Consider the following 57,671-nt stretch of genomic DNA (forward strand, 5'->3'; position numbering starts at 1 on the left):
TAATTTTATGAGATCAATATTAGCCAATCCTGATGCCTTATTCAGGTTTCAAAAGGGACTTCTTCCTTCCTTTTGCTTATTCTTTACCTGGGCCTTGACCCTCATCTTCATTGAGGTGGACAAACAACCAAGATTAAACGAAACGGCTTTTCTCTTACTTGGGATTATGCTTGCGGCATTGGCGGTTTCATTTATCTGGGCAAGGATAGAATATGCCAAAGTCCTGATCCTGATGGAAAAGCTTCAATCGGTAAGAATGGATAAAGTAAGTTTTTATTTTTCCCCTAGAAGGTTTGGTTCGAAAAAGGGAAGCAATTGGATTAAAAATTAAAAAAAAAAATATTGACTTTGAAGTATATTCTTTATCCCATACCTATAAATCATTAAAATGAAAACGCTAAAAGAAATTTATGATAAGGTAATATCAAAAGCAAACGAGGCATCAAACTGGTATGCCTACAGTAAAAAAAACAAAAAGAAATATTCCAAATGGATCAGATTTTGGTCAATTATTTTATTTGGTTTTGGTGGATTGATTCCATTGATCAACGCTTTGTTCCTTGAAAACGATTTTAAATTCAATTTTTTAAATCTTGGATATATTTCCATAGCCTTTGCAGGCACACTCTTGCTCTTAGACCGGTTTTTTGGTTTTTCATCAGGATGGATTAGGTATATGACTACGGAAATGGAAATCCAAAAAAAAATTAGAGAATTTGAATTGCGGTGGGAGATTGAAACGTTCAGAGCTGACCTAGTAAGCATTCCTCCTGAAGAGGCTAAAGAACTATTAAGGATGCTGATGGATTTTTCTGTTTTGATAGATGAAATTGTAAAAGAAGAAACAAGCTCTTGGGTTACAGAATTTCAGTCAAGTATGGCGGAACTTCAAAAGTCCATCAATAATAAATTGGAAACCACACAACCCGGAAATATTAAAGTGAATGTTAATCAATTTAATAATTATAAAAACATCAAAATCAAATTAGATAGTCTTGCTTTTGCTAATATGATTAGCCCTATTTATTTATATAAAGAAGTTAGTTCTGGGTACCATTTAATTACAATCACTGGCCAAAAGTTGGAACCAATCTCCAATTTTGAAATGGCTGAAGTTGCCAAAGTAGAGGCGGGAAAGTTAACGGAGGTTACAATTAATTTGGCATAAACCGTAAAGATTAGCGGTCAAATTCTTAGAAAAATAAGCCTGTGGACTTTCTCTTTCTATAACGAGTATAAATATTATTTCTTCAATTAGAATTAAACAATTATGTCAAATAAGGAAAAAACGTGCTTTGTAATCATCGGTTTTGGAAAAAAGACAAGTTCCAAGAAAAACCCTTCATTGAATATCTAGCGTCTGTAGCTTTATTTATAGCTAGCCGGTCCTTTGGGAAAGAAATCTCACTTGACCTAAGTTTATCATTAAATAAAGCAATGTCGAATATTTTAAAATCTTCCTTTAAAGATCCAAACCAAATAATTAATATTCAATCTGCTCAAGAAAACCTAAGTGATAAAAATTTGTCTGAATGAAAATTCCATAAATGATTCCCTTTGTTCCTACCTAGTCAAGTGGACTTAAATTTCTTTTCAATCTATGAGAGTATTTTTCTCCTACAATTCCAAAGTTCAGGCACTGGTAGATAGTGCCCGAGTAATTATTTTGGGCAGGGGACATGATGTCTTTATGGATCGGTATGATATCCGAATTTCTGGGTCTTTGGCACCTGAGCTCAAGAAAGATGTTGACAGGGTATTATATGGAAACAGGAGAGATTTTATTCTTGGCCGATTAGATTAATTAGTTTCCATAATCAGACCCTTTAAAATAAAAACTGATCTTTTCAGATTCTTCATATTTTGATATTCCCGATTCCCGTTTCCATAATACTGGATTTTCTCTATAATTTTCTACCTACAACTCTTTTATACCATGCCAAACCTCCTCCCCATTTTCGCTCCTTTCGGTGAATTGATTACCGACAAAAAACTGGCAGACAAAGACCTGCTTGAAAAACCAATTTTGGTCCCTGCCCAAGAATCGTATGCTTTTGAATCGGATAAGTTGCCCCTGATTTTTTCCATCAGTGTACAGGGACAGCTTTCGGTCAACCTGTTTAATGATGCCAATGATGTAGACGATTTGGGTTTGGTGGGAACCGGGGCTGAGGACAATTTGATATATGATCCGATGAAGGAAGCCTATCTGAAATATGACATTCAGGTATTCCCAAAGAGCAAACTGTCGGGCACAATTGGAGATATAGGCCTGGAGATCAACCGGGAAAAAGGCATCCGTGCGACTTTGTATCGCAAGCATGACAACCAAAAAGTGGTCAGGAATGCCGTTTTGGAAGACCTCCCCCACTTTCCCACCGTCTTCCGCTCCAGTGATTTGGAAAACCTGGGTGCCAATGATGGCTTTGCTTACAGTGTGCAGGGGGAACTAAGGGCAAGCGGGGAGATCAGTTGGTCCGATATCCTCTCCAAAAGCATCAACCTTTTCCCTTCTTTTTTTGCCAAGGCAATGACTTTGGATTTGGCTATTTCCCCGAAGCTCACAGCCAAGTTTGAAGTCAGCATCAAGGATCATTTTTCTTATTTCCTTAAGAAAAATGGCGATGGTTCTTTTGGGGTGTCTATCTGTAAAATCAAAAACTCTTCCCTCTCAGGAGGAATCGGTGCTTCTATCGGTATTAAATTGAGCAATCCTGATGTCTTTGAAAAACAGTTGGAGGAATTGTTGGAAAAAGCTAGCACTTCTTTGGTCAATAAATCCCCAAGCTATGTCAAGAAAGCATTAGAAGCCATCAAATCCGGACAGGGCAATGAAGTTCAAATCGCGGTTATAGAAAAAATTGCAAGTCTGTTTGGCTTGGAAGACTGGAAATCCAAACTGGAAACCCTTGAAGAAAAATGGGTTGATTTTCAAAATAAATTCAAGAAAGGAATCAAGGAATCCGCTGAATCCGGTGCCATGCTGACCTTCAGTTATGAATTCACCAAAATCAAAGAAGGAACAGAGATATTGAAAGCCGGGTTTGCAGATAGTGAAGCTTTGAAAAATTACCATTGCGATTTTATGAAGTTTGACCTGAAGCCTTTTATTCAGGATTTTGTTGCAGCTAAAGCAAAAGGAGCCACCATTGAATCCTACTTTAACCAAAAAAGGACCGTAACAGAAAGCGCTTGGGGCTTTGGATTGAAGATTTGGGACAGGGAGTTTCTGAAAGGAAAGGATTTCAAGAAAAAGGAATTAATCGTCAAAATGGATATCCGGCAGCATCAGCAGGTATCCTTTTCTGGTGTCCGGGGCTATGAATGGAAACTTGGAAAGGATAGCGGAAAATGGCTTTCCCAATTTGAGGTAGCCATGCCTTCATTTTCTTTGGCATTGGAACCTAGGGTATCAGAATTTGAGTTTGGTTGGACACTGAAACTTTTTGAGGAGAATGTTCATATCAAATCCCTTGCAGACCTCAAAGGGCTCTTGGATACAGGTGCCAATTGGGGTTGCGTCTCAGCAAGGGATATAGAGTGGCTGGCAGAGAAACACTTTCCGACTCTTTCCAAACAAAAAGTGGCATTCCAAAAACAGGTATATTTTCCGGATCAGGTATTGAAAGGTATTTTTCAACAGATTCACCACTTGGGATTCAATGACATCCTCAAAAAACTTTTGGCCAAGTCCATGGCTTCCTCTCTTTCCTTTCAGGATGGATTTGCATTAAGAAATGATCCATTTATCAGAGAAAAGACCTATTGGCCCATTTGGTATTATTACCTCAACCATCCCAAAACGTCGACCAATTCGCTTGCACATATTACTGCGGATCATTTGGAAAAAAATCCACAAGTAGGTACCCTAGCCGAATTTGAGAGAAAATCAGGAAACAACAATCAGGGAGTTTGGTTGGCAAACCTTATTTTTACCCAACCCAATTTATTTGAGGATTTGGTATCATGTATGGCAGGAATTAAAATATTGGGAGAATCCATGTTGCAGGAAAAACCTATGAACAGGCTAATAGAGGAAAGCTATTCCAAAATTGGACAGTTCTTGGGACATTCCTATTATTTGGAGGTGTTGGGAAATTTTCTTTACAGGGCTTCTGCTGAGAACCCATTAGCAAAAGATGGTGTTCAAAAAACGCTAACAATCTCTTATGGTGAAAAAGAGGACAGTCAAAGTATTCATATTGGGGTGATTTAAGAGGTTAGGAACCAACATTAACGACGCTTATCGTGAATTTTTTTAATAATAAATAAAGTTAAATATATTATTATAACAAGAAATTAAAATTTAGGAGTTATGGCAGATAAAGAGCAAATAAATATAATTAAGCAAGGTGTAGAAGTTTGGAATAATTGGCGGAATGAGAATCGGACAGTTCAAATAGACCTTAGCAATGAAGATTTTCATGGAGTTGATCTCAGCAATGCAAATCTTTTTAGGTCAAATTTCTACAAAGCAAATTTGACGAATGCTATTCTTGTTAAAACCAATCTTACAGGTGCAAACCTGTATAAAACAAACTTAACAGGTGCTAATCTTTCCGGTGCAATTTTAGAACAAGCGGGACTTAATGATGTTCAATTGAATGATGCTATCTTAACAGGTTGTTATCTTTATGGCTTCTCTGCATGGGACTTAAAGGGTACACCTAAAGACCAATCAAACCTTGTTATTACAAAAAAAACAGGTACTGAGGTAGGGCCCGATATAACAGTGGATGATCTACAACTTGCGCAATTCATTTATTTGCTTTTAAATAACCAAAATCTCCGTAGTGTAATTGACACTATCACTTCTAAGGCCGTGCTTATATTAGGACGATTCACCCCCCAAAGAAAAGAGGTGCTTGATGCAATGAGAAAAAAATTGCAAAATTTAAATTTTACTCCTATAATTTTTGACTTTGAAAAGCCGAAAACGAAAGATGTTACTGGTACGGTTGAAACCTTAGCACGCATGGTTAGATTTATTATTGCTGATTTGACTGACCCAAGTAGCATTCCGCATGAACTTGCCACTTTAGCTCCTCATTTAAGGACTACCCCGATACAATTATTAAAACTTAAAGGAACAGAAACTTACAGTATGTTTAAAGATTACAAGGGTTCCTATAAATGGATTTTAGGACCCTATGTATACAAGGACAGCAATTCTCTTATTGAAAATATGGAAAAAATAATAATTCCTGCAAATAAATTGTTTGAGAAACTAAAAAAATAAATTTAAGGTAAAAACTTAACTCTTATTTTTTTGAAATTCCAATTTATCCGTCCGAAAATACCCGTGTCGGTTATTGATTATTTTTCTTTAGTATTAATTTGCGAGTTGTTGGAATCATTTATTTTTGATGTATAAACTTGAACCAGAATTTTAGACCCCGATAAGTTTGCGGTAGTGACGATTAACTTGATTGGCTTAAAACCACTTCTCAAAAATTCAATATTCTTCACCCGAAATAGACTTTATTCCATCCTTCTCAATGCATCCTATGTCCAGTCTATGCGATCTATAATTTCACCTAAAGCCAGAAAACCGTTATGGAAGTCAGCTAAAAAAGATTTGACTTGGCTTAAATTTAATAAATCAAAATTTACTTTTCAAAATTTTGCCCAAGGGAGTTTATCATATCCGAATAATTCCCCCTGTTTGGATAGAACCATTGAAGCTCATTGATTTCTCTCATTTCAAAACTTCTTGTGGCATCGAGTTCTTCGTTAATCTCACGAAGAAAGTCGATTGATACAATAATTGAATCATCAACCAGCACAGGATAAATTGGAATGTTTCTTGTAATTGCGATTAGTATTTCTTTTCTGATATATTCGCTCTGTGCAACATCTTTGCTTAAAATAACAGCAAGTCCTTTTACCTGCATCAATGCTTCCCATTGACTGCTTTGCCAGTTTTCTCCTGGTTTGTAAGCAAGGGTAGCAATCCAGGTTTGTATTCCTAATTGGAATAAATCATCAGCAACTTTGGTAGCATATTGCGCATCTTTTGCTTTGTATGAAATAAATAGTTCACAATTATCAAATCGATCAACAATTTCATTGTTTATGCTTCCAACAAGTTTATTTAATTGGTCTTCTTCAGTGACCTTCAATCCAAAGATTTCATTTTTAACAAGATTCAAAACACTTAAATCCTTAATTGAACTGAGTTCCCTCGACGAATTTAAATCTTCCCAACATTCTTCTTTAACCATAATTGGAAGAATTTTTTTGTTATAGCATTGGGCTAAAAATATCTCCATCCTACACATCGCGCTTTTGATATAGCTTTTGGTAAGGCATACAACCATGCTATCACAATCAATTATTGCTTGAAAAATTTGCTTTTTCCAATTCAGACCACTTTTTAATGAGCCGTCGTGCCAGACATTCACATTCCTTGCTTCAAGTTTTGAAATAATATCGGAGGCTATTTCTTTATCATCCTTATTGTACGAGAAAAATGTATAAGTATTCATATTATTTTTAGATCCATTTTAGTTTATAGAAATACTGAAAACTATTTTTTATCTAAGCTCAATCACCAAATAAAATTTTAATAGAACACAAATAAATTGCTCCAATAAAAGAAACCAACGGCCAAAAGCAACTGATTATAGAGTGAGATTACTTCATTAAAATCTGCCTTGAGGAAAATTTAAGGAAGGGGATTTGGATCAGGTATATTTTCCAAATCCTGCTTACAATTTCCTGCAAAAAGATTCCTTTCAGCTCTATACCAATTATTTATTGAATTTTCATCGAAGTGCTTGGTCCCAAACTGCAAATACTCCGGTTGGTATCTTAATGTGGATTCGATCCAAGAAGATGTCCTTAAAGAATTTGTAGGCAAATCCACAATCCTTCCATATTCATAAGGAACCCATCTTGATACTGCAGTTTTCGCCGTCATTACCGCCAGGACATGGGTACAATTCATAAGAGCCATTTCAATTATGGCACCTATTTTCAATGACTTTTTTTCTTTGGATAATTTTGATTGGTTAATTTTTCCCAAGCTTGAATCATATACATCCAACCAATACAAGAATCCATTTTGTTAGCTAAATAAGCTATCCTCTTGGCAAAACCCGTATCTTTTTGCTGGTGGGAAATAAAAACTCGGGGACATAAATAAAGGAGAATTTATTTTCTCAGAAATCCCTAAATTTCTTAGCTTGTTAAATTTCTCATAATCAGGTTCTCCAACAAATTCTCCCCATAAACCGTATCCCCGGCACCATTGAGGAAATCTTCTTTCAAACTCCAATTCAAGAAAATTGCCGTAATCAAAATTCCCTATTTCTTCTTCCATAACTTTAATTCTTTTTGATTTGAAAATTCAAAATGAAACACCCATTTAAAATATCAATCATTCCAAACCAAAAATTTTATTTGTTGCAATAATCTCGATTTTGGCCCCGTTTTTCTGGGCAATGGTCACAAGGTGTTTTGTACCCCCAGGTCCATCCCCTTCTTTTTCATCCCAAAGCGCTATCAAAGTGGAATTAATACCTCCCTTCGCCAATCCGCTGTATAAAATCCAGCTGTTATTTCGTTCCCAAATAGAGTATTCACTCTTATTTTTTAACCATCTTGGCAACTCACCACTCTCCGATAAATATCTGACATCCAAAGTTTGGTATAAGTTATCGAACCTTTTAACCCAATTATTCCCAGCAAACCTAACAGATTGTTCTAAAAACTTTTCCCTAGACATGGGGAGGTATAGTTCTGATTTAATTGCCAATTCTTGACATATTTCATGAAAAAGAATATCTCCACCGCATGCCCCTCCTGCTATTCCTATGATCTCACCCTCAAAATTCTCAATTTCGTTTTGAAGCATTGCTTTAATATTCTCTCTTGCAACAGCTTCTTTTTCAGCAGGAAATCTCGGGGTTTTTCTGTTTGGATTATCAACCATATGCCCTGTAAAAATAACTGCCATTTGTTTTTTAAATTCTACTGTCGTTTCGCCGAATTCGGAAAGTGCCGCTTCAGCATTATCAGTCAAAACGCCTAATTTTTGAAATATTAAGATTTGTCTCCGGGCCGAATCAAAATTCAGATTATTTGCCCTAGTCAAAACTCCCTTATATTTATTTCTAACCCTTTCCATGTTTTTAGAAGACAAAAACAAAAAGTCGGCCTCAGTCATTTCCAACCAAGGATCAATTTCCCCTTTTCTTTTTTTGGAATTTTTGGCAGCATCAATAGACCCTTCAACCATGACAGTTAACTTTTGAAGCTTTTTCCTGAGCTGTGAAATCGCTTTTTCTGCATCATCCTCCTCATCAAACTGTAATTCCCAAACATGAGGATGGTTTTCAGCTAAACCTATTTTGATGGTTAATAGGCTAAGGGCATTTATACCTGAATAAAAATGGTTTAAGTCGGATTCAAAACCTCGTTCATAATCTTCGATGGCAGATTCCAATTCCGGAGAAAGCAATGCCATTTCCTGAGGTTTTTCACTTGCATTTATCCAATTACCGATCCATCGGGTTTTGGCATTCCTTGCTTTAAGGGAATAAATTTCAGCCAGTTTCTCTGCTGTTAGTTTGGATGGATTTTTTAATACCCTTTCAATGGCAAGATCTGAGTATTTTAAAAGCCCGGTCTTTTTATCCTTCTGTTTTTCTTCTTCAGAAAGTCTTTGATAAATAGTCGCCAAGCGGTCATTTGCTTCATAATCATCTGGGTTCCTCTTCCTAATATCTTCAAAAGCTGATTTAGCTTCTTTAAATGCCTTAAGTTTAAATTGGTCGTTACCAATCTTCCTTAAGCCCGGAATTTTCCAAGGTAAACCATCTAATTCTGAAACCAATAGTGATAATTTTCCAATTTGCTTTTCCGCACATGCAATTTCAACTTCTTCTGAGAAATCTAGGGGAATGGCCAAAAAATCCTCAGGATCCTGCGAATTTAATTTTGGTAACATATTGAAAACCGGACTGTCAGTTCTATCAGAATCAATCGTAGCTTTTATGGATTCCCTTAGATCATTAATAGCGTTGGATGGATTTTGATAGTCATAGCTCACATACCTGTATCCTAATATATCAAAAGGGATTGTGTCAATGTTTTGTGATTTTAGCAGGATGGTTTTATTCTTTCTTAAGGCATGCCTTACGCCAAGTTCGTAAAATACATTAGCGTTGTGAATAGTAATGTCAGCGATGACTATATCTGCTAGCAATAAGAGGGAAAACATGTCCTCCCTTATTTCGCCTGCCTCAAAAATCTCCCCTGTAGTCCCCCCCCGTAAATTTAATTCCGTTAATACAGGCTGAATGAGTATTTTCTCAACTTCATCGAAGTTTATTTTATTTTCAAAAATTTTATCAGAAGCCAAATCTTTTTGTCTGATAATCTTAGTGTTAAAAGGCCTTACAATAAAAACATCCATGTTATCAAAATTTATAGTTAAACAAACGAGCCAAAATGAGCTAAATCAACGTGTTTATTAGCAGCAAAACTTCCTACCTTTTTCAGTTCCTTGATATTCTTGACAGCATCGAGTTGCCTTAAAGGTTCGGGATCGAGATCATTGATTCCAATATCACGCATGCCTGATTGAGTCAATTCAACATTATACCTGACATAAAGAAAATGCTTCTTTAAGTCTTGGGACAAAGGAATTATATGTCCATTGTTATCTCTAGGAATCATATCACCCAACTCCCTATCAATAGCAGCACCATAAGTACATCTTCCTATGACTCTACAATTGATATCTTGGTCGACACTAGCTGCGTACATTAAATTGTCAGGCAAGGCTTGAAGAGTATTTAGCAAATTGCCATATTCACCTTGCGTTGGGCTTGAACCTGTTCCGACAGAAACCAATAAAAGTTTGTCCTCGCCTATTTCCCAATTTAATCTAAAACCGGGCTGAGTAGCCATTTTATAAAGCAAAAATGAGGGGTTGTTGTAAGGGGTTGTTCCTCCGTCTACAAAAACAAAAGTTTTATCTGGGTTATTTGGATCCCATTGAAGTGTTTCTGGTGGAAAATAAACAGGTGCCGCAGCACTTGCCCTAACTAACTGAAAAAGCTTTATCCGACAGTTACAATCCTGTCTGGATTCATCATTATACTTTGCAAATGGATTATTACTGATAGGCCAAGGAGAATCGGTAGTCCGATTCATGGTCACAATCATCAACAAAGACTTATATTTTCCATCTTTCAGACATAAATCAGTATCTTCTCCAAAAGTCTCTTTTAATTTTTCTAGTATTTCACCGTCACCATAAAAGGCTTTCCATCTTTTTAAGATGAAGTTTTTGTCAAACATTTTCTTCCCTTCCTTAACATAAAAATTGAGAAGTTCTGATACTGACATCCCCAAAGACAAACCGGCTGCGATTATTGCCCCTGTACTTGTCCCTGCTATATAGTCAAAGTAATCACAAAGGCGAAATCTGTCATCTTTACCTAATTTATGTTTTAGATCTTGTTCAATTTTCGCAAGATATTCCAAAGTGATTATACCTCTAATGCCACCACCATCCAGAGCAAGCATTTTTCTCGGTGATTTGTTACCATAACGGTTTTCTAGTGGTCCCCAGTTTGCCATATTTTTTCAGATTAAATTTGTATGGTATTGCCCGAAATAAGACTTCTCAGATATCCGATAAAATGAGATATTATTTGGGATCGATGAAATGATTTAAATGAAAAAAGTGCAAAACTCAAAAAGCAAATTTTATGTGTTATTTGCTTTCAAAATTTAGAGATTACTTCGCACTATTCTATTTTCCTAAATTTCATTAAATAAATATTTTTTTGCAATTTAAAGGGCAAAATTTTTAAATTTATTTTATCTAAATTATATTCATATTAAAAGTATAAAATATTGATAAACAGTAGTTATATGGAAAAAATAACATATAAATATTAGGAATTTAAACCTCTTTAGTATTTATCATTAAATTAATGGTGGGATTGTAATATAAAAAACAAACTAAAAATTATGAAAATTCTAATTAGCCATTCTTGGCAGGACAAATCCCTTGCCACCCGTATTTTTGAAGATTTGAAAAAAGATGGACATGAAATATGGTTTGATATTATGCAACTTCTCCCTGGAGATCCCATACAAAGTAAAATAGATCAACATATCACCAATTCCGATGTTATTGTAGTTCTGTGGTCAAAAAATGCCTTAAATTCTCATGGTGTATATGCAGAAATTGAAACTGCCTCAAAATTGAAAAAAAGGATAATTCCAGTCCAACTTGATGAAACAACTCTATCCCAAAATTTCTACTTAAATGATTTATTGGGTATTCCAATGCAGGAATATGAAGTAGGTTCACTATTGCTTCGAAGAGCTTTAACCATTTTAATGGCTTCTGAGATGGGAATTAAAACGAATTTGGTAGACCAAGCAATCGGAAATATTACAGATCTCGGGGGTTTTCTAAATTATATCAATACCTACAGACTCCAAAACAATCAAAATGATGATGGATATAAGGAGGATTGGATCCAGAGGATTACAGACTTATTCCAAAAGAATGATCAAATCAGGACAACCACAATGCCACAGGCCCAAAACACGATGAAAGAGATGGAATCAATTATGGCGAAATTAGAGCATGGAAACGCATCCATGCATGAACTTAATTCCTGGCTTGCATGGTGTGATAGGAATTATGATTTTCATCCATCTATGGTCCAAAAGATGAAAAATTTCATTTTGAAGGATATACAAAAATTGAAATCTTAGAATATTTCTAATGTCCTGACATACATATTAACTTGATGTATTTTTACATACATTCAAACCTGTTCGAGATCAAAAGTAGAACTTTCAAATATTAAAAATTTATGGGAATTCCCAATTTTGAGGCACTTTCAAACATTTGCCTTTCCCAAGATTTCCCATCTGAATTTCCTCCAGAACTTTGATTTCCCCGATTATTACCAAAAATCATATTGACAAAAGATACTCCTGCCATTTTTAGAAGTATATTTTTCCAATCTATAGAAGCGAATTTTTCTAGTAAAACTTTGTCCAATTCTAATAATTCATCCTGAGATAATAATCCCCTCATAAATATAATGTATGGATTTAATTCAATTTCGATAAGTTTTTTGCCATATATCGAGGCATAAATTTGATTGATCTGTTGTAAACCAGAAAAGCAGAGATAGCTATCATCAATCCAGCCTATCGGGCCGAAATTATCAGTTCTAAAATCTTCAACTTCAAAAAAGTAATCAGTCAAGTAATTCAATATCGGATTAAATTCATTTGACAAATTTGCTTGCTCAGCTTGTGCGTAAGATTGGTTTAATAAATATATTCCGTCCGCTGTCATATTTAACATCAATTGAATTAACTCTATTTTTTGGTTGTGGTTTAAATTATAGGCGGAAACTAGGACATAAGAAGTACGTTGGATGTTTTCATTTTCAATCATTGAAATGAAATTTTGCCTCAATTTATTAAGGACTTTATCAGGGAATTTTTCCTGAACTGAATATGGTATTTGAAATTGATGTTCCATAATCGTAGTAGTTATTATTTGAATATTTAAATAATTATAGATAGATACTTTTACCGATTTTTTGATTGGATTTCAGGTTTGTTCTATATAATTTATTTGTTCGCAATGACTATTCTATAGTTTTTTATCATTTGGTGTCAGCTAAAATTTCGGACCAAAATGATGAGATATTGACATGGACAAAAAAACTCAGGTTTCAGAAATCCTCATCAAAAAAAATTGATTGCTAATCTCCGAAAACCCTACATTAAATTTGGTAAAAAAAAGATTTAATTGCAATATTTTTGGTAATAAAGAACAAAAATGTTTATTTTTAATACAGCAATTTTTATTATTCCAAATTTTTAAACTCAAAAGCCAAAACTAAAACATCATGAAGGCAACTCTAAAGAAAATTAAATTATGGGTTGGTCATTAGGTTCTTTGCCTGTAACCCAATAAATGCTATAAAAATGACGCCTACCAGTGGTGGGAAGTGAATCGGGATATCTATGAAGGTGAATCTGATGGCTTTGGGGAGGAAAACCCCTACTTGCCGGAGGGAAGGGAAATGTATCCGGTACTACACCTCTTGCCAAGAACTATTCTGAATTGCCATTTTGCTGGCATCATAGAGTACATAAATTAAAAAGTCCAGATTTTAAAATCTGATATGAAGATAGACTTTCAAAAAATGAATTGTTCGATCCCTCTTTTCTAAAAAATAAGAAAATCCGGGGGAAACCAAATTCAAATAGACGAATGCCTGTGTAATCAAACCTTTTAAATAGTGATCAACTTAAAACTCTAACTCATATGTTTCATGCATTCCAAAGTTATAGCCATCGTGACGGCGCCCAGGATGAATCTGAAAATTGGCCTAAAAAATTTAATAATAAATTGAAGTGGCGCATAGAGCAAATTTCACCACGTTTTGATGTCAATATATTTTTTGACACAAGAAATAGAGAAATAAATGAACTCTCAGAATTTTTGAAAAATAATCTTTCAAATTCTAAAATTCTTTTGGTCATTGAATCAAACTCCTATTTGGTAAGTCATTACTGTAAACAAGAATTAGAATATTTTTGTGAACTACATAATTTTTCCAAAAAAAACATCATTAAGGTTGTAAAATACCCACCAAGTAATGATTTTGAGGAACCGGAACTATTGATCGGAGTTCCTGAATACATTTTTTACGATGACACCAACCCGGATTCCCCATTAGAGTACCATCCTTCAGATCCCAAATTCCTACAAGAAATAAATAACCTCGCACATGATTTTATTAAATTATTCAGAGATGAAATTGAGATTGATAAATCAAAACTAAATTCGGTTTTTTTAACCCCAAATTTGAAATCCAGCGCCCACGATATCGGAGCCAATTTGGCTGCTGAATTACGTGCTAAAAAACTGAATATCAGGTCAACGGGGTTATTGAATCAAGACAAAAGCTTGAGGAGAAAACAATTTCAGGAAGAATTGTCGCAAGTCATCTTGTCCATACATATAATTGGTAAAAATAATGAGGAAAACGACTTAATTGAAATTGAAACAGCTAGAGAATTGTCACATACTCATAATCTAAAAGTAATGATATGGGTATCAAACGATACTGAATTGAATTCCGAAATACAAATGAAATTGAAGGATGAAAACTTCTTTACAGCAAACATGGATATTCAGTATGGTTCGTTGGAGAAATTCAAACAAAGTGTTTTGGAGGAAATTAAATTATTAAAAAAATGAAGCTTAGAAATCCATTTCCAGGAATAAGGCCTTTTAAAGAAGAAGAAAGTGAATTCTTTTTTGGTAGGGAAAAACAGATCAATGATCTAGAAGCCAAACTTCATCATGTAAAGTTTGTCGCTGTGGTTGGGTTGTCCGCATCAGGCAAATCTTCATTGGTAAGTGCCGGATTAATTCCAAAACTGAAAAAAACCAAGGAATGGGATATTTGTGTTATGAGACCACAGACCAGCCCAATAAAGAATCTAGCAACTGCACTAGGCGATCAAACTAATAATTACAAACCTAATTCAGAAAATGAAACCGTTTGGAAGGAGTTTATTTATTCTAATCTGATATACAATTCCCTTGGTATTATTGAAACCTACAAGCAATGTGGAAACCATAAAAAATTGCTTTTGGTGATTGATCAATTCGAAGAACTCATCACCTATTCTAAGCTAGGAAATGATAAGACAGACGCATCTTTTGAGGATGAAAGTTTTAAGTTCGTAAATCTGTTAATATCCACATTGGAAATAAACAGTAGTGATATATACATTTTGATTACGATTAGGTCTGATTTTATCGGAGATTGTTCCAAATTTCGAGGACTTCCTGAATTGATAAATGATGGACAGTTTCTAGTACCCAGGTTAACCAGGAATGAGCTAAAACAAGCAATTTCGGAGCCATTAAACCAGCAAAAAGTTGCGCTATCACCACTCCTTCTTAACACTTTATTGAATGACATCAATGAAGATCCTGATCAACTCCCGGTTCTTCAACATTCCCTGATGAGAACTTGGAACCATTGGATAGAAAACGATCCTGATAGCAAAGAAATAAAAGTCTTTTCTTACGAGTTTATTGGTAAGATGGACAAATGCGTTGGAAGGCACGCCGATGAAATTTTCGAAAAATTGTCCAATTCCGATAAACTCAAAATAGAATCACTTATTAAGCAAATAGCGACATCAGAAAAAGGCAAATTTTTTAGAAGACCTGCAAATGCCAATGAATTATCAGGGTTGTTAGACATTACTTTAGATGAATTAAATGCGCTTACAACCCCTTTTAGAAAAGAAGGCGTCAATTTTTTACTACCGCCTGAAGGTCCTTTACAAGAAAATTCAAGTATTGATGTTGCCCACGAGGCATTTATTAGAAAGTGGGAAAAATTTGGAAGTTGGATTGAGGATGAGCGTAAGGACATTGAAATACTAAACAAACTTTTTGATAACTATGAAACCCAAAATAAGGATAAATCTGAAATCCTTGGCGTAGAATTTTTATCTGAAGTCAAAGCCAACCGAAGGTTGAAAGACCTTGTATCTAAGAGTGGAAAAAAAGAAAAAGCTGAATGGTGGGTAGTAAGGAATCTTGATGAAGATTCTCGTGAATTTTTAAAGGTTTCTGACAATGACCAGGTTTTCAAATTCACGGATTTTACGAGAAAGACCATTAGAAATCTATTTTGGAGAAAATACAGTAAAACTATCGGCTTCTCGATAATTATTGTATTTACTATACTAATCGGCCTTTTTATGAATGAGCAAAATACAAAAACTCAAATATCTGAACTAAATTATAAAAATTCAGAAAATAAAAGATTGTATGACAGTATCAGTAATGATGCAATAATTTCCAAAAATATTGATTCCCTGAATAATTTAAGGAATAAAATCACCCAACTTTCGGATCAAATAGCATTACATTATATTGAAAATGAAAATTCCAAAACACTAAATAATAATTTACAGGTAAAGCTTAAAGACCTTGAGACAAAAAATAAAGACATAGATAAAAGTTATAAAGGCAAAGAGGATGAGCTTCAAAGTGAAAAAAGTAAGTATATGCCAACTATCAACCGATTAAATTATGAAATAGAAGAATGGAAGAAAGCTGTGGACAACCTTGTTGAAAAAAACAGAAGTGATGGACTTAAAAGTTTCCTAGAAATCGACAGCCTAAAAAAAGTAATTGCTACTTTGGAAAATGGAAATGAATGATAATCCCAAATAACAATTAGAAATAAATATAAGTATCTATTTACACTATTTATTTGCGAGGAAATAATTGCAACCTACTCCAAGGATATCCCAAAAGACGATAATCCTTTACCAAAGAAATTAATTCTTTATCTCCTTTTTCGACAGTATTCTTTATTAAATCTGCTATACAAAGACCTTCATAATGGGATATCAATTCCAGCCAAAGTTTGCTTAAAGACATATTTCGAGTGGTTTGAACAGATTTAGTACTTGCAAATAAACAGTGAGTGGAACCACTTATAAACCAATCCAATGCGATACTTTTCTTTCTAAATGGGACAAGAGTAGCGCAACTCAGCCAAATTGTGGATTGAAAGGGAGATTTAGGCCGATGATCCATAAGATCTTCGATTGAAATAAATCCATATGCTCCTAAGTTTTTGGAATGGGCATGCCCCCAATAAATCCAATGCCCTTTTATGGATTTTAAAGCACTCAAAAACTCCCCCTTTCTAAAATCTCCTGGATGATAATTTTTAGCACCGAAGTCTACCCATTCATTCAAAGTTTCTGTGTAGCAAAATTGGTATTGGCAGGTTGCATGTATTTCCTTACTGAATTCATTTTCGACTTGGTTGATATAATCTTCTACTTGCCTCCATTGATCTGCGAAATAAACAGAAGAAACAATGTATCCTGATTTTCCCTTGATTATAGTTTTTGGCCACTTACTAATGAAAAATGGAGTTGCGCAAGCTTTCGGTAAAACATACAAAATTGACCCAAGAGTGGAGCTTTTGAGTAGTTCCTTAATTAACTTTAATCTTAAGATTATATCATCAGTATTTTTATCAGGCACCCAAATAAATTGATAGCAAGGCGGATTTTGCCGCCCTGCCATCCATTTCATAGCCTCATTCCTCCATGATTGGGGAATTAATAATCCACGGAACTTATCCATCCGCTATCAATGTGTTGGAATTAATGGGTTTAATATTCTGGAATTGGAATTTAAATCCAGGGTTGGAAATGGTCTGAATATAAAATTGGATCTGTAGACCTGTCTTGCAAGAGGTCTGATTAGCTCTAAAGGAAATCTTCCGTTTCTCCTTGGAGAAAATTCAGATTTCCAGTATTCCTGAATCAAAACAGCTTGTTGCTCTCTTTCTAAGTTTAAAAGTTGGCCGTTTGCATTCCTGATTTCGGCTTCAGTTAAGTTGTATCCCCTTCCAAAAAATTGCGAGTGCAAAGCTTCAATCATATATACCCCTCCTGAATTAACTGCTTGCCAAATATGGGTGAGTTCATGAATCAATAATTCCGTTGATAATTTTATATCTGGTTTGAAATTTATAACATACATTGTAACAAAGGCTGTTGGAGTTTTTTTGACCAAACCTGTCAACCAAGAGATGAATTCCATGGAGAAACTGGCAGTAGTCAATTTTACTTTGTTAAGATCGATTGAGGTTCCAAATACTTTTTCAGCCTCTGCCCTTTCCAGAGCATTCAATCCCCGATGTGTACCTGTCAATTCCATAATGATGGTAAAAAGAATAGCTGCAACTGAAGCTCCTATTTTGACAGCCTCTTTCATCAAATCCAATGCAGCATAGCCGATTCGCACCAAACCATTGATCAATCCTTTTCTAAATGCATCCCTGACATCTTTGAGAACATTTGATAAGACTGTTTTAACATGCAATGCTGTACCAATAAGTGCAGTTAATAGCATATCGATCACACTTAAGGATTTACTGGCAATGGCCTCAAGAATTTCCGTAAGATTAGTCCAAATTAAAATTACAGCCTGCATCACTTTCACAGCCTGATTTCCAATAAATTTATCAACCTCATCCAATACCTGATGGATGGTTTTTCCCATATCTTTTAAGGCCCCTATCAGATTCGACAATTCTCTTGCAGTCCAATGGATCACACCTTTAAGCAAATCAGAAATTTTATTACCTAAAGAAAGCAATGCCTCCATGACAACTCCAACTATATATCTTGTTTCTTTAAATAAAATCTGCATAATGTCCGCCACTGTCCTTCCTGCCAAGCCTATCGCTTTAGCAAACGCAATTGCTCCTCGTCTTGTAAATCTACCAAGTCTTGAAACAATGGAACCGATAGTCTTTCCCAATTTCAATATTGCTTTGATGCAGGCATTTATTCCTTTGTCAACCATTCTCCCAATTTTGTCAAGTAACGTTGTAAATGAACCCAATAAACTCTCAAGTCTGGTTAAGACTCGTTCAAGCATAGACTCGGATTTTTCAACTGCCCATTTTAGGATTTCCAATGCATCTTTTCCTGCACGGATAATGGCATTAATAAATTTATCTACAGCCGACAAACCATTTTTAACGGCTTCATCAAGGATTGTCCCAATCCTTCTGCCAGTGGCCAATAAGGCTTCCGTAAAGTCATTGACTTTTGCCTGTGACCATTTTGACACCTCCTGTACAGCATCTGCAAGATTCCTCCCTGCTGCAGATACGGCATCTGCCACTGTGCTGATTGCAGCCACAACAGCACCCGCAATACCCCTAGCAGTACCTTCTACGAAACCCCATAAGAAATCTGTACCGTCGGATATTTTTTCTGTTTTTAAAATTCTACCAGCTGAACACAACCACTCTGCTATATCCTTCAAATTACCACCTTGGGCAAAATAATCCTGCATCAAGGCAGTCGCATCGGCTCTCTTTTGCCTTCCTATTTGATGGACTAAAAAGGTGGATTGCTTGTTCTTCACAAATGAATCCACTACCGCTTTTCTGGAGTTGGGATCGGCTTTAGCAGCCCATGAAGCCAATTCAAAAGCCTCTTCAAAATCCCCATGTAGACTCCTTAACAGGACTGCTCTTGATGTCAAATTGAGATCAGTTGTACTTATCTTTTCGCTTGCAGCAAGTACCTGCTTGACGTTGCTTCGGCCGAAATTAACCGCATGCATGGCCTCAAACCTTGCATTAAGTGTTTTACTTTGGGTAAGGTTGATAATCTGATTTTGATTTAAATTTTTCATGGCTTGAAAATTTTAATGGTTATAAGAAATTTAATTTTGGCTATTTACTCTAAAAAGAATTTAAGAGGGTTTTATTATGATATACATTAGTTATTAATGAATTAACCACTAATCTTTTAAACACACATAAACCGAAATTAACCATAGAGTTAACTCAAATGAGTTCAATGAAAAAAATCAAATTTTAAATATAATTCAGTTCAAAACATGGAAAATAATCCACTTTTATAATTTTAACAATTTCAATTTAAATCATTTGATTTTTGTAAAGTGGTCCATTTTTTAAAATTTTTGAGACCAAAGATGAAAGTCTCATTAATACACCCTATCAATTGAAATCTAACCTGGTGTTTATAAATTCAAATATCTTATCTGGCAATTTATGTTGTTCCCAGGCTCCGATACCAGCAGTAACTAAAAGTGGCCATAATATAACCATAGAAACAGCACCAACAGCTGCTTTGTCAATCCATTGACCCGAGCCAATGTAAACAGTGAGAGATCGGTTTTTGTGCTTTAAAATAACATTCAAACTAGTCTCCATTCCAACAAACTTACGCCAACCACCTCTCTTTTTTACTTGGATCATCTCCTCATCATTTTCAATTTTAAATTGTTGGGTATCGTAACCTTCACTATTTAACCAATTGAAAAGTCCAACAATTACCTTTTTGTAATTATCTACTGTACACATAAAATTCTTGTGTTTGAAGCCTTCCTTAGGAATTGGGCTATCATTTTTATTCGAAGAAGAAGCTTCTCGGTATTTATTAGGATTTGTCTCTCTGTAGCTTGATTTATCTATCTCCTCTTTTATCAAATCTGATATTGACCCTTGAAATCCCCTTAAAAACTCATCAATCTTCATGGAAATCTTTGCCAATAAATCATCTCTTCTTTTCATTGACTCAAGCAACTCCTTGACTTCGGCAGGGGACCGGCCATTTCTTATTTCTTCTTCCAATTCAAAAAGAAGTTTAACCTGATGATCATAACTCATCGGTTCATTTGAATCAATTTTCTCCTTCAAAGTGCTCAAATAGGAAATCGGGATTGGTGGCGGATCAGGAAGTGTATCGGGTAAAGGACTCTTTTCCGGAGCAGATAAGATAGATTTCAGAATTACGAGTGTAGCCTCTTTTTCTTTGTGCCTTATATCAATTATTTGAATTTGATTCAAAGGAGCAGACATTAAATTAATATTGATACCGTCGGATATTAAAATCGGGAGTATGGTTCTACCTAGTTTGGCAACATAGGATAGTTCGCTTCGACATGCCTGAGAATTCCATGATTCAGTAGACAAACAGAAAATAAACACATCACATTCTCTAATATTCCAAAGGATATTGTCCCACCATTTTTGTCCACCTGTCAATGTTTGGTCATACCAAATATTGATTCCGGTGGATTGAAGATCTTCAATTAGAGGCTTGAGTACTTCGATATTTTGTCTGCTGTAACTTAAAAAAACCTTTTTCATAGAATACTAATTTTAATGTCTAAATGATTGTAAAAAATAGATTCTTCCTTCTTTAAAAAAGTAATAGCACAATTTAGACTTTTGCGTACCTATAAAAAATACCCCATAAGGAGTATTATAAACTTATTTTATAGCTGATTCTATCCCTTTTATGGAAGATGCTTAAAACCTTTAAATAAAATCAAAAAAAGAAACTCAGAGATTCTAAAAATAACTCAATTCCAGTATTCAACCTTTCCCCCTCTGATCAACACTATTTTATTTAAAATTCTTTCATTAAATTGGAAGGTAAACTAAAGCCAATTCTTTTATTTCTAGCCAATACCGTAGTCTCATTCAATTCTTTATATGCCAAGTGTTTTGTTCTAAAGCCAAAGTATCAGTGAATTTATAGGTGGGGAACAATTGCACCTACTGTATTACCAAGTTGAGTTTTAATTTAAATTTTTAATGGATAAAGAAACTATTTCCCGCATCGTTAAGCGAATTGCTGAGGGCAAATGCCTGGTGATTTTAGGACCAGAGCTGCTCTGTGAGAATGGAGTGAGCCTCAATACCAAGCTTGAGAAATTCCTTCATACCTCCCAAGGTAATCAGGTAAAGTTCTATCAGGACGATGAGATGTTTAAGTTTGACAGCTCCCTTCCCATTGTTGTAATTGAAGATGATATTCAGGATTTTTATGATCAGTTGGAACCCAATGAACTTTATAAAAAACTTGCGGATATCCCCTTCACCACCATCATCAACACTGCTCCTGACAAAACCTTAAACAAAGTCTTTGAAGCAAAAAACATCCCCTTTGATTATGATTATTATCACAAAGGGGTAGCCCAAAAAGAATACGAAAGAACCAACAAAACCCTGATCTATAATATTTTTGGAGATTACACAGATATCAATTCCCTTATATTGACTTTTGATGATCTGTTTGATTACCTCTTTAGTATTATGGGGGATTTTGAACTGAATATCAAAAGCGAATTACGGCGGGCTACCTCTGTACTTTTTATAGGATTCAATTTTGATAAATGGTATTTCAAATTGTTGCTCAGACTGATCAAAATCAACGAAAACAAGCTGTTACACTCCCATGATATCCAACAGGTAAACAGTAAGAGTTTTTATTCTGAGGAGTTTAAAGTCGCATTCTTTGGAAGTAATTCTGCCGAAGAAATCATTTCAGAACTCCACAATCAAGCTATCGAGAAAGGGCTTATCATCTCAAAACCGGAAATATTTGTATCCTATGCCTGGGGAGGAGAAAGCGAAAAGATCGTCGATAAATTGGATGTCGTTCTTCAAAATAATAACCTAAAACTTACCAGAGATAAACGTGATCTGGCTTATCAGGAACGGATCAGTTTTTTTATGGATCAAATTGGAAGAGGAAAGGGTATTGTGGTAGTGATCAGCGAAAAGTATTTGAAGTCCCCTTATTGCATGTACGAGCTATTGGAAATCTATCAAAACAAAGACTTCGAATCACGAATAATCCCTATTGTCCTTTCTGATGCAAAGATTTACGAAACTGATTCTCTATTGGCCTATCAGGAATATTGGACAGCAGAGAAAAATAAACTGGATCAAAAAATAAAAGATAACGGCGGTGATGCCATCGCTGTCATAGGAGAGGAATATAAGCTTTTCAGACGGGTAGTGGATAATTGGGGTGCTCTGATGACGATTCTAAAAGACATCAACTCACTTTCTCCTGAAGAGCATATTAATGCTGAGTTTGCGGGAATAGTCAAAACACTCAAGGAAAAAGTAAAGCCAAATTAATCCAATGGAAAAGCAATACAGATACCCCGGCACCAGACCTTTCCAGGAGGATGACCGTAACCTGTTTTTTGGTCGAAACGAAGATATTGAGAAACTGACGGAACTTATTGTACTCGAAAAGATGGTCGTCCTTTTCAGTAAATCAGGCTATGGAAAATCCTCCTTGCTCAATGCTGGAGTAATCCCAAAACTAAAAGAAGTCGAAAATTTTCAAACGCTTAGCATACGACTCAATGATCCCGAGCGAAATCCTGTAGAATTACTGGGTTTCCATCTTGAAAATAAAATAGAGCAAAGCTGCTTTCTGAATTCAAAATTCAATATTCCGGTTGAGCTACCTGATGATTTCTCCGCAAAACTCTGGTACTATGCAAAATCAATACAGCTTTCCCACAAAGTCTCTCCCGAGCTAGTCCTTATTTTCGATCAATTTGAGGAACTATTTAATTATTCTCCCACTCAGGTAAAAGACTTTGCAAGCGAGTTGGCAACATTGCTCAACCCAAATCTTATTCCTTCGGTAAGAAGCTTATTTAAACAGAAAATTACCGACTCAAGAGAATACTTTACCAAAGAAGAAACTGAACTTTTACTGGAGCCTCTCCATCTAAAAGTGGTTTTTTCACTGCGAAGCGACCGCATCAGCCTGCTCAATCAATTGAAAGATTCCATCCCGGCAGTATTTAAAAAGACCTACGAACTTCAGCCCTTAAAAGAAACCCCGGCACGGGAAGCACTCCTCGAGCCGGCTGGAAAAGAAGGGGATTTTATCTCTCCCAAGTTTTCCTTTTCATTGGATGCCCAAGAACTAATTCTGAACAGCCTGATAGACAAAGAAAAAAAGAGTATAGAGACCTTCCAACTACAACTCATCTGTCAGCATGCGGAGGAAAAAATAATTCAGAAACAAAAAGACCATCCAAATTCCACCCAACTTGAACTTACTGCTGCGGAGCTGGGTCAGCCTGAGGATATTTTCGAAAACCATTACAATACCATTATCGGCAGTCTTCCTGCTGAAAGTCAGTTGAAGGCCCGAATTCTGGTCGAGGACAAACTGATCATAGGTGGAAACCGCGTACCACTCCCGGAATCGGTCATTATCACCGAGCATCAGATTTCAGGTGACTTGTTACAAACCTTGGTGAACAAACGCCTACTCCGCTCAGAACCCAATACAGTGGGAGGCATGAGCTTTGAACTGAGTCATGATACGCTCGTAGCTCCCATCCAAAAAACTGCAAGAATTCGTCGACTCAGAGAAGCCGAAGAAAGGGCAGAAAGAGAGCAAGTTGAAAAAATAGAAATCCAAAAAAGGCTTCATGCCGAAGAAAACCTTCGAAAAAAAGCAACAGCCGCAAAAATAAGAGCCAATATTTTATCCTATGTATCTATTACCTTATTAATTATTTCCGGATTCCTTGCCTATTGGTCAAATGAATCTAAAAATAAGGCGGAAAAGGCAACTTTTGCAGCTAATATTTCTTTGATTACTTCACAACAAAGTCTATTACTAGCGCTTGAGCAAAAGTCGGAAAGATTAAAGAGTGAAATTGAAATTGCAAAGAGATCGTGGAATATCTACAACCTGGCCAAAGCTGATTCATTGACTAAACAAATGAAATCAAAAATTGATAGTTTGGATAAAGTTAAGTATCAAAACGATACAACTATAACAAATAAAAAAGCTGAAATAGTCAATATTAAGAATCAAGTTCAAGGTAAAAAAATACCAGCTTCAAAGTGATTTTTTTGTGTTATTCAACTCTAAATAGATAATAAAATGAAAGGGTATTGCTTAGTTTTTGTGAGTGTTTATTTCCTGATTCAATTTTCTTATGCCCAATCTCCATGTCCATATTTTGACCAATTGATGAGCGATGCTCAAAAGGAATGGAAGAATGATTTTGAAAATGCCTTGAATAAATTGGCTGCTGCACGGGAACACTGTCCGAAAAGAGCGAATGAAGTTGATCAACTTATTATAAAAATTACACAAGAAATAAAAGAAAACACTAAAAAAGTTGAAACAAGTTATAGGAATTTAGAAAAGCAAAAAGAGGAAATTAATAGATCAAATACTGAAAACAAGAGGTTACTTGAAGTTTCAGAAGAAAATGCGTTCAAGTTGTATGGTAATGAATTTTCATTCTACAGTGAATCCGAATTCAGAAAGGGAAAAATTGCTTCGGCATATTACTCCTCATATTTTGCTTATCGATATTTGGATCCAAAAAACCCTAAAATAGTTAAATCTCTATTAAATGCGAATTTTTTCAGTAGATCCGACCAGGGTGATAGATATGAAAATAGCTCCACATTGTTTGGTCACTTTGATGAGGTAATTAAGGTTTTTCGGCAAGAAAATGGAAATATTATTTCAGTTTCTGCCGATGGCGAAATTTTGACTTGGTATAAAAATAGACAAAACCCAAAAAAAGCGCCAAGTTTTGATCCTTACTCAATTTTTGCTTTTTCTCCGAATGGATCTAAGATCGCTAAAGTTACAAATGATAGTACGATAATGATTCAAAACTTGGAAAAGAGTGATATTCCTCCTCAAAATCTTAAAATTGAAAAGAATCAGGGACAATTGTCTAACCTTACATTTTCGCACTCAGGTGACACTTTGTATTATGGAACATCTATTGGATTTTTTGGCTATTTCAACTTAAACAACAACTTATCAAGCCTTATTCTTAATAATGCAATTTTAGAACCCTTTAAATACAATTCAATCAAGGTCTCAAAGAACAATAAATGGATTGCAATTTTTTCAATTTATGGAGAAGAAATACTAATTTTAAATACTAAAACGCTTGATTTAAAATCAAAATATACCAACACAAAAGACCCTGTTTCCACTGAAAAATCAAAAACAAGAAATTTACCAAAAGGTAGTCAATACCCTTCATTGATCACATGCCTAGAGTTTTCTGCCAGTGGGGATTCCTTAGTTTTTGGTGACAGTGATGGATGGGTTAATTTTCTTAACATTGACGAAAATAAAACTAATTCATTTAAGGTGCATCAAACAAGTGTAACAACTTTGAATGTCTCAAATAATAACACTTATGTGTCTTCCTCATTTGATCCAGAAATTAAAATTTGGGATTTGAAAAGCATTGTCCAAGATTCAGTTATCCAAGAAATAAAGGTAGATTATTTTATTAATGATATCTATTTTACAACAATTGAGGATCCGATGATTGTGGGAAATGTAGATAATACTGTTGTAATTTGGGATCATGATCATTTAGAACCACCTAGCCAAATTTTTCCAAAAGAAAAAAATGCAATTTTTACAGGTCTATCAAATTCAGGGGATAGTCTAATATCGATCACAAATGATGGCCGCTTGGTCTTTCGAGATATAATTTCAAGTGAAATAATTGATGAAAAATTCTTACTTGAAGGGATTTCAAAATGTGGAATTTCTTCTAATAATAAACTTATTGCATGTGAAACAGTGAATGATGACTTGTTTCTGATAAATCAAGAATTCGGAAAAAAGATTAAAATCGAGGGTATATTTGGAGAAAGGTTAGATAAACTAGTTTTTAGCCCTAATGATAGCATTTTGGCAATTGGATCAAATAATCATATTTTTTTAGTATCAACTTGGGATACAGGGAAACTGGATACAATAAAAGTAAATGACTTGGAATTCAAGTTCTCATTAAATGACAGATTTATTGCGATACTTGGAGACAGTATGTCAATTTTTAAGTTGGACTCTCTTAGTAAACCGATATCAATTAAGAGCCCCCAAGTGTTCAATGATAGTCTTTCCAGCCTATATTTTAAGCGTGATATCCTGTTTCTTTCAGATCCTATAAAAAACACCTTCCTGAGTTATCTAGGAAACAAAATCGAATTATGGGAGCTAACAAAAGACATGAACTTAAAAAAAAGAATTCAGAAAAGACTGCCCGGTAGTAAATCAATTGCATTGCTGACAGCCTCTTTAAATGATAAGATATTTTCTTTCGCCGATGAATACGGACAAATAAACCTGTTTGCAATTGATGGAAACAGTTTTACTTTTCTTCATTCATTTGATGTTGATTGGGATGCATATTTTAATGAGGATTATGTCCTAAACCTAACCCTTTCAAAAAATAATGCGGTTTTGCTATCTGAGACTGAAAACTCCGTAAATGTACGTTCACTTTTAAAACCACTTTCCATCAGCAATCAATTCGATACCAATGTTATTCAATTCCAAGTACTAAAAGAGTTGGGGTTAGGTAAGCTTTTTGAGCAATCCCAAAAATTTGAGTATAAAGTTTTAAATGAATTCAGTGAAATACAGCTTCTTGAAGTTGTAAAACTACTCAAAGAAGAAGGGAAAGAAAGTGGAGATATGGAATTTTCTATAGGAAGGTTTAGAAAAGCAGAAAAAATCCTAAAAATACAAGAAAAAAAATCTGAAAATAAAGATTTAATTAATGAAGCTTTAGGGGATTTATATTTTATTTCCACTAATAAAATATTAGAGGACTTTGAGCCTGATTCTGCATTTTATTTTTTAAGCCAAGCAAATAGATATCCCTCCGATGAATTTAATTTACATTTGGTTTGGGCTGACTATTTTGAAAGATCCAATGATCAATTTGATTTAAATAAACTTAAGGACGAATTTTATATTAGAGGTTTTGCTCTATTCCTAAGTGGAAAATCCCCCGATATAGATATGGAATCTATATCGGGTAATATCCTTACTTCCGAAAAAATAATATCTCTTTATGAACAGTATGTTGATTTAGAAAATGATCCTCTTGTAATTAAAGAACTTTCAAACTATTATAATAACCTTGGCTACTACAAGATTTTTGTTGGAGATGGTATTTCATCTGAGGCAGCATTGTACAAAGCTTTAAAATATGACTCTACTAATCTTTATCCATACACAAATATTCCTCCTGCTTTATTATTGCAAGGTAGAATAGAGGAAGCAAAATTTAAATATATGGAATTAAAAGATAATTATTTTGACGATTACCTAACCTTCAAAGAGGTGTTTTTAGAAGATTTAAATTTATTCGAAACAATGGGTATAAAGGGAATAGATTTTAATTTAGTTCGGATATGGTTAGGTTTGTTTACTCAAGTTGAATATTCCTACGGAGGGAACGAAACCGGTACCTTTGAACAAACAGGCCCATTTGAGTGGCAAGAAACAAATTCTGATGGAGTTTTTTTATTTGAAGAAATAACAAGGGATGGTTGGAACATTTACCTAAATGCTCCCGGAAAATCTATTCAGCTTGATTTATTCAAGAACCAAATTTTATATAATGATGCGTTTTTATATAACATAATAGAATCTTCTATTCTGCAAGGTTCGTTAGTAGATGCCCTCAAAAATGATGGTTTAATAAAAAGCAAAAATGATTCAATTAAGGTCATAAATGGTATCATTTACATCAATGGGAAAGAGCAATCTGAAGAGGTTAGCCGAAAATATAGTATGTACTTTTAAGTTTCATAAAAATTTATAACTCGTAACCATTTTAAACTTGTAAGGAATATGGACTCAAAATCATTTCAGGAATACCTTGATAAAAGGTACTATGATCAATTGAACTACTACGAAAAGTCGTCTGACAGAAATCAGAAGCGATACAAGAATTTTCAATGGATCTTGATCATTCTGTCTGCATTGACACCAGTATTGGCAGCAATGGATTTGAATAGTTTTCCTTTTAACTATCTTGTGATTATCATATCAGCCTTGGTTGCCATTTTAACCACCGGCCTGAAAACTTTCCAATACCAGGAACTGTGGGCCAATTACCGCACTACCTGCGAGCAATTGAAACCCGAGATCCATTATTACAATTTCAATGTCGGACCCTACGGAGCTTCGGGCGTAGATAAGGAAGCACTATTTATATCAAGAGTAGAAACTATTTTGGACAAAGAGCATCAGAGTTGGCCACCTGCCAAAAAGAATGGTGATGAGCAGGGTTTGGGTGAAAAGGGGAAAAACGGGTCTACGGCGGCTGATTCATTTGGAGCAACAGACGAAGTAGAAAGTTGAAAAATTTTTTTGTGGTGGAAGTATTCTGTATATATGGATGTAGGGTATTAAAATCCAATGTGAGGAGGTGCTGACAGAAGACGAAGTTATTGTGTGAGATATTTTAAATGCAGAATTAAGGTTTTTAACGGGATGGTGAATCCCTTTTAAAATCAATTAAAGCTTCCTTGTAAATACTCCTCGCCTCCCTAAGTACCAAGCTCTATAGAATTTTATTGAAAAGATGTGCCCAATACAGGAGTCAGGGTATAGATTTGAGGGAATTTTTTTTTAGAGGAACATTGATTATTCCTAATTAGTATTTTATATTTAAATATATTTTTATTACAAAATTTTGTGTTTGCATAGGGTAAGAAAATCATTCTTGTCCGATATTATACCAACTGTTGTTTTTGCCTCTTTGTCGAGCTGTTTTCTGAAAGGTGATTCTTAAGTATTCGATAACTCACCGCAATTCCCTAAGCCAAAAGCTAATTTGTGTTGTTTCTAACTTCCCGATTGGTTATTAATCAGTTCCAGATTTAATGGATATGGATACTGGTTAAATGATTGAATATCATCAATAACATTTCTAATTCACTGAACGCTGAGAAAGTGAAATAACTGTAAAGATGGATAAAAGGTAAGGGTTCCGAAGAGTGGTTTAATATCCTCAACATACCTTTCAATTTGTTGGTGGTTAAGTGAATCAACAGGAGCAGTTTCTATTGTATTTTGACTTAGTATCATTTAAAAATTATACCATATACATAAACCATTGGACCATGAAAATCACACTCACTTTACCCGAAGATGTTGAATTCCCCACCTTGACCGCAGCGCCTTCACCTGAAGGTATTCTCATCGAAAATTTGAGGTTGATGGAGGACGGCCGGCCTGTCCCCTGCCATATCGAAGTGGTACATCGGGAAATGGATGGCAGTCCGGTTTGGTTACATATTTATGCACGGTATATTGGGGGAAGGGAATACACCCTTGTATCGTCAACAGTGCCAAGGCCTATACTTTCCGGTGAATTTGCAAATATTCCTGCGTGGTGCATAGAAGCCCGGGATCACAGAAAGATTACATGGAAAATTGATTCCATAAGGTTAGAAGATGTGATTTTTGAATTGAACAATGCCCTGGTCCGTACTTTTTATTATGAAGGCTGGTTGAATCCCGCCTCGAATACCCAAACTCCACCTTTTTTACGATTCAAGCTACGGATTACACAATTTGCCGGTTCACCTTTTATCAAATTTGACTGCTCGGTTATTATGGCAGACAAGATGGCCGAAAACCGCATAGAATATATCCGCATCCGCTTTCCAGAACTGGGCGCTTCAGAAGGTTCAACCGTGCGGACCATGCTCGATGGGCAAATCCGGGCTTTGGATGCACCTGCATTGATCCATCAATCCCGGTTTAATAAAACGAATATTCCCGGAAGCCGTCAAGCCGACGGGGTAATTGAAACGGGAGGATACACGTTATGTGTCCGCAACTTTTGGCAAAAATATCCACAAGCATTGGCAACCGAACAGGGAGGCCTTTCTTATTACCAATGGTATGGAAGGGGTACCGAATTTACATCCAGGGAACGATTACAGGTAGAAAACCTGCACAAACTGTATCATTGGCATCATGGTAGATTTTTGACCTCCCCAGCCCCTGCAGATTGGGTAGCTGCTATGGATAAACATCTAGAGAACAAGGAGCTGCAGGCAGACTTTATGGCCGGAGCTGATATGCAGGGTATTTCTTTTCATGATGACTTCTGCCTTTATGCTGGGACGGAAATAGATTTGGAAAATCTTCAAACTTTATGGCAAGAAAATCATGTGGGTCGGGTTCAGGAAGGAAGTCAAACCCGCTTGTATGGTATGGCCATCCAACAAAGGAACTTACCGGAATTAGAAAGATTCCAGATTAATGACTTTCAGGAAGTAGAAACCTTTATGGAAAAATCTATCCTCAGCTATACAGACCCTAGCCGGTTTGAAGCTTATGGGCGTTTCCTTTATGGGGAGAGCTTCCGAGTAATAAATATCAATGAAAACAGGCCTGTTCTCCATAGAATGTACCTTGGTTCTTATTATAGCGCAGGAGAAACCTATTGGCGACAGTATCTTCGGACTGGTTCCAAGGAAATTCTACAATTAGCCCGTAGAAACACTGAGCGGTACAGAGCGATCCTTCAAACAAGTTATGACAGGTTAAGGGGTCAGAAAATCGAAGGCCAATACTATAAACAAGGAGAACGTCCGGAAACCAAGTTCCACAATCCCGGAGGGTTTTGGCTGCGGGGGCATTGGTGGGGACCGGATTATGGCATGGAGACTAGGGATAACTGGCAAAGTTTAGCAGGACGTGGTGCTGATCCAGATTCATTGCTACTTTCCTATCTGACAGACGGGAATCGTTTTCATTATGACGGTTATTTGCTGTGGTACAAAAATATGGTTAAAAAAGACCCAACAGGCTTTGTCACAAGGAATGACTTTTTAAGAGGAAGTAATGCAAGGGAAGTTGCTAAGTCCTTAGGTGCCTGCGTTACCGCTTATGAACATTTTAGGGATCCAGCTTTGTTGGAAAATATAAAAGGCATGGCACATGGGATGATGAGGAACCCTTTTGCTTCTCAATTAGAACCACTCTGGTATCCGGAGTGGCCAAACAGGGTTTATAAGTACCTGCATCCTGCAGATCAGAATAAATTGTTGGAATTTTTGCACCACAATTATGATTCCAGTAACACTGGCAATGTAGTTCCTTTATCTGCTGCGGCCTTATCATTTACTCATGACAGTGATGTCAGAAAGTACATAAAACCTAATTTGGAATGGATTATGACCCTAATCCATAAGGTCGTCAAAGAAGACCGTGAACCGGAATGGCAGAATTTCGGCATCGGAGATGGTCCTTTGGGTGATGCCTTTTTAAAATTGCAATGGCCAACTTTTCTAAAAAGTATACAATTAGCCCATCATCGCCTTAGATATGAACCTGAACTGAAGGATTCGGGGATGTATCCCTGGAGCACAACTCGTTATTATAACAATAGCATCCATGAAGTTCAAAGCAGGGGGGGACAGATACTCATCAACAAAACCGATAATGAGCCATTGGTATTAAACTTTGATTTCCTGAATATGGGCTTGTCCGGGGGAAGTACCCATGGAGGTCAGATTTGGATACAGGAACCGGGCAGGGAATTTATAAACCAATTTCCTCTTTTAAATGTAAAGGAATCGGATGGGAAATGGGGCACCAAAAAAACCATTCGAATCGGGACTAAAACTTACAAACGCTACACGCTCACATTTGAACGTATTCAGACAGGAATCGTGACTGTTTATCTTGCAGGTCATCAGATGGGTATGTATGGCCCAATCAGCAACTATCCGGAAGTCATGGTATTGAAACCGAATAGTTCATGGGGAACAGACGGAGGAATTACTTATTGGTTATCTGATTCAAACCTTTTATTCAGACCCCTAGAAAGCAATACAACCCTTTCCATTAAGGCCCATGATAAGCCAAGAGGCGGTTTTATCCGAATAAATGGTATTACTCTTAAATCAAAAGAAGAAACATCTATACCCTTGGAAGAAACAACTCCTATGCATGTGCTCACCTTAGGAGCCAAAGGAGCATGCGTTGGGATATTGGAAACGGATAAACGGGTGATTATTGGAAGAAGTGTGAGTGATTTGGATTCGTTTAATGGTTTAGTGTAAAAAAACAAATTTTGATGACAAAGAGAAATCTTTTCTTTTCCTATCACCACCGCTCGGATGTCAGTTATTTGTTGGATTTGAGGAAAAAGCTTGTTGGATATAAAGTTTCAGATTATGGTTTTAAGGAATTAGACCTAGGGGAAGAGTCCAAATATAGAATCTCACGAAGGATCCAATATCGGATTTGGAGTTCATCGGTTGTGGTGGTTTTGGTTGGTGAAAGAACCGGAAATAGTGCTTGGGTTGAATGGGAAATAGGCTATGCCCTAAGAAGCATCCGTGCAAAAGGACCCCAAAAAAGGATCTTTAATCCGAAGGGATTAATTGCACTGTTGCTTCCCACAGAAAATCCAACTATGCCAAAAATTCTACAGGATCAAATAGATTCGGGGTATGCTGTTACGCTAGAATGGAATGATGTCGATAAAAAATTTTCAGAGGCCATAGAGCAGGCGATCGAAAACCGGGGAAACGTAGGGTTAATAAATCATACAATAAAACCAAAAATCCATCCTCAGGGGTTTTTGAATAGGGTGTTTTATTTTCTTTTAAATAAGGGTTAGGTAACTTATGATATATGAATGTTGTAGTCATAAATTTTGAAAACATAAACTATTTTGTAAAAGAGAAGTCCTGATTTGGTTGAGTTACTCCACATCAGGCCCTAATACCTTGGCTTCCTCCGAGTTAAACCTCGCCCACCAATTTTTTCAGTTGACGTAGGAATAGAAGGTGTTTTATAGGTTAATTGAAGGGAAGGATTAGTGCTATGATAAGGTCTAAATGATTCATTTATTTGCTTATGGATTTTCTTCTAAATAGAATTTGCATTCCGATCACATTGTCTTAGCGAACAATAATAATTTTTAACTTTTCCCTTTAATAGTTGAATTTCATTTGAGGATGTGAAAAAAATGAAAAAGTTTTTAATGATTTCCGCATTTTATTTTAATAAATATTCACATCAATATGTCTTGTACCATCCATGTCAATTTTATAAAAAGTTTAGTGATTATTTGTTTGTCTTAAGTAGGAAAAAATATACTATTTATTTATTTTTAACTGCTGAATATCAATAATTTAATGGCGATATAAATCAGCAAAAAAAGTAATGTAAAATTGTTTTTTGGTGAATTAAAATACCTAAAATTTAATATTGATGCCTAACATTCTGACTACTTCTAACTTTAAGGCTCTATATAGATAATATATTTGCTAGTTAATGATAGCAAAAAAGGTAGATATCATTTCATTGAAATGTTTTCTTAAGCCTGACTTGAAATTAAATGTTTTTGAATGGAGGCGCAACAAACAGAATTCCCTCAAAATTGAAATTATTACTTCAAATTTTCTTTAAAAAAATTTATTAAACTAAAGGTTTTTAAATCATGAATATATTCATTGGTTTTGGGTATAATGAAAAAGATAAGTGGATAAAGGAATTGGTATTTCCTCTTGTAAAATCATTTGATGGGGACGTCAATACAGGTGAAGATGTTTATGGAAATATTATCTCCTCAGCAGTTATTGACAAGATAAAAAAATCCGATGGGGTTCTTTGTTTCCTAACCCCACGAGACGAAATGGCTTCCGGTAAATTCATATCCCATAAATGGGTTTATGATGAACTTTCTACTGCCATCGCTAATAATATCCCAGCGGTAGAAATACGTGAGCAAACTATTGATAACCAAGGGGGAATTGGAGGGGACAGACAACGCATTGAATTTTCCCTTGATGATAAAGCCAACCTTTTAGTGGAATTGGCAAAACTTTTATCGGGGTGGAGAAGAAACCTAAAAGCCAGAAGATTATTCCTACTTCCCAGAGATATTGTACAGGATGCCCGTCCTTTTATAAACACCGAGGAATTAACCTGTACTTATCAATTTATGACAGGTAGTAAGGAATCTGAGACCCATAAGGCCAAACCATTCAGATTTGGTCAAGGTCTTTGTTTGGACATCTTTAATGTACCTTCGGAAGACTCCTTAGTTATGGTTTCTGTCAAAGGCCCTCAATTTGAATGGTCATCCGATTATGAATCTGTTCAGTTATTATCTATTAATCTCCAAAAAGGATAGTCATGAATAAATATAAAATTTCACAAAATTTTCAATTCGTAGGAGATGATTGGTGGAAATGGTCATTATGGATTGAAGGTAAGGATATGGATTTAGATGAAATTGATTCTGTGGTATATACACTACATCCTACATTTCCCAATCCGGTAAGAAGGATTACAAATAGAGATTCAAAATTTAAATTAGAGTCAGAGGGTTGGGGAATTTTTAAAATTTTTGCCAAAATTTTCTTAAAAGATAAAAAAGAAATTTCCCTTGAACACACCTTGTTTTTAAAATACCCTGATGGAAAAATGAATATGGAATGAAATTTTAACCAATAACCAATCAATAACATTATGAAAACACCTGAACAATTTAATCAGATCATTAAAAGACATTTAAATGTTTTTGCTGCATGGATGCCAATAGTCTCTAACTATAGGCTTGGAGATTACGGCATTATCTCAGATGGGGTATTTGTCAAATTGGGAAATATTACTGATGACTTCCAAATAACTTTTACCGAAGGTTCAGGGGCGGAGGCAAGTATTGACTTCACCTCAGAGGGAGCACGGGTAATCAAATTTGCAGGAAATGCAGAGGTTCCTGTAATTCCTGAAGGAGCAGTAGATGCCAAGGTGGAAATTGAATTTTCCAACGAGAAATCCTTCCTGGTAAAATCCCCTACCATTACTGTCAAAACCATTGAAAACATCAATCAGGTGGCTGATAAACTGAAGGGACTCAATAATTGGGATGGTAAGTGGAAAGTGGTTTATGCTGTGTACAATGCCTTGGATGCCGTTATTGTTTCAACACTTGCATCCGGAACCAAATTGAATTTCAGCGGTGACGCATCGGCCCTTGGAAAGTTAAAATTGGGAAGTGCAGGAGTAAATATCAATACCAACAAGACCCTTGGCCTAAACATCAACGGAAAAAACGGACCTATCGGACTAGGTCTTTTTAGGGTAAAATCCAAGATTTTTGGGGGATTGAAATTGGAAATTCTAAGTGATGAAATAGAAGATGAGGATGATCTGGCGATAATTTTGGAACCGGAAGAGGTCACAAAAGATGATTTATAGGAATCTTACTACCATTCTCTTTTCTAAAAAAAATGAAACAACTGATATTAGGGATTGCAAGGGCAGGTACACACAATAATTATTTATTGAATGAGGATACCCGGTATATTTCCATGTTTGGGACCAAACCTGAGGTAACCTTTACAATTTCCTGTGGCCATGACAAATTAATCGAAAAGATCAGCCAACTGCGTTATAATGATGCCGATCCCTCCTCAGCTGATGAAGCAATTTCTTATTTCCAAAGGATAACTTCCAAACTGTTGCAGGACCTGAAATACCTTACCATTGATGAAAACGATCTTAGCCCATTGCACATCCGGTTGGTAGCCACTCCTTTGGAATTGGCACAAGTCCCATTTGAGTTTTTCCCTTGTCCTGAAAATATTTCCGAGGGAAAGAAAATTCCTCTTTTGGCACATCCCGATAGGATAATTAGTCTTACAAGGGAAATCCGTCAGGAGACAGAGGCAAATTATTCCTGGCCTCACAAACCCAGAATACTTTTTGCCTGGGCCCAACCTGACCCAAAGATGCCGGTACCACATAAGGAACACCAAGCCGTATTGGAAAAAATGGTATCCCATTTGGCAAGACCCAAGAAAACCATTGCCTATCCAGAACCAAACCTTTCGGAATTTCTCACAACCATACCTCATGCATCAATAGAAGCAATACAGCAAGAAATACTCCATGGGCAAAAGGAGGAAAGACCCTATACCCATTTTCATTTATTGGCACATGGTGGGGGTCAAATTAAAAATGCAGCTGTAATGGAGTTCAGGCTACTTTTATGTAAAAATAACACTACCGATAAGATTCATCGGGTCCCGGGGGAAAGCTTGGCCAAAGCTTTGGTACCGGACAATCAAAAATTATCCCCTGCAGTGGTATCCCTTTCCGTATGCGACAGTGGAAATATAGGGAATACTATCCTCCCTTCCGGAAGTGTGGCCTATCAGCTCCATCAGGCAGGCATCCCTTGTATCATTGCCTCCCAGTTTCCACTTACACAATCCGGTTCAACCATACTTATAAAGACCCTGTTTGAAAAGATGGTCAACGGCTATGATCCCCGTCTGGCCTTATATGAAACAAGAGTGGTCTTAAAAAAAGAACAAAGCCATGATTGGTCCAGTATGATTGCTTACGCCCGATTTCCCGATGATATTGACGAGCAATTGGAAAGTTCGCAATTAAATTGGCGTTTTGATTCCATGAAGGTAAGCAATAGTTGGGTTGACCATATTTTCAAACATTGGGACGAATTTACCAAAGAGCAAATGGATGAACTTTTCCTTATTATCAAAAATAAGTTGCTTCATTCTATTGAGGTCCTTGAGAAAATGATGGATAGTAATAACGAAAGTACTCTTAAACCCCAAAACCAATCGGAGCATTTTGGATTATTGGGCAGTTCTTTCAAGCGAAAAGCAGAATTTCTCTTTCGTTGGGCGAATTTAAATCCGCAATCATCGGATGGACTGATAGCTGAAAGTAATGCGGCCTTGGAGCGTGCCAAAATCTACTATAAAAAAGGATTTGAAACCAATCCATTTAGTCATTGGAACGCGACACAGTATTTGGCCCTACAAGCCATTTCCCAAAGCATACCTGATTCCGATCAGGAAATCTGGTCCGTCACCCAATTCATGGCCACGAGGGATGGGAAAACTTTAAAAGACCAAGCTGCCAGGATTTGGGCCTGGGGAACCTTGGCAGAGCTTTACCTGCTCAAACCCCTAAATATGCCTGGTTCGAACCCTAAAGATGATCAGGATGAAATTAACCAGGCGATGGAACAGGTCCAAAAGATCGCAGCATCAGATAAGCAGTATAATAATGCCAAAGAGTCCATGGCCAGACAGCTGGAAAGGTATATCCATTGGTGGCCAAAAGTTTACCCAGATACCTTTCCACCGAAATTGGCCGCCAATGCCAAAATGCTTCGAGATCTATTGCCTCCCTTGGAGGACTTTTCATAAGTAGAAGTTTATTGGTTAGGAGTATTTTGATAAACTGGTGGGCTTACGTGTAAGTTTAAAGATTTGTGTTTAAAAAATTGAAAGGATTTTTATAGCCAAATTGTGATAATATTCGTTCAATTGACCATCTGTAGTATCCTCACTTTCTGCCAATTTGTCAAACGGCATTAACTTATTTTTTACTATCGGTTTTTTATAGCCATAGTCAGAATAGTATGTTTTGAAAAACTGTAAAGAGGACAGTGATTCGAAATTCTCAAATTGGTAATTGCGGGCCATTACAGGAATAAATTTAAATCCTTCTTCTTTCTTTTTCTTAAAAAATATAGTAAGCTCTTCCTTATTAATAAATTCCGATGCTGCAAAGTTGGCACTGACCAACAGGATGGAAGCTTGGCTATTCTCCATAGCAGCTTCAATATTTTCCTTCCAATTGCTTCCTATGTCAATTTCTGTATCCGACCAAAGTTGAAATTGATATTTTGGGTGTTGACTTAAATGAGCTTTTAAACCATCTCTCAGCAATTCCATCAATTCTCTGTCTTTACTGGAGTAGGAAACAAAAATTTTGATCTGCTTTTTCTCATCCATGGCACTTCCGCTTTTAATTGGTGGTTCATTTTTAAATAAATACAAATAATTCTCAATTATAACTTTATTTCCCTTTTGGGATTTTATGAATTTATTTTTTAAATCCCGCTGTTCAAAGATATCTTTTATAGAAACAAATTCTTCTCCATTATCAATGGAAAGCATTAAACTTTTATCATTTTCCGCCTTTTCCCAAAACAGCCTGAAAATCTCCCATTTTGAAGCCCGATCATGTTTATTTACAAAAATCTTTACCATCTTCTCATCCGGGAAGCTTTGGATTAAAACAGGATTTCCTTCCACTCTGAAAACTCCTCCATATTTCCAGTAGATTTTATCCACTGCTTTGTCCCCTATTGCAGCTATCACCCTTTGGATAATGTTAGGCAGCATAAACTCCGAAAATCCTATCATTATGGAAGCTTCTTCAGGTAAACTATTCATGGCCCATTTCAATGCCATTTCATTCTTGGGAAGTTCAGGCAAATATTGAGGGGCGATAAAACACTGATTTTCTTTATCCTCAAAAATCAATTCAAAATCCAAAATTAAAGAAACAAATGCATATGAAACTTTCTCTCCAACTACTTCAATGACTTTGTCCAAATTAAAAACCCCTCCTGCCTTTAGCACTGAACTATCTAAAATTTCATAAATTTTTGTTACCACCCATTCCGGATTTATAAAAATAAAGTCTTTCATGAATTCATTTTGGGAATAGTGTAAAATATAGCCCAAACTCTTCAAACTTATCAAATAAGATAAAATATGTTCCTTAATACTATCGGGATTTAAGGATAGTATAATTTTGAAAAAAGTATCCATTGATAAGATATTCTCATCTTTTCTTAATTTAATTATTTCAATCAACTCTCCCCATTTATTCTGCCTATTAAAATTATTGACACGTAGTTTAGCCAAATTGATAAACTCTTTTTTAAATAGTTGATATACTAGATAATTTATAGAAGCTGAAGAACTTAAAAATGCATCTTGAACACTAAAAGAAAATTGTTTTTTAATGCCGAATTCGGTCATTTCTCCATTGCTTAAATAATAGATCTGACTATTTTCTTCCTCGTCAATTTTATTCTGAATAAGTAACAAAGGTGCCCTTTCAAGGTCATCCGCTATTAACCTCAAAGAATGCAACCAATATCTAACAGGGAAAAAATTTACTGGAAGTTTCTTTTCAATAATCTTTCCGATTTTATTTTTTAGATTAATTTTTTGGTCTAAAACTCCTTGAAAATTTGTCTTGTGTTCCCATACTAAAATATAAATAGCACTTTTTTTGAAAAACAATCTATGGGTAGCATGATAATATTCCTGACCTCCGAAATCCCAAAAATAAAATTGGAACTTTTTGTCTTTGAGGTCAAAGTCATTAAATTTTATCTCAATATTCTCAGGCTCCCAAACCAAAGGCATTACACCATGAGTTGAACAGTTTTCAATAGGAGGGAAAATATCATAGCATAGAAAGTTCATTAAACTAGTTTTTCCTGCAGTGGAATTCCCAATTAAAATCACTGGGACTTCATGAGTTAAAGACTTGCCTTTTTCTATTGAGGAAAAATAGCTTTGGAGTCGTTCAAGACAATTGTCATTTTCGGATTGACTAAAAAATTCAGGGGGAATATTTAAGTTATTTTCGGGAGAAATATTGGATAAAAAAACTTCTTTAAGATTCGGATTTTGGATAAGTTCTTTAAGACCAGATAAATCTGAAATTCGACTTGTTGAGAAAACCAATTTCTGAATATTTACTAGTTTTGAGAAAGACGAAATATTTCGAACTTCGGGATTGTCAGATATGTATAAAATTTTAAGGCTTTTAAGATTAGATAATAACTCTATTTCTTTTACCTTATTTCCCCTTAAATCCAATACCTCAATGTTAAATAGACTTTTAATAAAATTAAGGTCGCGTGCATCATTATTAATTAAAAACAGTTTTTTAAGTTTTGAAAAAATTGAAATTGGTTCAAAATTGTATATGTAATTACCATTTAAATTGAGGATTTCAATATTTGGGCAATTAGTTATTTCAGGTAAATCTATCTCTAGCTCAGCTAAATTTAATTCCCTTAAGAAAACCAGGTTTTTTAATGAACCAAAATTATATATACGACAAAACTCAAGGTTTAATTTTTCAAGATTCTTTGGATGACCATTAAGCGAAAAACTATCTAAACTCGAATTTGATAAAATAAACTCCTTCAAATTAATTGGTAAATAATCTTCAATATTGAATATTCCATTCTTTTTATTAAAGTAATTTTTTTTTCCTGAATTTTGACTTATAACTCTGATCCAATCACCAATATCTTCATTATATTCATTCCAATCATTGGCCATCACCAAAGTTTCCAAATGCTCACACTCCCTCAATAACTCAAGCTCCGGCTCATCCCCACTTAATCCACAATTTCCCAAATCCAAATAAGGATCCTTGGTTTCCATGTTTTTTTTGATCAGGGTTAAGGCTAGGGAGTCCATAAAAGTTTTGTGTGGATTTGTATTCGCTTAAAACTCAAAATAATAGGATTGAATTTATCCAAAAACATTTCAATCTAAAAATATAAAGGAAAAATTTTGGATTAATAAGGTGGCTAATCTAAAAATGAAAAAATGGTCCTCGATTTTACCATTATCAAAAAAAATCTGCGTCACATTGTAAATAGAAAGAAATAGCAAAAAAAAGTCTTGAAATCAGATGCCTCCTTCCGTCGGCATGACAAGGAAGATTCTATTCATGTTTCTAAAGTATGATTGGCACTAACCCCCAATCTTCAATAACCCAATAACTTAATCTCTAATTTAATAATTTTTCAATCTCTCCCACTACCTCTCCATCACTACCTTCTTATTGATCCTTCCTCCAAGAAATATAACCCTCCCCCCAAAACCAAAAAACCATTGACCCTTTTCGGCCAAAGGCTTTTCTTCATTTATAATTCTTCGGAATCTCTAATTTTCCAATCCTCCAATCCTTTCAACTTTGAAACATTAAAACCTTGAAACTTCCTTAGAAATCTTCCAATTTTTCAATTTTCAAATCTTCCAATCCCTAATTCACAATCTTAATACTCCCACTGCTCACTTTTCCGGTGACGGTGCTGGAGGCGCCATTGTTGAGGGTAAGTTTGTCGTCGGAATTCTCTTCCCCTACCCTGACGCCGCCGCTGTTGGCTTTGAGGTCAAAGTTGAAGGCCTTAAGGTCAGAAGATGTCTGTATGTTGATGCTGCCGGAGTTGGCCTGAAGGGAGGTCCTGCTGCCCAATCCGGAGTTTTCGGCATTGATATTCCCCGAACTTGCGGTCAGGTCTCCCAATTCTGTGACGTTGATGAACTTCATGCTTCCGGAGTTGACTTTGCCATCTACTACCCCTTTGACGTCTTCCAATTTGAGGCTTCCTGAGGAAGCGACTGCATCGATATCTCCTACCACCTCCTTGAGTTCAATACTTCCGGAGTTGACCTTGGTATTCACTTTTCCGGTGAGCGCCTCTCCCTTGATACTTCCTGAGGAGGCAATCAGGTTCATTACGCCGACTTCGAGCGCCGTGGCTTTGATGCTGCCTGAGTTGACTTTCAGGTCGATGACGTCATGGATGACATTGAGAACTTCGATAGAACCCGAACCGTTGACCAAATTGAGTTTGATGTCTTCAGGACCGGTCAGGCTGATGTATCCTTCTGTCTGATTGCCAAAGTTCCAACCTATGTCCTGGTCACCAATCACTTCGATGATGAGTTTGGAACCTGATTGGCGGTAGGTGATTTCCATACCCGAACTCTCTGCAGCTTCAAGGTAACCGTTGAGGTTAACGTCCGTTTCTCCCGATTTTCCTTCGTAAGTTACTTCGAGATACTTTCCTTCCAATTCTATTTCTTTGACACCTTGGAAGGTTTCTTCATAGTCGTGGGTGACGGTTTTCTCCGGTGCATCGCAGGATGCAAGGAGAAAACCTGTTCCCAATAATACGCCAAGTGATTTGATTCCCTTATGCATTGCCACTAGTGTTAGGGTTTACATTTGGGAAAAAGTTGCTATTGTTAGACATCATGGATAGCGTCTCATGTGCCACCTTGATGTTGAATTCGTATGCAAGACTTTTGTAATTGACCAAGTCTACGATGGTACCGATAAAGCACAATCCAAGGGTGAAGATGTAGAGGATCCCCAATCCGACCTGTCCGAGGATAAAGCGGTGGAGTCCTGCAAATCCGAAGAAACCGAGCAAGCAAAGGATCAATACCATTTGGTTGTCTTTTCTTCTGGCGCGATATACTTGGGCAAAGAGATTTGCCTGATCGTCATCCATATTTTTCAGGATTCCCTGAATGTAACCCAATTCCATACCTTCAAGCTCCGGAAGGTGTCTCAATACATTAGCCATAGTGATTAGTAGTTTTTAAGTGTCTGATTAATTCGAAAATGCGGTAACCGATCGCGCCAAAGGCAAACATGGCTAGCGGATGCATGGACCATGATGCTGCAATGTCCCCTTTGGTCAGCAGACTCATGGCCCGACCCAATCCACATCCCGGACACCAATGGAAGCCTAGGTTCTCCAATGGGCAAAGGGTGAAGTGTTGGGCGCCATAAGGGTCAATCAACAGAATCCCGATGAGGGCTCCGATCCAAAAGACCAATTCTAAAGGGAATGTGCGGATGAGGGTACCGATTCTTTTCATTTGATACTCAAAGTACGAAAAGAATGCCACAAGGTAAAAAGGCCTGTTTTAACCAAAATTAACGTCTTTGGAAATTGTCCTGACACGTACACGGACAAAAAAGTGTTCGGTTATGGACGCTTTGGAACTGGGATGCTTAATTTGAGTTCCTTGCCGAATTGGGCTTTACTTTGTTCCAAAAACTGGGTTCGGGTTTTCTGATACGAAGGATTTCCTCCGCTTTGTTTCAAAAAGTTGAAATCCAACACCAAAGCATAAACACTTTTGGGGAGTTTTGCTTTTTCTTTGATCCCCAATACGCCCGCTACTTCCTTTCCTACAAAGTAAGCCACCAATGTTTCAGACAATGATGACAAAGCAGCATCTGGAATAGCCTTTTCATAAAAGCCGAGCAAAGACTTGATCAAGGTATTTCCGGCCTCCGAAGGTCGGACGTGACGTTTGCGGATCAGTTTTTCCAATTCAAAAGATTCCTTGGCTGTTTCCGGCCAATAGGCAATATCAATTCCCAAATAATGGCCGATGACTTTCCAATAATGCAAAACAGCTTCGTGTGTTTCCACACCGGGAAAACGGTTGAGCTTCTCCATTCCCCGCATCACCATGAGGCTAAAGGCAAGGTTGGTACCGATCATATCTTCCTGATTGATGGGCAATCCCCAATCTGGATTCCAGTCTTTGGCGTATTTGGATACAAAATACCTACTGAAGGCATGGATTAACCTCACCTTTGCGATGGTCAATAGCGACTTATTCTCATGAACAAATGTTCCGGGAACAAAACAATCCAACAAGAATAAGGCTGTTTCGGAAAGCCGCATGCCTACTTCATCGGTGATTCTTTTGGAGCGGACAAGGACTTGAGCACCATCTGCGAAAGCATAGCAGTAAGGCAAGGAGTAAAAGCCCAAAAGTGACAGGTAGAGATTTCCCTCTTTGTCAAAAAAATCCTGAGAAGCTTTGATTTTTTCGGGGGAAATAAAGTCAGGCTGATTATGGAAAAACTGAATAAAGGTTTTCAATTCCTGTGGAAAATTTACCAATTCTTCTCCTGTAGGAAGAACTTTCCAAGAATTGATTTTTTCGCACCATTCAGGTTGGTTGACCAAGAACCCAACTGCAATATCAGCCAACACGTCACCGTTAGACCTGAGTGTATCTAGGTTCTGATTGGTATATAAACTTAATTTTCCCACCTTAGTCTAACCCTGATTTTGTAAATTAGTTTCCGAAAACTCATGCTTATGCGTCTCAAATTACGATTATCCTTTATCTCGCTCTGTATTTTACTGTCAATCAATGCTTTTGCCCAAGGCAGTTTTGACCTGATTGCCATAGACCTCAAAAAATCCAATGGAAAACTGGTTCTTGATTACAATACTATAACCTTGATTACCGACCGGCCCTTGTATGACAATCAGCCTGCTTTTATCAATGACATTCAAATGGCTTTTTCGGCGGTAGACGAAAAGGGCAACAACGACATTATCATTTACAACTTTGAAAAAGACAAGTTTACCAACCTCACCAAAACTCCTGACAGGAATGAATTTTCGCCTTCCCTGACGGATTGTGGTTTGTATGTATCTGCAGTCACAGTAGAGCCTGACGGCAAGCAGCGGCTTTGGCTCTATCCAACCAATTTTGGGGAACCGGAATTGTTGTATGACGACATCGAACCGGTGGGTTATTACGATTGGTATGACAATAAAGCCGCCATGTTTGTCCTTGGTCAGCCCAACAAGCTCGTCTATCCATACAGCAAATCAGAGCTGGTCACTATCAGCGAAAACGTCGGTCGCTCGGTAAAGAAAAGACCCAAAACCAGCATCATTACCTATATCGACAAAAACGTCAGCAAAGAAGTGGACGGGGTGAAATCCTATGCCATCAAAGGATTTGACATTGAAAAAAGAGCTTATGTCGATTATGGTTTCACTTTTCCCGGTTCGGAAGACTTCATTTGGTTGGACAACCAGCTTATTCTGATGGGAAAAGGGGATGACCTGTATATCCGAAAACCTGAAAAAGAGGATTGGGAAAAAGCCGGTTCCATTATCTTGGAAGGCTATCAAAACATTACCCGAATGGCCTATTCTGACAAATTGAGGAAGTTGGTGATGGTGATGGAAAGGGTTAGGTAGGTAAGTGGTAAGAGGTAAAAGGTAAGTGGTAAGAGGTAAAAGGTAAGTGGTAATAGGTAGAAGGTTAAAGGTTGAAAGGTATGGACCTGCTATCTGGCCGTATCTAAATTCCATCAGCAATTTAAAACATCCAGTATTTTCCTGATTCGTTGGCAGGCTTTGCGAGAAGGATAATGATGAATACAGCCGAAAGGATCAAAATTCCGAATAATAAAGCAAACATGGATACGGTTTTGGCCCTGTCAAATACCCTGACTCTTGCCTGTACGATATGTTGTAATTTTAACTCATGGTACTTGACTTTTGGGAATTCCAACAGAGGTCGTTCTGGAGTGATATAGCCCGAAATACTTTGGTTTGACTTCTTTTCTACCAAAAAATAAAGCTCTGACTTGTCCACCAAAATGATGTGGTATTCTTTGTTTTCCTGAAAAGGCACCAAGGTATCATATCCGGAAAAGGAAACGTGGGGAGGTAGGTTGTATATCTTGGACAAGTCCTCGTACTTGGTACAAGACAAGGAAAAAAGTCCAAAAAACAGACAGAAAAGTTTTAGTTTGGCCCCCATAGTTCAAGTCGTTTTATTTACCTGATAAAATTAAAAAAAGCCCTTCACTTGAATAGGGCATTCCAAATTTTTAATAATTGATTTGGGCCAAAGCAATTTTATATTTTAGTAAAAATCAGTTTAACTTCCATTTTAATCTATAATAGACCTGAATTTCATCTATTAAAAAAGACACAAGATTCAAGACTTGGTTACTCGGGAACAATGACAACAATTACAACCACTACAACAATTACAACGACTACAACAATGACAACAAAGAAAAAGATATCCCCGTAGTTAAAATAATCCTCTTAAACAATGTACTACCTCAGTCAAATCAACCTTCCTTCAGGGTCTCAATCCTATTTTCCTTTTACCTTACCAGCATTTAGGGAGTTGGGGTCAATGTCATTTACTACCCCTGTTACGGTGTTTGTTGGTGAGAATGGATCAGGCAAATCTACTTTGCTTAAAGCATTGGCAATCAAGCTTAACCTTCCAGCAATCGGAAGTAATGATCTAGAAAGAGATGAAACGTTGCAGGGAGTAAAAGCATTCGGTGAAGCCATCATAACTTCATGGAAGAAGAAGGCTTACAGAGGTTTCTTTTTTAGGGCGGAGGATTATTTTGGATTTGTAAAGCGTCTCCGCAATTTGGATCAAGAACTGAAAGGCGACATTGTAGATTTTGAAAAAAGATTGAGCGGCACAGGGTTGAAGTTGGCCGTCGGCGCGGTCCATGGTCAAAAGGAAGCTTTGCTTCGCAAATACGGGGACCTGACAGAAGTCTCTCATGGGGAAGGGTTCTTAAAGGTGCTTCAGGGCAGACTGCAGGCGGAAGGAATCTACCTGATAGACGAACCGGAAGCGGCACTTTCTCCGCAACGACAGTTGGCACTATTTTCTTTGATCAAGAACCTCTCCGAAAATCACGGTTGCCAGTTCATTATTGCCACCCACTCTCCTATTCTGATGACCCTACCCAAAGCTACTATTTATCAGTTTTCAGATTCAATCCAAAAAGTCAAGTATGAGGATACCGAACACTTTACCATCATGAAAAACTTCCTCAACAACCCTGATGCATTTTTGAGGTATTTGTAAAGAATTATAAATCAAAAAAGTCAACCTTAAGAAAAAGCACCTCCAAAGGCCATAATATAGAGCACAAATGCAAGGGCAGCTGCTCCTAATGGAATCCCAAGTGTTTTACCCAAACTGAATTTCTTGAGCTCAATTTGCTGGATTTCCTCTAAAGGAATGGAAGAATCATAATGTTTGAAACTACCCGAAGCAGCGGAATCACGATGGATTTCACCAAAAATCTGACTATCCTCCACCCTTTCAAATACTAGGTAAACTTTAGAGCCATCTTTTTTGGTGATCTTGACCTTATCTCCAGGTTGGAGGGTTTCCAAAGGAATTCCGGAGGTTTTATCTGGTCCTGAAGACTCAACCACATTTTTGTAGGAGGTGCAGGAAAACAGCGAAAAGCTGAAAACCAAAATCAAAACAACATTAATTTTTAAAATGCTTTTCATATTGCTGAGGAAAGTAACAGACATAGACGAAATAAACGGAGCTTAGAAATCTTAATTAAGTGCCTTCTAATAAAGTTAAAAGTATACTTGGTTTCTTTTTGTTTTTATTTCCAATTTTTCAAAATTACCTTAGCTTTTACTTTTTACGGACAAGGATAAAAATATCAAAATCATATTCAAACTGCCGATTTCAAATTATCGATCGGAAAAAAAATAAATAAGACCGGAATATTGAAATCTTGTTGATTGAATAACTCTAGTCAACTGAGTCAGTTGACAATTTTGCTTTTATTCAGAACCTTCCGGAATACCATTCTTGCCCTTGATTCTTGAAGCTAAGTACATTATTTTATCTATTGATTGCCGGTAAATAGAATACTAAAAGTATAACTCCTGATATTGCCCAAAGTACGACTGCCCGTAAATCCTTTCTTAAAACTTGCACCTTTAAAATTTTTTCCAAAGGGATATCTAAATTATAAGGTTCTGTATTTCCTGCAACTTTATAGTCCACCCAGACTTTCCCACTAAGGATTTTTTCCTCAAAAGAACCGTAGAGCATATAATACTTTTCTCCTGTGGTAAGTTTTACTAGTATTTTCTCTCCCTCTTTAATTTTATCAAATTCGCTTTCTGCAACAAAAAACCCCTCTTGGTTTTTACAAGTTTTTGGATCCAGTTTTTCAACATTTCTATAGCTTTTGCAGCTAACTGTCAGTATGAAAAATATCAAAATCAAATTCAATCTGCTGATTACAAATTTATTTTTCATAATCTTTTTGTAAGTAATAAGAAAAAGACAATTGGCTTTATTTCTTCATTTTTGGTTTACCTTATAAGTGGGATTAATTTTAGTCAAATAATAGGTTTGCCTTCAAGTTTTTATCCCTGTTGCTTGCATTAATTTAAATAGATAGGATCAGTTATATATGCAATAATTATTATTCCTAAGAATGCCCCTGCGATACCAATCGTCAATAAACCTGTACGGGAGAAATTAAAACTTCTAACAGTAATTTCTTCTATTTCACTTATCGGAATTCCAATCGCTTTGGTTGGCACTTTATTTCTGTCATTTTTATTACTCCCCCATGTATCCCCATAGACGACCCCATCTTTGAATTCTTTGAAATACAGATATTGTAGTTCTCCATTTTTTTTCAATATGCTTACCCTACTTCCCATTTTTATTTTATACAAATCCCGGTTTGAGAACTTGGGCTTTTCATCATTTTTTAATTTGCGACTTTTACCTATTTCTTTGACTTGGCTTATTCTTTTGATTGGAATCGAAAAATCATGAGGGTCAACCTTTTTCAAATTATAAGCATCCCTGAAAGCCTGTCCATAGAGCATTCCTTCAGATGCACTTGAAAATAGAATATCTTGGCTGTTTTTGGTTTTATCCGTCACCCTAATTTTATCTCCTTGAGCCATACCTTCAAAATAATCCCAAGATAGGGTGTCAGCCGCATCAAGGCCCAAAGTTAGCGGTCTCGATATATCATATAGATTAGTGTATGTGACACAGGAATTTGAGCCAATCAGCATTAAAGCAAAAAGCAACAGGGATGTCCTCTTGGATTTCCTTAGCGTCCTTGTTTTTTGAAATGGTAAAGCGCTCATAAATTTTTGGATTAATCCAAATTTATGAAAAGTAAAAAAAGGAATGAAAAAATTTTAAACTTAAAAGCAGCAATATTTACTAATATAATTTTTCAATTTAGGATTTTTTACTTATCTGCATTTATCAAAATTATGTAAAATATGTCCTATGATGAACTAGTTGAATAGGTATCTTCTATCATAGGACTATGATGTAACTGAGCTCAAGTCAAGCAGTTGCCTTTATGGCCCTTGAATAAAATAAATACTAAGCACCTTCTTAGATTCGCCTTTCCCATCAAGGCGCCATCATCACGTACTCATACGTACTTTGCAGTCCAAGAGGAATCCCCAATGTCCAATACAACAACAAGAATAAGGTCCAGGTCACGAGCAACACGATAGAATACGGCAACATCATGGAAACCAAAGTTCCGATCCCGGTGGACTTGACATACCGTTGGCAAAAGACGACAATCAAAGGAAAATAAGGCAGCAAAGGTGTAATGATATTGGAAACGGAATCCCCTACCCTATATGCCGCTTGGGTCAAATCCGGTGAGATTCCCAACTGCATCAACATCGGCACAAAAATCGGACTGATCAAAGCCCACTTTGCAGAAGCCGAACCCACCAATAGATTGACAAAGGAAGTCAATATCACAATTCCAACTATGGTAATCTGGGAGGGAAGGTTCATCGATTGAAGGAAATTAGCACCTTTCAGAGCAGTCAGTGCTCCAATATTGGATTTTCCAAAAGCATCAATAAACAAAGCACAGAAAAAGGCCATCACAATATAATAAGCCATACTTCCCATGGCCTTGCTCATGGAAGCGACCATGTCTTTCATGCTTTTGTATGTCCCTGCTGCAAATCCATATATTAAACCGGGAATCCAGAATAATATAAATATCAAGGGCACTATGGATTTCATTAACGGTGCATCTCTTGATGTGATCTCACCCGTGGCATCCCTCATGGCAGAATCCTGTGGCAAAGCCCAAAAGAAAAGTCCAATAATACAAAGGAACATGATTCCAAAAGCAATCCAAAAAGCCATTTTCTCCCTTTCATTTAGGATTTCTATTTTTGGAATATCCTCAAGATTATCGTCAACAATCACATTCTTATTTAATCTTGGTTCTACCACACGGTCAGTAAGGAACCAGACTACCATGACCACCAGCAAACTTGAAAGGCCTGTGAAAAAGATATTGTTTAAAGGATTAAGCACAATCTCCGGATCAATGATCTGAGCGGCAGACTGCGTAAAGCTTTGGATTAAAGGATCAATACTTGATGGAATAAAATTGGCACTGAATCCACCGGAAACCCCAGCAAATGCTGCTGCTATCCCTGCAAGGGGATGTCTGCCTGCGGCATAAAAAATCACACCTCCCAATGGAATCACCAAGACATACCCCGCATCCGCTGCAGTATGACTCACGATAGCCACCAAGACCAAAATCGGTGTCAACAACATTTTTGGAGTCACACCCAATAAAAACTTCAAGCCAGCATTGATAAACCCGGAATGCTCCGCCACACCCACACCCAACATAGCAAGCAATACCACTCCCAAAGGTGGGAAATTGATAAATACTCCCGTCATATTGGCAAAAAAAGCGGCAAACTGGGTCCCTGTCAGGAGGTTTTGAACACGGAGTTCACCCCCACTTCTTGGGTCCACCGCACCAAAGTCAATGGGTGAGAGTAAGGCCGAAAGCAGCCAGGTAAATAGCATCAATATCAAAAAGAGGATGGCCGGATCAGGAAGTGTGTTTCCTGCCTTTTCTATAAAATCCAAAAATCTGTCCAAAAAGGTTTTGGGTTTTTTCTCGTTATTGCTCATAAACAATTAAATTGGGGTTTGATAAAAATAGTAAGCTTTTACAATTATCATATCATTTCCCTCCTTCTTTCTCTGATTTAAAATGTCTGTAAACCTATTCTCCCCTCCTGTTGAAATCAAAAAAGAACTTAAAAACTTCTGTGCCTTTTTGGATAAAACTATTCCCGCAAAAAAACTTGATAAAAATGTCCTTATCTGCACCTGGAACATCAGGATGTTTGGTGACATCACCATGAAATGGCAGTCGGGTGATACAGACAGCCCCAAACGGGATGCCCATGCCCTGCTTTGCATTGTCGAGATCATCAAAAGGTTTGACATCATCGCCGTCCAGGAAATACGCGGCAATTTCAAAGGATTGAGAGAAACTATGCACCTGCTCGGGTCAGACTGGAGCTTTTTGATGACAGATGTCACCGCAGGATTCAAAGGAAACAATGAAAGACTTGCCTTTATCTTTGATACCCGCAAAGTCAGATTGTCCGGGCTTGCCTGTGAGATCGTTATCCCGGATGAGGTTTTAGAGAATAACAAAGCGATCGGAGAAGGTGCGTTGCAAAGACAATTTGCTCGGACTCCCTATGGGGTAAGTTTCAAGGCCGGGAAAAGTACCTTTGTTTTGTTGACGCTACATGTTCTTTTTGGATCCAAATCAAAGGATAGGGTTGGCGAGATCCAAGCCATCGCTGACTGGATTTATGATTGGTCAAAAGAAATGGCTTCATGGAACCATAGCCTGTTGACCTTGGGAGATTTTAACCTGATGAGAAAGGGAGATCCAACCTTTGATGCCTTTATCTCCACCGGACTTTTTATCCCGGATGACCTTCAGCAGCAAGACAGAACCGTATTTAAAAAAACAAATACATTTTATGATCAAGTTGCTTGGTTTGAAAATAATCTCAACCTTACATATGTTCAGGGGGGAACAGTTGATTTTCGCGACCATGTACTCAAGGATAGGAACTATACAATTTCTCAATTATCTTTCAGGCTTTCTGATCACTTTCCACTTTGGACTGAATTTCTTACACAATAAAACAACCTATGATAACCTCAAAAAAAAACTACCTATTTGCTTTCATTACTATCTTTTTTGCTTACCAAGCCCAGTCTCAGGAAATGGACAGAGGTAGCGTCGTCGTGAAAAACGCAACATTGGTCAAAGTTGGAGAAGGCTACACCTTTACGGAAGGGCCTGCCGTCCACCGGACAGGTGATGTTTACTTCACAGACCAACCCAACGATAAAATTTATAAATGGTCTGCAACCAAAAATGAAGTAACCTTATTCCAAGAGGGTACCAAAAGGTCAAACGGCATGTATTTCGATAGGAATGATGTTTTGATTTCATGTGCAGATTTGGAAAACCAACTCATTGCCATTGATGATAAAGGAAATTCGAAAGTCTTGATTGAAAATTTCAAAGGAAAAAGGCTCAATGGCCCCAACGATGTCTGGATCGCCCCTAATGGTGGCATGTATATCTCTGACCCATTATACAAAAGAAAGTGGTGGACCGGCAGAAGTCCGGAAATGGAACAGGACGGCCAACACCTTTACTATTTGGCGCCGGACAGAATTCAGTTTTTCAGAGTGGATGAAAAGCTCGTCCAACCAAACGGTTTGGTGGGAACACCCGATGGCAAGAAACTGTATGTTGCCGATATTGGTGATAAAAAAACATACGTCTACGAGATCGAAGAAGATGGTTATCTTAAAAACAGAAAGCTTTTTTGCGAAATGGGCTCGGATGGAATGACAATCGATAACAAAGGCAATGTCTACCTCACCGGCAAAGGCGTCACAGTCTTCAATCCAAAAGGGGAGCAGATTGCATACATTCCTGTTGAAGAAAGTTGGACAGCCAACGTAGTCTTTGGAGGTACGGAGCGCAAAACTCTCTTCATCACTGCCTTGGATAAAGTCTATACATTGGATATGAAAGTTAGGGGAGTTTGGTAATAGAATTGGAAAATTGGAAAATTAATTTGTCCACGGTCGACGGTCGACAGTCCACTGTGGACACTTCAAAATCATCAAATCACTCAACTTTTCATAATCCCTTAGACTTATTTTGGCCAATGCAACTGACTTCTGCTACTGTTCTTCCCATTCACCGGGACTGTTTACTAAACACTGCAACTGCCTACTTCGACTGCTTACTGCACTAAGACTGTTCACTGATAACTGCTTACTGCGACTGTGGACTACTACCACCTAATCTCCCCTATCCCCTTTTCTTTGAGATATTCATTGGCTTTGGAAAAGTGTCCACAACCCAAAAAACCCCTGTGAGCAGATAGTGGGCTTGGATGTGGTGCATGGAGTTTGAGATGCCTTTTCTCATCGATAAATGAGGCTTTCTTTTGTGCATAGGCACCCCAAAGCATAAAAACCACATGTTCTTTGTTGTCTGCTATTTTCCGGATTACCGCATCTGTAAACAGTTCCCATCCTTTGTTTTGGTGGGACCCTGCTTGATGAGCCCTGACAGTAAGCGTGGCATTCAAAAGTAAAACGCCCTGATCAGCCCATTTGGCAAGGTCACCATTTGAAGGCATTGGATTTCCTAGATCTCGGTTGATTTCTTTAAATATATTCAGAAGGCTGGGGGGGAAAGGAATACCCTCACGGACCGAGAATGACAGGCCATGTGCCTGACCCGGACCATGGTATGGATCCTGCCCCAAAATCACAACTTTCAAATCCTCTAAAGGACAATGGTCAAAAGCATTGAAAATCTCTTTACCTTTAGGGTAAACCACTTGGTTCTGGTACTCTGATTTAATAAAACCTGCTAGATTGGCAAAATAAGGTTCGGAAAATTCCTCATCTAGAAGATTTTTCCATCCTGCTTCAATTTTAACATCCATTTTTGTATCGTACTTCCTAAATGATTTGGAATTAAGACAAAGTTTTCGAATTTTTATATCCCTAATAATAAAAAGAAATGGTTACAGCTGTTACCCAAGGAATTAAAGTCACTGTTGAAGTCACCTATCAGGCCGAATTTTCCAGTCCGCACCAGCATCATTATGTATTTACATACAAGGTAAATATTGAAAACAATAGCCCCCATACCATCCAACTGATGAGAAGAAAGTGGGAAATTTTTGATGCAGGTGATACCACCAAAACTGTAGAAGGTGACGGTGTTGTGGGACAGCAGCCCATTCTCGAGCCGGGCCATTTGCATGAATATGTTTCCGGCTGTAACCTCAAATCAGGATTGGGAAAAATGAGAGGTTCCTTCTTTATGGAAAAGCTTTTTGATGGAAAAGTCCTTGAAGTAAAAATTCCTGAATTTCAGTTGATTGCAGATATCTTTGACAATTAAATTTGAGGCAGCACTTATTTCCTCTTCTTGCCTACATAAAGTATTGGCTTGTCAAAGAAGACCAATACGCAATCCAATCACCCTTTGTTTTTGATATCTATAATGGACTTATCGGTCATGTCCAGCAATCTAAGGACAAAGACCTCGACATTGAGGAAATCAGAAAAAAACTACTGGCAAGTAAAGAAATCTGCGAAATTGAGGATTTTGGAGCCGGCTCCAAAAAATTAAGAAAAGCCACAAGAAGGATTTCATCCATTACAAAATACAGTACAAGCACTCGTAAATATTCCCTGCTATACCAATTTTTCTGTTCTAAAACTCCTGCTGAACAGGTATACGAATTGGGAACTTGTGTAGGGCTAAATACCCGATACCTTGCCAATGTCACCAAGGGAAGTTTATTTACTTTTGAAGGAAGCCCTTCACTTTGGAAAAAGTCCCAAGAATTCCAAAAACCCCAAAACACTCATTTTGTCCTGGGAAACTTAAAAAATTCACTTCCTTATTTATTAGATAAAAACCATCCGGTAGATTTCGCCCTATTAGATGCTAACCATACTTACCAAGCCACTTTAGCGTATTTTGAGCTTTTATTGCCAAAAATCCAAGAGTCCAGTATTATAGCCATCGCTGATATCCATTGGTCAAAAGAAATGAACCAAGCTTGGGAAAAAATCAAATCCCATCCCCGGGTAGTCATCAGCTTGGACTTTTTTGAATGCGGTGTTTTGATTTTTGACAACACACTTACCAAATCACATTATATTTTACATTATTGACTTTTCTGAAGTATGAAAAATAATTCATGTCCCTGTCTGGCAGGAATAGAATTATAGCATTCTTCCATTTTCAGGATATGGAATTCTTTTTCAAACAGATTCTTATATTCACCAAACTCCCCACCAAAAGGAGGTCCCGGGTTTTGAAAATGTCGGTTGAACAATAGCCCCACCAATTTCCCGCCTGGTTTTATAAGCGATTTCATCTTCTTTACATATTGGGGACGAAATTCCGGAGGCAAAGCACATAAAAAGGTCTGCTCAATAATCAGGTCATACTGTCCTGAATGGTCAAAAAAATCGATGTGGTGGATTTGGCTTCTTGGAAAATCAGGATTGGTAAAATGAAAATTTTGCAAAGGAAAAAAAGAAATATCTAAAATGTAAGTATTCAAAAAGCCTTTTTTTAAAGCATATTGTGCCTCATATCCATTTCCTGCACCGGGAACAAGTATTTTTAACCTGAAATTTTCAATCTGGTCTAAATATTGCTTTATTGGTTCCGTAATTTCACCTACATCCCAACCAATGGAATTTTGTTGATATCTTGAAGTCCAATAATCTTCAGAAAGGATATTTGACATTAATTCACTAAATTAAAATTTCTACAATTTAATCATCTATGGAAACTACTCCACAAAAAAACACCAAAAAAGACAATGGGAAAAACATCCTGATTATTGTCTTATTAATCCTGATCGTTGCAAGCGGTATCAAACTGTACACTGACCACCTAGACAAAACGAGAAAATCCGAAGAAATTCTAATCCTTTCAGAAGAAAACAACGAGCTCAACCGTAGGATTGATTCCATGAATTACCAACTTGACCTTAGAATTCAGGAAATCACCAAATTGGGAGGCGATATCGCTGCCTTGGAAGAAATCAAAGAGCAACTCACCCGTGAAAGGAGTCTTGACAGAAAAAGGTCTACAGAAGAAATCGCTTCGTTAAACCAAAGAATAGCCGCATTCTCTAAAACAATGCAGGAAAAGGATCAGGAAATCCTCAGGCTGAGAGAAGTCAATGAGCAGCTTTTCACCGAAAACACCGATTTGAAGACCACACAAGTTCAGATCCAAGAGGAAGTGGCCCAGCTGAATGTCAAGCAAAAGGAACTACAGGATAAAGTTGACATAGCAGCTAGATTAAGGGCGGAAAACATCAGCATTGTCGCCCTCAATTCTCGTGGCAAAGAAAGAGAAGATGGTTTCAAAAACAGACAATTGGAAAAACTTCGGATAACCTTCAACCTCGCAGATAATAAAGTAGCAGAAAAAGGTGCAAGGGACATTTACGTTCAGATTATGGCTCCAAATAACCAACCTATCTTTGATGTTGCCAAAGGCTCAGGTACATTTTCGGTCGGTGGAAGGGAGGAGTTCTTTACCGTTCATCAGGACATCCTTTTTGACAACTCTAAGCAGACTTTGACATATTTCTACGAAAAAGGCACCAAATACAATCCGGGAATCTATGAGATCAGGATTTATGCTGACGGATATCAGATTGGAACCAAGTCATTTGAAGTGAAATAATCAGGTATTTTAAAGCTATTATTTGGAATAAACAGGACAAACAACTACTTTTGCGGTCTGTTTATCAAAAATAAGCTTAAAAAAATAAAATCATGTTCCAAAAAAATTATGAAACGGTATTCATACTAACTCCCGTTTTGTCTGATGTTCAGATGAAGGATACCGTAGACAAGTTTGTAAGCTTGTTAAAAAATGAGGGGGCAGAAGTCATCAATGTTGAGAATTGGGGTCTAAAGAAATTGGCCTATCCTATTCAGAAAAAAAGCACCGGTTTCTACATTTTAATTGAGTACAAAGGTGATCCATCTTTGGTCAAGAAATTGGAAATTGAAATCAGAAGAGACGAGAAAATTCTCCGATTCCTGACGACAGTTCTTGACAAGCACGGCATTGCTTACGGAGACAAAAGAAGAAAAGGTGAATTTAACAAAAAAACTGAAGCAAAGGAGGAGCCTGTATCATGACACTCAAAAATGAACCAATCAACAGAAACGATAACAGGAAAAAATACTGTCGTTTCAAAAAAAGCGGTATCAAATATATCGATTACAAAGACCCTAACTTCCTTTTGAAGTTTGTCAACGAGCAGGGCAAGATTCTTCCAAGAAGATTGACAGGGAATTCAGCTAAGTTTCAAAGAAAAGTGTCCAATGCCATCAAAAAGGCAAGACACTTGGCATTATTGCCATTTGTAACTGACGGTTTGAAATAGTACATCTTTGTTCATTTATCTTTAAATAGTATTACAATGGAAGTTATTCTTAAAACAGACATAAAGGGACTTGGATACAAAAATGACATGGTCGAAGTAAAGCCAGGTTATGGTAGAAATTACCTCATTCCTCAGGGATTTGCGGTATTGGCTACAGGTTCCAACAGAAAAATCCTTGCAGAAAACGTAAAGCAAGCTGCCCACAAAGCAGAAAAAATCAAAACAGCAGCCGAGGAATTGGCTACTAAACTAGCCGAAATGACTTTGGAAATCAAAGCCAAAATCGGTGAATCAGGTAAAATCTTCGGAAAAGTAACAACCTTACAGGTTTCTGATGCATTGGCAACCAAAGGAGTGGAAATCGACAGAAAGAAAATTTCTATCAATGTGCCTGTTCAAGGTGCAGGAGAATTCGAAGCTGAGGTTGACCTTCACAGAGAAGTGAAAAGCAAAGTGAAATTTGTTGTTGTAGCTGAATAAGCAAAACAAAAAATACAGTAAACAAAAAAGGCTTTCAAATCGAAAGCCTTTTTTGTTTTGTTTTGATTAATTCAAAGCGATTTTTTCAAGATCTTCTACCAATTTCTTGGCTACAGCCTTGCTGTTTTCTTCTCTTTTGGCTTTCAATAATTCCAAAGCTTCTTTGCTTTTTGCAATAACCCCGACAGGATTGTTGTCATATTGGAAACTGTTCCAGCACCAAGATAATTCAGAATGAAGCTTCTCGCCCAAGTTCAATTTTTCAAGTTTTTCCAAAGTGGAAACAATGGTTTTTTCAGAAATTTTTACTGACATGATTATAATTGTTTTGTTAAATAATGTAATTTCTTTTTTCAAATTCGAGTGCAAAACAATATATAAT

50 protein-coding genes are annotated in these 57,671 nt (G+C 36.7%); 28 read left to right on the forward strand and 22 right to left on the reverse strand.

Going from position 1 to position 57,671, the window contains the following annotated elements; all coding sequences use genetic code 11:
- The 5 genes from M3O96_RS00005 to M3O96_RS00025 form a co-directional block, all read left to right on the forward strand.
- Positions 1-331: hypothetical protein (locus M3O96_RS00005; RefSeq protein ID WP_249717302.1), on the forward strand; the 331-nt coding region annotated here is incomplete at its 5' end.
- A gap of 57 nt (positions 332-388) precedes the next feature.
- On the forward strand, positions 389-1,168 hold the full coding sequence (locus tag M3O96_RS00010; protein ID WP_249717305.1) for an SLATT domain-containing protein: 780 nt from the start codon (positions 389-391) through the stop codon (positions 1,166-1,168).
- 432 nt (positions 1,169-1,600) lie between these two features.
- On the forward strand, positions 1,601-1,804 hold the full coding sequence (locus M3O96_RS00015) for a toll/interleukin-1 receptor domain-containing protein (RefSeq protein WP_249717307.1): 204 nt from the start codon (positions 1,601-1,603) through the stop codon (positions 1,802-1,804).
- A 132-nt stretch (positions 1,805-1,936) separates the two neighbouring features.
- Complete coding sequence (locus tag M3O96_RS00020; protein WP_249717310.1) at positions 1,937-4,216, forward strand: hypothetical protein; 2,280 nt, start codon at positions 1,937-1,939, stop codon at positions 4,214-4,216.
- Positions 4,217-4,315: 99 nt separating this feature from the next.
- On the forward strand, positions 4,316-5,239 hold the full coding sequence (locus M3O96_RS00025) for a pentapeptide repeat-containing protein (protein WP_249717312.1): 924 nt from the start codon (positions 4,316-4,318) through the stop codon (positions 5,237-5,239).
- Positions 5,240-5,609: 370 nt separating this feature from the next.
- Here M3O96_RS00025 and M3O96_RS00030 read toward each other — a convergent pair whose 3' ends face one another.
- The 5 genes from M3O96_RS00030 to M3O96_RS00050 form a co-directional block, all read right to left on the reverse strand.
- Positions 5,610-6,488 carry a toll/interleukin-1 receptor domain-containing protein gene (locus M3O96_RS00030; protein WP_249717315.1) on the reverse strand — a complete coding sequence of 293 codons (879 nt, stop codon included), beginning with the start codon at positions 6,486-6,488 and terminating at the stop codon, positions 5,610-5,612.
- Between the two features lie 179 nt (positions 6,489-6,667).
- On the reverse strand, positions 6,668-6,949 hold the full coding sequence (locus M3O96_RS00035; RefSeq protein ID WP_249717318.1) for a hypothetical protein: 282 nt from the start codon (positions 6,947-6,949) through the stop codon (positions 6,668-6,670).
- A gap of 120 nt (positions 6,950-7,069) precedes the next feature.
- Positions 7,070-7,324, reverse strand: a complete 255-nt coding sequence (locus M3O96_RS00040) for a hypothetical protein (protein WP_249717320.1) — start codon at positions 7,322-7,324, stop codon at positions 7,070-7,072.
- Between the two features lie 57 nt (positions 7,325-7,381).
- Positions 7,382-9,421 carry a tetratricopeptide repeat-containing protein gene (locus M3O96_RS00045; protein WP_249717322.1) on the reverse strand — a complete coding sequence of 680 codons (2,040 nt, stop codon included), beginning with the start codon at positions 9,419-9,421 and terminating at the stop codon, positions 7,382-7,384.
- Between the two features lie 17 nt (positions 9,422-9,438).
- Positions 9,439-10,593 carry a patatin-like phospholipase family protein gene (locus tag M3O96_RS00050; RefSeq protein ID WP_249717325.1) on the reverse strand — a complete coding sequence of 385 codons (1,155 nt, stop codon included), beginning with the start codon at positions 10,591-10,593 and terminating at the stop codon, positions 9,439-9,441.
- A 396-nt stretch (positions 10,594-10,989) separates the two neighbouring features.
- On the opposite strand from M3O96_RS00050, the gene M3O96_RS00055 reads away from it, so the two are divergent.
- Positions 10,990-11,748 carry a toll/interleukin-1 receptor domain-containing protein gene (locus tag M3O96_RS00055; RefSeq protein WP_249717328.1) on the forward strand — a complete coding sequence of 253 codons (759 nt, stop codon included), beginning with the start codon at positions 10,990-10,992 and terminating at the stop codon, positions 11,746-11,748.
- A 91-nt stretch (positions 11,749-11,839) separates the two neighbouring features.
- Here M3O96_RS00055 and M3O96_RS00060 read toward each other — a convergent pair whose 3' ends face one another.
- Positions 11,840-12,532 (reverse strand): hypothetical protein, encoded by a 693-nt coding sequence (locus M3O96_RS00060; RefSeq protein WP_249717329.1) that lies wholly within the window; start codon positions 12,530-12,532, stop codon positions 11,840-11,842.
- A gap of 795 nt (positions 12,533-13,327) precedes the next feature.
- On the opposite strand from M3O96_RS00060, the gene M3O96_RS00065 reads away from it, so the two are divergent.
- Both M3O96_RS00065 and M3O96_RS22090 read left to right on the forward strand, forming a co-directional pair.
- Positions 13,328-14,266 carry a toll/interleukin-1 receptor domain-containing protein gene (locus M3O96_RS00065; protein ID WP_249717331.1) on the forward strand — a complete coding sequence of 313 codons (939 nt, stop codon included), beginning with the start codon at positions 13,328-13,330 and terminating at the stop codon, positions 14,264-14,266.
- A complete protein-coding gene (locus M3O96_RS22090; RefSeq protein ID WP_349630824.1) occupies positions 14,263-16,257 on the forward strand; it encodes an nSTAND1 domain-containing NTPase in 1,995 nt (664 codons plus the stop codon). The genes M3O96_RS00065 and M3O96_RS22090 overlap by 4 nt, the downstream gene beginning before the upstream one ends.
- 49 nt (positions 16,258-16,306) lie before the next feature.
- On the opposite strand, the gene M3O96_RS00075 is transcribed toward M3O96_RS22090, so the two are convergent.
- The 3 genes from M3O96_RS00075 to M3O96_RS00085 form a co-directional block, all read right to left on the reverse strand.
- Entirely contained in the window at positions 16,307-17,200 is an 894-nt protein-coding gene (locus M3O96_RS00075; protein WP_249717334.1) for a hypothetical protein, read from the reverse strand.
- Positions 17,201-17,206: 6 nt separating this feature from the next.
- Entirely contained in the window at positions 17,207-19,273 is a 2,067-nt protein-coding gene (locus M3O96_RS00080; RefSeq protein WP_249717336.1) for a phage tail family protein, read from the reverse strand.
- 328 nt (positions 19,274-19,601) lie between these two features.
- The gene (locus M3O96_RS00085) at positions 19,602-20,756 is read right to left on the reverse strand and encodes a toll/interleukin-1 receptor domain-containing protein (RefSeq protein ID WP_249717338.1); all 1,155 of its coding nucleotides are present in this window, start codon (positions 20,754-20,756) and stop codon (positions 19,602-19,604) included.
- Positions 20,757-21,206: 450 nt separating this feature from the next.
- Here M3O96_RS00085 and M3O96_RS00090 point away from each other — a divergent pair, with 450 nt between their 5' ends.
- The 10 genes from M3O96_RS00090 to M3O96_RS00135 all read left to right on the forward strand — a co-directional run bounded on the left by M3O96_RS00090 (position 21,207) and on the right by M3O96_RS00135 (position 37,448).
- Positions 21,207-22,541 (forward strand): toll/interleukin-1 receptor domain-containing protein, encoded by a 1,335-nt coding sequence (locus M3O96_RS00090; protein ID WP_249717340.1) that lies wholly within the window; start codon positions 21,207-21,209, stop codon positions 22,539-22,541.
- A gap of 4 nt (positions 22,542-22,545) precedes the next feature.
- The gene (locus tag M3O96_RS00095) at positions 22,546-24,288 is read left to right on the forward strand and encodes an nSTAND1 domain-containing NTPase (protein ID WP_249717342.1); all 1,743 of its coding nucleotides are present in this window, start codon (positions 22,546-22,548) and stop codon (positions 24,286-24,288) included.
- A 36-nt stretch (positions 24,289-24,324) separates the two neighbouring features.
- A complete protein-coding gene (locus M3O96_RS00100) occupies positions 24,325-28,026 on the forward strand; it encodes a hypothetical protein (RefSeq protein WP_249717344.1) in 3,702 nt (1,233 codons plus the stop codon).
- Between the two features lie 48 nt (positions 28,027-28,074).
- The gene (locus M3O96_RS00105; protein WP_249717345.1) at positions 28,075-28,587 is read left to right on the forward strand and encodes a DUF4231 domain-containing protein; all 513 of its coding nucleotides are present in this window, start codon (positions 28,075-28,077) and stop codon (positions 28,585-28,587) included.
- A 764-nt stretch (positions 28,588-29,351) separates the two neighbouring features.
- Complete coding sequence (locus M3O96_RS00110; RefSeq protein ID WP_249717348.1) at positions 29,352-32,309, forward strand: hypothetical protein; 2,958 nt, start codon at positions 29,352-29,354, stop codon at positions 32,307-32,309.
- 14 nt (positions 32,310-32,323) lie between these two features.
- On the forward strand, positions 32,324-32,872 hold the full coding sequence (locus M3O96_RS00115; RefSeq protein WP_249717352.1) for a TIR domain-containing protein: 549 nt from the start codon (positions 32,324-32,326) through the stop codon (positions 32,870-32,872).
- An 825-nt stretch (positions 32,873-33,697) separates the two neighbouring features.
- The gene (locus M3O96_RS00120) at positions 33,698-34,393 is read left to right on the forward strand and encodes a hypothetical protein (protein WP_249717355.1); all 696 of its coding nucleotides are present in this window, start codon (positions 33,698-33,700) and stop codon (positions 34,391-34,393) included.
- Between the two features lie 2 nt (positions 34,394-34,395).
- Positions 34,396-34,701: a pYEATS domain-containing protein gene (locus M3O96_RS00125; protein ID WP_249717358.1), complete on the forward strand. Its 306-nt coding sequence runs from the start codon at positions 34,396-34,398 to the stop codon at positions 34,699-34,701.
- Between the two features lie 30 nt (positions 34,702-34,731).
- Positions 34,732-35,463, forward strand: coding sequence for a hypothetical protein (locus tag M3O96_RS00130; protein ID WP_249717360.1), 732 nt, complete (start codon positions 34,732-34,734; stop codon positions 35,461-35,463).
- Positions 35,464-35,495: 32 nt separating this feature from the next.
- Positions 35,496-37,448 (forward strand): CHAT domain-containing protein, encoded by a 1,953-nt coding sequence (locus M3O96_RS00135; protein WP_249717363.1) that lies wholly within the window; start codon positions 35,496-35,498, stop codon positions 37,446-37,448.
- 69 nt (positions 37,449-37,517) lie between these two features.
- Here the strand turns inward: M3O96_RS00135 and M3O96_RS00140 are convergent, their stop codons facing one another.
- From M3O96_RS00140 to M3O96_RS00160, 5 genes are all read right to left on the reverse strand, one after another.
- Positions 37,518-40,541 carry a COR domain-containing protein gene (locus M3O96_RS00140; protein WP_249717366.1) on the reverse strand — a complete coding sequence of 1,008 codons (3,024 nt, stop codon included), beginning with the start codon at positions 40,539-40,541 and terminating at the stop codon, positions 37,518-37,520.
- A 571-nt stretch (positions 40,542-41,112) separates the two neighbouring features.
- Positions 41,113-42,057 carry a DUF4097 family beta strand repeat-containing protein gene (locus tag M3O96_RS00145; RefSeq protein WP_249717369.1) on the reverse strand — a complete coding sequence of 315 codons (945 nt, stop codon included), beginning with the start codon at positions 42,055-42,057 and terminating at the stop codon, positions 41,113-41,115.
- Entirely contained in the window at positions 42,050-42,445 is a 396-nt protein-coding gene (locus tag M3O96_RS00150) for a TM2 domain-containing protein (protein WP_249717372.1), read from the reverse strand. The genes M3O96_RS00145 and M3O96_RS00150 overlap by 8 nt, the downstream gene beginning before the upstream one ends.
- Entirely contained in the window at positions 42,438-42,743 is a 306-nt protein-coding gene (locus M3O96_RS00155; RefSeq protein ID WP_249717374.1) for a DUF2752 domain-containing protein, read from the reverse strand. The genes M3O96_RS00150 and M3O96_RS00155 overlap by 8 nt, the downstream gene beginning before the upstream one ends.
- 110 nt (positions 42,744-42,853) lie before the next feature.
- On the reverse strand, positions 42,854-43,939 hold the full coding sequence (locus M3O96_RS00160) for an oxygenase MpaB family protein (RefSeq protein WP_249717376.1): 1,086 nt from the start codon (positions 43,937-43,939) through the stop codon (positions 42,854-42,856).
- Between the two features lie 48 nt (positions 43,940-43,987).
- Here M3O96_RS00160 and M3O96_RS00165 point away from each other — a divergent pair, with 48 nt between their 5' ends.
- Positions 43,988-44,887 (forward strand): hypothetical protein, encoded by a 900-nt coding sequence (locus tag M3O96_RS00165; protein ID WP_249717377.1) that lies wholly within the window; start codon positions 43,988-43,990, stop codon positions 44,885-44,887.
- A gap of 121 nt (positions 44,888-45,008) precedes the next feature.
- Here the strand turns inward: M3O96_RS00165 and M3O96_RS00170 are convergent, their stop codons facing one another.
- On the reverse strand, positions 45,009-45,455 hold the full coding sequence (locus M3O96_RS00170; protein ID WP_249717380.1) for a hypothetical protein: 447 nt from the start codon (positions 45,453-45,455) through the stop codon (positions 45,009-45,011).
- A 300-nt stretch (positions 45,456-45,755) separates the two neighbouring features.
- On the opposite strand from M3O96_RS00170, the gene M3O96_RS00175 reads away from it, so the two are divergent.
- The gene (locus M3O96_RS00175) at positions 45,756-46,541 is read left to right on the forward strand and encodes an AAA family ATPase (protein ID WP_249717384.1); all 786 of its coding nucleotides are present in this window, start codon (positions 45,756-45,758) and stop codon (positions 46,539-46,541) included.
- 26 nt (positions 46,542-46,567) lie between these two features.
- Here M3O96_RS00175 and M3O96_RS00180 read toward each other — a convergent pair whose 3' ends face one another.
- The 4 genes from M3O96_RS00180 to M3O96_RS00195 all read right to left on the reverse strand — a co-directional run bounded on the left by M3O96_RS00180 (position 46,568) and on the right by M3O96_RS00195 (position 50,438).
- Positions 46,568-46,978: a hypothetical protein gene (locus tag M3O96_RS00180; RefSeq protein ID WP_249717387.1), complete on the reverse strand. Its 411-nt coding sequence runs from the start codon at positions 46,976-46,978 to the stop codon at positions 46,568-46,570.
- A 349-nt stretch (positions 46,979-47,327) separates the two neighbouring features.
- Entirely contained in the window at positions 47,328-47,750 is a 423-nt protein-coding gene (locus M3O96_RS00185; RefSeq protein WP_249717390.1) for a hypothetical protein, read from the reverse strand.
- Between the two features lie 128 nt (positions 47,751-47,878).
- Complete coding sequence (locus tag M3O96_RS00190; protein WP_249717394.1) at positions 47,879-48,463, reverse strand: hypothetical protein; 585 nt, start codon at positions 48,461-48,463, stop codon at positions 47,879-47,881.
- A gap of 418 nt (positions 48,464-48,881) precedes the next feature.
- Positions 48,882-50,438, reverse strand: a complete 1,557-nt coding sequence (locus tag M3O96_RS00195; protein WP_249717399.1) for an AbgT family transporter — start codon at positions 50,436-50,438, stop codon at positions 48,882-48,884.
- 82 nt (positions 50,439-50,520) lie between these two features.
- On the opposite strand from M3O96_RS00195, the gene M3O96_RS00200 reads away from it, so the two are divergent.
- Both M3O96_RS00200 and M3O96_RS00205 read left to right on the forward strand, forming a co-directional pair.
- The gene (locus M3O96_RS00200; RefSeq protein ID WP_249717402.1) at positions 50,521-51,477 is read left to right on the forward strand and encodes an endonuclease/exonuclease/phosphatase family protein; all 957 of its coding nucleotides are present in this window, start codon (positions 50,521-50,523) and stop codon (positions 51,475-51,477) included.
- A gap of 8 nt (positions 51,478-51,485) precedes the next feature.
- Complete coding sequence (locus M3O96_RS00205) at positions 51,486-52,403, forward strand: SMP-30/gluconolactonase/LRE family protein (protein WP_249717404.1); 918 nt, start codon at positions 51,486-51,488, stop codon at positions 52,401-52,403.
- A gap of 248 nt (positions 52,404-52,651) precedes the next feature.
- Here the strand turns inward: M3O96_RS00205 and ung are convergent, their stop codons facing one another.
- Positions 52,652-53,314 (reverse strand): uracil-DNA glycosylase, encoded by a 663-nt coding sequence (ung, locus tag M3O96_RS00210; protein ID WP_249717406.1) that lies wholly within the window; start codon positions 53,312-53,314, stop codon positions 52,652-52,654.
- Between the two features lie 77 nt (positions 53,315-53,391).
- On the opposite strand from ung, the gene apaG reads away from it, so the two are divergent.
- Positions 53,392-53,778: a Co2+/Mg2+ efflux facilitator ApaG/CorD gene (gene apaG, locus M3O96_RS00215; RefSeq protein WP_249717409.1), complete on the forward strand. Its 387-nt coding sequence runs from the start codon at positions 53,392-53,394 to the stop codon at positions 53,776-53,778.
- A 2-nt stretch (positions 53,779-53,780) separates the two neighbouring features.
- The gene (locus M3O96_RS00220; RefSeq protein WP_249717412.1) at positions 53,781-54,560 is read left to right on the forward strand and encodes a class I SAM-dependent methyltransferase; all 780 of its coding nucleotides are present in this window, start codon (positions 53,781-53,783) and stop codon (positions 54,558-54,560) included.
- Here the strand turns inward: M3O96_RS00220 and M3O96_RS00225 are convergent.
- The gene (locus M3O96_RS00225; protein ID WP_249717417.1) at positions 54,554-55,144 is read right to left on the reverse strand and encodes a methyltransferase domain-containing protein; all 591 of its coding nucleotides are present in this window, start codon (positions 55,142-55,144) and stop codon (positions 54,554-54,556) included. The genes M3O96_RS00220 and M3O96_RS00225 overlap by 7 nt on opposite strands.
- A 38-nt stretch (positions 55,145-55,182) precedes the next feature.
- Between M3O96_RS00225 and M3O96_RS00230 the strand changes: the two genes are divergently transcribed.
- The 4 genes from M3O96_RS00230 to rplI all read left to right on the forward strand — a co-directional run bounded on the left by M3O96_RS00230 (position 55,183) and on the right by rplI (position 57,289).
- A complete protein-coding gene (locus tag M3O96_RS00230) occupies positions 55,183-56,097 on the forward strand; it encodes a DUF8428 domain-containing protein (protein ID WP_249717420.1) in 915 nt (304 codons plus the stop codon).
- A gap of 92 nt (positions 56,098-56,189) precedes the next feature.
- Positions 56,190-56,561: a 30S ribosomal protein S6 gene (gene rpsF / locus M3O96_RS00235; protein ID WP_249717423.1), complete on the forward strand. Its 372-nt coding sequence runs from the start codon at positions 56,190-56,192 to the stop codon at positions 56,559-56,561.
- A complete protein-coding gene (rpsR, locus tag M3O96_RS00240; RefSeq protein WP_249717425.1) occupies positions 56,558-56,809 on the forward strand; it encodes a 30S ribosomal protein S18 in 252 nt (83 codons plus the stop codon). Before rpsF ends, rpsR begins: the two co-directional genes overlap by 4 nt.
- Before the next feature lie 36 nt (positions 56,810-56,845).
- Positions 56,846-57,289, forward strand: coding sequence for a 50S ribosomal protein L9 (gene rplI, locus M3O96_RS00245; protein WP_249717426.1), 444 nt, complete (start codon positions 56,846-56,848; stop codon positions 57,287-57,289).
- A gap of 66 nt (positions 57,290-57,355) precedes the next feature.
- Here the strand turns inward: rplI and M3O96_RS00250 are convergent, their stop codons facing one another.
- The gene (locus tag M3O96_RS00250) at positions 57,356-57,604 is read right to left on the reverse strand and encodes a hypothetical protein (protein ID WP_249717428.1); all 249 of its coding nucleotides are present in this window, start codon (positions 57,602-57,604) and stop codon (positions 57,356-57,358) included.
- Positions 57,605-57,671: the final 67 nt, after the last annotated feature.

Source organism: Aquiflexum sp. TKW24L, assembly GCF_023502205.1.
Taxonomy (GTDB): domain Bacteria; phylum Bacteroidota; class Bacteroidia; order Cytophagales; family Cyclobacteriaceae; genus Cognataquiflexum.

Bases quoted from the DNA above. Each gene is read 5' to 3' on its own strand.
- M3O96_RS00110 (WP_249717348.1), top strand. From the start codon at position 29,352: ATGAAAATCACACTCACTTTACCCGAAGATGTTGAATTCCCCACCTTG.
- M3O96_RS00170 (WP_249717380.1), bottom strand. From the start codon at position 45,455: ATGGGGGCCAAACTAAAACTTTTCTGTCTGTTTTTTGGACTTTTTTCC.
- apaG (WP_249717409.1), top strand. From the start codon at position 53,392: ATGGTTACAGCTGTTACCCAAGGAATTAAAGTCACTGTTGAAGTCACC.
- M3O96_RS00040 (WP_249717320.1), bottom strand. From the start codon at position 7,324: ATGGAAGAAGAAATAGGGAATTTTGATTACGGCAATTTTCTTGAATTG.
- M3O96_RS00120 (WP_249717355.1), top strand. From the start codon at position 33,698: ATGAATATATTCATTGGTTTTGGGTATAATGAAAAAGATAAGTGGATA.
- M3O96_RS00105 (WP_249717345.1), top strand. From the start codon at position 28,075: ATGGACTCAAAATCATTTCAGGAATACCTTGATAAAAGGTACTATGAT.
- M3O96_RS00115 (WP_249717352.1), top strand. From the start codon at position 32,324: ATGACAAAGAGAAATCTTTTCTTTTCCTATCACCACCGCTCGGATGTC.
- M3O96_RS00200 (WP_249717402.1), top strand. From the start codon at position 50,521: ATGTCTGTAAACCTATTCTCCCCTCCTGTTGAAATCAAAAAAGAACTT.
- M3O96_RS00065 (WP_249717331.1), top strand. From the start codon at position 13,328: ATGTTTCATGCATTCCAAAGTTATAGCCATCGTGACGGCGCCCAGGAT.
- M3O96_RS00030 (WP_249717315.1), bottom strand. From the start codon at position 6,488: ATGAATACTTATACATTTTTCTCGTACAATAAGGATGATAAAGAAATA.
- M3O96_RS00155 (WP_249717374.1), bottom strand. From the start codon at position 42,743: ATGAAAAGAATCGGTACCCTCATCCGCACATTCCCTTTAGAATTGGTC.
- M3O96_RS00060 (WP_249717329.1), bottom strand. From the start codon at position 12,532: ATGGAACATCAATTTCAAATACCATATTCAGTTCAGGAAAAATTCCCT.
- M3O96_RS00250 (WP_249717428.1), bottom strand. From the start codon at position 57,604: ATGTCAGTAAAAATTTCTGAAAAAACCATTGTTTCCACTTTGGAAAAA.
- M3O96_RS00010 (WP_249717305.1), top strand. From the start codon at position 389: ATGAAAACGCTAAAAGAAATTTATGATAAGGTAATATCAAAAGCAAAC.
- M3O96_RS00130 (WP_249717360.1), top strand. From the start codon at position 34,732: ATGAAAACACCTGAACAATTTAATCAGATCATTAAAAGACATTTAAAT.
- M3O96_RS00230 (WP_249717420.1), top strand. From the start codon at position 55,183: ATGGAAACTACTCCACAAAAAAACACCAAAAAAGACAATGGGAAAAAC.
- rpsR (WP_249717425.1), top strand. From the start codon at position 56,558: ATGACACTCAAAAATGAACCAATCAACAGAAACGATAACAGGAAAAAA.
- M3O96_RS00125 (WP_249717358.1), top strand. From the start codon at position 34,396: ATGAATAAATATAAAATTTCACAAAATTTTCAATTCGTAGGAGATGAT.
- M3O96_RS00165 (WP_249717377.1), top strand. From the start codon at position 43,988: ATGCGTCTCAAATTACGATTATCCTTTATCTCGCTCTGTATTTTACTG.
- M3O96_RS00145 (WP_249717369.1), bottom strand. From the start codon at position 42,057: ATGCATAAGGGAATCAAATCACTTGGCGTATTATTGGGAACAGGTTTT.
- rpsF (WP_249717423.1), top strand. From the start codon at position 56,190: ATGTTCCAAAAAAATTATGAAACGGTATTCATACTAACTCCCGTTTTG.
- M3O96_RS00015 (WP_249717307.1), top strand. From the start codon at position 1,601: ATGAGAGTATTTTTCTCCTACAATTCCAAAGTTCAGGCACTGGTAGAT.
- M3O96_RS22090 (WP_349630824.1), top strand. From the start codon at position 14,263: ATGAAGCTTAGAAATCCATTTCCAGGAATAAGGCCTTTTAAAGAAGAA.
- M3O96_RS00045 (WP_249717322.1), bottom strand. From the start codon at position 9,421: ATGGATGTTTTTATTGTAAGGCCTTTTAACACTAAGATTATCAGACAA.
- M3O96_RS00195 (WP_249717399.1), bottom strand. From the start codon at position 50,438: ATGAGCAATAACGAGAAAAAACCCAAAACCTTTTTGGACAGATTTTTG.
- M3O96_RS00035 (WP_249717318.1), bottom strand. From the start codon at position 6,949: ATGAATTGTACCCATGTCCTGGCGGTAATGACGGCGAAAACTGCAGTA.
- M3O96_RS00225 (WP_249717417.1), bottom strand. From the start codon at position 55,144: ATGTCAAATATCCTTTCTGAAGATTATTGGACTTCAAGATATCAACAA.
- M3O96_RS00020 (WP_249717310.1), top strand. From the start codon at position 1,937: ATGCCAAACCTCCTCCCCATTTTCGCTCCTTTCGGTGAATTGATTACC.
- ung (WP_249717406.1), bottom strand. From the start codon at position 53,314: ATGGATGTTAAAATTGAAGCAGGATGGAAAAATCTTCTAGATGAGGAA.
- M3O96_RS00090 (WP_249717340.1), top strand. From the start codon at position 21,207: ATGGATAAAGAAACTATTTCCCGCATCGTTAAGCGAATTGCTGAGGGC.
- M3O96_RS00080 (WP_249717336.1), bottom strand. From the start codon at position 19,273: ATGAAAAATTTAAATCAAAATCAGATTATCAACCTTACCCAAAGTAAA.
- M3O96_RS00025 (WP_249717312.1), top strand. From the start codon at position 4,316: ATGGCAGATAAAGAGCAAATAAATATAATTAAGCAAGGTGTAGAAGTT.
- M3O96_RS00140 (WP_249717366.1), bottom strand. From the start codon at position 40,541: ATGGACTCCCTAGCCTTAACCCTGATCAAAAAAAACATGGAAACCAAG.
- M3O96_RS00175 (WP_249717384.1), top strand. From the start codon at position 45,756: ATGTACTACCTCAGTCAAATCAACCTTCCTTCAGGGTCTCAATCCTAT.
- M3O96_RS00095 (WP_249717342.1), top strand. From the start codon at position 22,546: ATGGAAAAGCAATACAGATACCCCGGCACCAGACCTTTCCAGGAGGAT.
- M3O96_RS00050 (WP_249717325.1), bottom strand. From the start codon at position 10,593: ATGGCAAACTGGGGACCACTAGAAAACCGTTATGGTAACAAATCACCG.
- M3O96_RS00150 (WP_249717372.1), bottom strand. From the start codon at position 42,445: ATGGCTAATGTATTGAGACACCTTCCGGAGCTTGAAGGTATGGAATTG.
- M3O96_RS00085 (WP_249717338.1), bottom strand. From the start codon at position 20,756: ATGAAAAAGGTTTTTTTAAGTTACAGCAGACAAAATATCGAAGTACTC.
- M3O96_RS00055 (WP_249717328.1), top strand. From the start codon at position 10,990: ATGAAAATTCTAATTAGCCATTCTTGGCAGGACAAATCCCTTGCCACC.
- M3O96_RS00075 (WP_249717334.1), bottom strand. From the start codon at position 17,200: ATGGATAAGTTCCGTGGATTATTAATTCCCCAATCATGGAGGAATGAG.
- M3O96_RS00135 (WP_249717363.1), top strand. From the start codon at position 35,496: ATGAAACAACTGATATTAGGGATTGCAAGGGCAGGTACACACAATAAT.
- M3O96_RS00205 (WP_249717404.1), top strand. From the start codon at position 51,486: ATGATAACCTCAAAAAAAAACTACCTATTTGCTTTCATTACTATCTTT.
- M3O96_RS00185 (WP_249717390.1), bottom strand. From the start codon at position 47,750: ATGAAAAATAAATTTGTAATCAGCAGATTGAATTTGATTTTGATATTT.
- M3O96_RS00180 (WP_249717387.1), bottom strand. From the start codon at position 46,978: ATGAAAAGCATTTTAAAAATTAATGTTGTTTTGATTTTGGTTTTCAGC.
- M3O96_RS00100 (WP_249717344.1), top strand. From the start codon at position 24,325: ATGAAAGGGTATTGCTTAGTTTTTGTGAGTGTTTATTTCCTGATTCAA.
- rplI (WP_249717426.1), top strand. From the start codon at position 56,846: ATGGAAGTTATTCTTAAAACAGACATAAAGGGACTTGGATACAAAAAT.